The sequence below is a fragment of the Neobacillus camarae genome, from assembly GCF_054950115.1.
This window is the reverse complement of sequence record NZ_JBUCKX010000001.1, coordinates 345,287-402,957: the sequence shown is the minus strand read 5'-3', so window position 1 is coordinate 402,957 and position 57,671 is coordinate 345,287. Positions and strand designations below refer to the sequence as shown.

Genomic DNA, 57,671 nt, shown 5'->3' with positions numbered 1-57,671 from the left:
TCCACTCACTGGATTGATGCAGTTTTACCACGTCTTCATAAAACGACTTTGGCAGGTTTTCTAACACACTTCCGCCGCACTTTATGACTACATATTTCATTTGTCTTCCTCCTTACGTGCGGTAGGATGCGTTGATCTTGACATAATCATAGGTTAAATCGCATCCCCAGGCCGTGGCACTCTGGTCACCCTGATTTAACTCCACCGTAATTTTAATCGTATCCAACTCCAAATATTCTTTCACTTCATCTTCCACTATAGGGCAAGGCAGTCCGTTTTCAAATACTTTATAAGGTCCCAAACCAACTTTAATGTTGTTTGGATTAAGCTTTATTCCGCTATACCCGATGGCTGTGACAATTCTACCCCAGTTCGGGTCTGTTCCGTAAATAGCTGTTTTTACAAGATTAGAAGAAATGATTGCTTTCCCAACTGCTCTTGCCTCATCGAAGGAACCTGCCCCAGCTACTTGGACTTCAATTAGTTTGGTTGCCCCTTCACCGTCGCGGGCAATTTTTTTGGCCAACGCCTCACAAACAATTTGTAATCCGTTTTTGAATGCATCCCAATCCGGATGGCTTACCGTAAGCTCTTCATTTCCTGCCAGTCCGTTAGCCATGACCAACACCATATCGTTTGTGCTTGTATCTCCATCGACGGTAATCATGTTAAAAGTTTTATTCGTTATATCTTTTAATGCGCCCAATAGTTCACCATGGGCCACGTTAGCATCTGTTGTCACGAATCCAAGCATGGTCGCCATGTTCGGGTGGATCATTCCGGACCCTTTTGCCGCCCCGCCAATCGTTACGGTTTTCCCGTTTATTTTGACTTGGACAGCGATTTGTTTCATGCAAGTATCGGTTGTAAGGATTGCTTCCTTAAAGAAGGTTTCCTTTTCATTTTCTTGATTTAGGATTTGTTGGATCCCGTTTTTCACCTTATCCATCGGCAAAAGTTCACCAATGACTCCGGTGGAGGTAACAGCAACAAGATGTTCCTGGATTCCAAGCTGCCCGGCGAATTCTTTTTGCATCTCATAGGCATCTTTCATTCCTTGTTCCCCTGTACAGGCATTGGCATTTCCCGAGTTAACAATAACCGCTTGTATTTTATTTTCTTTAGCAATGCTTTCCTGGGTCACCAGCAATGGGGCTGCCTGAAATAAATTCGTGGTATACACCCCGGCTACTGCAGCCGGAACTTCTGATACAATATATCCCAGGTCCATTCTCTTCCGCTTTATTCCGCAATGAATACCGCCAGCTTTGAACCCTTTTGGTAATGTGACACTTTCATTTTCAAGTACAACGATTTCTTTAGATGTTGTTGCCTGCATTTTAACTACCCCCTACGGTAACCGGTTGATTTATACGAAACTAGATTACTAGTCGTTATTTTTGAAAATTGGTTAGCTCCAGCGCCCTAACGCCTATGGATACATTGGTATGTCATCAAGACCTGTCCTGACATCCCAATCATTCATTAAGTTTAAATTTTGGATGGCCTGACCGGCTGCACCTTTCATTAGATTATCTATCACTGAAACTATTGTTAGTCGATTGGTTCGTTCATCAAGATGGAGACCAACATCGCAAAAATTAGATCCTGTAACCTCTTTTGTTGCAGGAACTGTACCTTGTGGCCTGATCCTAACAAATGGATGATTTTTATAAAATTCGGAGTAGATTCTTTGAATTTCTTCAATGGATACCTTGTCAGTTAATTTCACATAAATCGTGCACATGATCCCTCTTGTCATTGGCACCAAGTGGGTTGTAAAAGTGATGTTAATCGGGTTTCCTGCCTCGTCCGACAGCACCTGTTCGATTTCCGGGATATGCTGATGGGCCCCTAGCTTATAAGCTTTCAAGTTTTCATTTATCTCCGCGTAATGGGAAGTTAACGAAAGCCCTCTTCCTGCTCCCGATACGCCGGATTTTGCATCTATAACAATAGACTGATAGTCTGCAATATTTGCTTTTAGAATGGGTATTAACCCAAGAGTCGAAGCTGTCGGGTAACAGCCTGGATTGGCGATTAACTTGGCGGTCTTTATTTTTTCACTATAAATCTCGCTTAGACCGTAAACAGCTTGTTCCAGGTAGTGCCCATTTGCCGGCGTACGCTTATACCATGTTTGGTACTCTTCCGCTGACCTGAGGCGAAAATCACCTGATAGGTCAATGCACCTCATCCCGGTCTCGAGCAGCTGCGGTGCAAGGTTACTGCTTACTCCTGAAGGGGTGGCTAGAAACACTATATCGTTTGTTTCGGATAGTGTGACCGCATTAAATTTTTCAAGTGGTTGTTCAACAATCTCTGAAAGGTGAGGATAGCTGTCGCTAAATTTATTTCCAGCCTGCGAGTTGGAAACGACTGTTCCAATCTCAAGGTTTGGATGCCTATGGATAAGCCTGATTAGCTCAATGGCTCCATACCCTGTACCCCCAATTACTGCAGCTTTCATCTTTTGTCATCTCCTGTGTTCCTCATAATGAATTATTATACATATTATCAAATAATTATTCAACCGAAAATTCCCTAATTTTCAGGTTATATTGAATAATTTCTAATCAATCATTTGTAAGCGTTTGCATTAAAATGTTAATAAAAATGCATTAAACATAATAAAAAACCTGGTTCCCATAAAGCCGTTTTTGCTTCTATGAGAACCAGGTCTCTTTTGATTTATTTTCCGGAATTACCCTTCGGTACAAACACAGTTGTCTTACCTTCAGCAGTATTTCCGGCCTTGTCTGTTGCTAAATACGTAATGGTGTATGTCCGTCCATTACCGTAGCCGTTTCTTTCGGCACGCAGGCTAAATAATGTATCCAACGTTCCATACTCTGCATTTTGGATATCATTTGAACTTGCATTTTCTTCATTAATCTCTATTGCTTTTAATACCACCGACTCTATCCCTGATGTATCATCGTTATCCTTTACCAGGGCGTTAATATCGACCATCTTATGATTTGGAACTTGCAGAACAGGTTGGTCAACAGAAACATCGATTGTCGGAGCAGTTTTATCAAGCTTGACTACAACTGACTTTGCTTGCTCAGTGTTCCCCTCTGCATCCTTACTCTGATATTCTATCTTATATTGGCCATCTTCGGTCAACTCTATAGTATCGGAATAGTCAGTCCAATCACCACTGTTGATTCGGTATTGCGTATTTTGGACGCCAGACATATCATCACTGGCAGTGAGTTTCACAGACACATCTGAAGTATACCAGCCATTTTTTCCAGTTGGCTCACCAGGATTTACAGCTGCCGTAGTAACTGGTGCTTTAACATCAAGCTTAACCAGCTCTTTTGTATTTCTAACCCGGATTCGGTCGCCTTGTCCAAAGGAGCCAGATAGACCAACTGCCTGCAGTGTATCCCCAATCTTTAAGTCAGGAACCGGTCCACTTTGGTTAACAATATAACCGTCAGTGAAGACTAGTATGTCACCAGTACCGTCATTAATGTAATAGGAGTTAGCGTCGAATTTCGAAACAACTTCTCCTTGTACCTTAACAAGCAGCCCTTTGTTTGCTTCTGATTTCGCTTCCCCAGTTTGGACTACTGCAGGCTCTACTGGATCACCACTTCCTAGTTTGATGACATCTTGGTCAAACTTACTGAATTCTAATTCTTTGTTATTTTCAAAGGTTTTTAGATGACCGTAAATCCGTACCCTGTCACCTTCTTTTAATGACCCCTCAGGAACTTCGTTGAAGGCCATAATTCCTCCTGTTTCATCCTGTACATAGAAGGCATCGAAGAAAACCCCGGCAGCCGTGGTGACTGTTCCTTCTACCACTACTTCCGTATCATCCGCCAATTTGCGGGCATTAGCAATGTTGGTAATCGTTGTTCCACGATCTGCGAGCCAATTAACAGCGTTAAGGGCTACTTCGTCATTACCTTTCGGGTTGAAGGACTCATCCAATTGCTTGTCATTCATGAAGTTCATACCGGAAACCACGATGTGTCCTTTTCCTATGGTCTCGGAAGCAATCGCTGGAATGGCTGAACCACCGTGATCATCAGAAACATCATCGTATACATAGCCTTGTTTTACACTATTTTGGTAAGTGGTTTCATTGCCGCTAGCTATGATAGTAACGGTATCACTATCAGTTAATGGCTGGTGCCCTACTTTTTCTAAGCTTGCACCGCTGTAATACTCGATGGTATCGGCACGGTCAGTAATATAATTTTCAACTGGTTTCACATGCAGTCGTACTGCAAATTTCGATTTCAACGGATCACTCCAGAAGTTTCCTTCCTTTGTGTCATCGAATATCCCATCATTGTTAATTTGAATGGTCGAACCCATTTGCTCCAGCAAGTCATTGTTGACGGTGGAAGTATTGTTATAATTACTCTTATCTGTCAGGAACAATGAACCGCCGTTTTTAACAAAATTGGCCACTGCATCATTTTCTGCTTGAGTTAAATCTACCTCTGGATGGGTCATAACCAGAACTCTTACACCTTTTAAAACCTCATCTGTCAATGGCAGTTGGTTTTCTACTACTGTATATCCTTCACGTTGTACCAGCTTGGTAAAGGCAGTGAAGTTATTTTTGTAGGTGCCAGGGTCAGTAGATGTATTCTCATTCTTATGAGCCGCATCAATCATGACCGTTTTACCAAGCGATTCTTTAATATTTACTTGCTTGGCAAACTTGTTATCTTCTGGACTGTCCCCTTGCGGTGTATTCATAACTGCAATGAGAGTGTGTTGTCCTGCAATCGGTTTATCCCAGACAACACTGGCTTTGCCAACACCTTTAGGAGCCAGCTTGTCAATCTTGCCAGTTCCGATTAAATTGCTGTCTTTTACCTCATCATAATAGAATTTGACATTTAGATTCGTAAGCTCGGTTTTTCCAAGGTTGCTAATCCCTGCTTCAAGCGTTGCAGGATTTCCGGAAACAATGGCATCTCCCGCAACTTCTAAACCGCTGACCCGTACATCAATATCCTGCTCTTTTGTCCAAATTGGCGACGAATAGATTTGCTCTCCGTCCATCTGAGTGATTTTCACAACAAACCATTGCTGGCCGCCTGTTACAGTAACGGAAGGATTCCATGTGAATCCTGTTTTCATTGGCTGAATTGAATCAACCACTTTGTTGCCATTTGTAATTAATTCTACTTTATCAATGCGGTCATCGGACTTATAGTCATCTGAAAGGAAATTGTATTCAGTAATAGCATTGGATTCAGCTACTGAATCAGATCCTTTGATGTCAAATTGCAAAGATTTGCTGTCAATAATGGAACCCATATATTGGCCATTTGCCTTAACATCCAGCTCAAAGTTAGGATCTTCTTCCATATAAACCCGCATGTTTTGCATCGAATGCAATAAGGATTCCTGTTTTAAGTCTTTAGAAACGATAACTGTTCTGTTTAAGGTTTGTCCCCATGTCCCTTCATGGTTGTCCTCGCCGTAAGTTGGGGCAACATGCCATCCTAAATCCAGCGCACTGAAGTATTTCTTTTCGGCGTTGGCATACTCATAATGACCGGAACCATTCCCTACTTCAAACATCGTAAACAGCTTGTCTACATTTTGATCGTATGGCATAAAGTTATTAAATGCGTTGGTAGACATATCTGGATGGTTGAATTGTGCCGTGATATTATCATAGGTCAATACCCATGCATAATACTGATTCAAATCCTGATACTTGCCATTGTTGATTTTGCGATCAATAAAGTTATCGGTACCAAACACGTTTGAGTGTCCCCATGTGGTTGAAGTCATCTCAAATGCTGGGAATACCACAAAGTCATCATTTGTATACTGCTTGGCCAAATTCTTTGTAGTCTGCCAGTCGGATCCGCCTGTTCTTTCCGGCATGCCGTTATGATCGACGGTATCCTTGCCAGCCAAATCAGCATCAATATCGTGTGAATGGTCCGAGAAAGCAAACCAATCATAACCATGTGCTATACCTGCTTTTAGTGCATCCTCTGGTGTACCTGCACCATCATGAGAGATGTTTGTATGGTTATGGGTTGTGCCGCGATAATGATTTCCACCCGTAAAAGGCTCTGATACTTCAAACGACCAATTGGCTGTACCGAGATTTCCTTTTGTGTCCCACGCTTCTACAACAACAGTATGCTTGCCGTAAGACAACGGACTGTCTAAGGTAAGTTGTACTTGCTGTTCCGAAACAATGGCTTTTTGGTGGACTTCCTCGTTATCCAGCTTAATAGATAGTTTTGATTCGTCTAGACCGCTTGGCTCATCTACCAAAAAGCTGATTTCCGGCAAGGTTGTTTCAACGATTGAGTTATTCGCTGGTTGGAACCCGTTCAACACCGGTGCAAATGTGTCAGCTGTAACTTGAACGCTGTATGGCTGTTCAGCCGTTCCTGCTGTTTTGGTTTCAGACTTATTAACTGCTTTAATATAATACTCAAGACCATTTTGCGGTACTGAAGCGGTTGGTAAAACAGCGGTGTACTGGTTTTGTTCCCCTTTACTCATTTCTAATGAGCTATAGAATGATGCTCCTTTTTCACGATAATAAACTGTGACGGTATCTGCACCCTCTGCAGTGACTTTAAATCTGGCGTTATTGCCCGTATAAACTGTAGTTAACGGGTCATGAGATAAAGACAAAGCAAAGTATTCAGTAATATCTTGATCATTGCGCGGGAATATCTGATAGCCCGTATCAAACGGAGACGTGGAATCATACTGACCAGCAATCCCAGTGATAACATATGAGCTGCCTACTTTTAATATGTTGGCCGTGTCAATGCCAGTAGTCGTCATGACCCTTACCGTTGTTGCTTTCCCGCTATCTTCAAGGGTGACGTTGTAGCCTCCGCCCGATGCAGTGGCCGGTACGTCAGTGACTTTACCTTGAACGGTTACCAGCATGCCTTCTTTTGGCTCTGCGGTTGCATAGTTATTTAGTTGAGCAATAGATATATCCTTCGGAGTAATGGAGTCTCCTTCGCCTTTTACTTCCACAGAAGTCGGCTTAATCTCTGTTAAGCCGCGGTAAAATTCAACGGTTCCGGTTATTCTCACCTTTTGGCCAACCGTGACTTCCTGGCTGCTGTCGAAAATATTTATGCCGCCAGTTGCGTCTTGGATATAATAAGTTTTTGAACCGATAATATTGTTAGCAACCGTAACCGTCCCCTCAACGGTTACTGTCTGACCCTTCAGTTCCGGTTCCCCGTTCTCATTATTTGCCCGAACATCCTTCAAAAGAGTGACTCCCTCTTCCGGAGGTGCAGGCGGCTCCTCGATTTTAGGCTCAATTTCAGAGGATGTATTCTGAGGATTTGGGTCTGCCACTACGAAATCAGTGGAATTGTCATCAGTATCCCAGCCATTACCTTTTCCTGCTCCTTCAGCGGATGTGGGATTTGAACTATCGTTTGCTTTTCTTTCGATACTTTTAGAACTTGAAGGCGCTGGTGCCGCTTTCGTCTCATTCTCATTTGCGGTACCAAAACCTACAAAATCTATTACTGCTGGGTCTGCTTTTGTTGCGATACGTGCTGTTCCATTAACGAGTGCAACCTTGCCAGTTGTAGCACTTAAATTCATTCCTGTTCCGGTATCATCAGCAGATATAGGAAGATCTGCTCCGGCCGAACCACCCGATGCTGCTTTAATCAGGTAATAACCATGTGCTTTTATAGTGTTTGTCAAATTAATTTGACTACTATAGGTAGATCCTGTCGCAGATCCATACTGTACTGACCAACCCGTAAGGTTAATATCCTCATCTGTCGGGTTATACAATTCTATGAAGTCATTTTTGTAAACAGCCCCCCCGTTGCCTCCACCGCCGTACACTTCGCTAATCACAACATTTCCTAACGAAGCTGCTTTCACTGGAGATGCTAAATTTGGCAGAAGTGTACCGCCAACCAATAAGGCCGTTAAAGCTAAACTGCTGTACTTTTTTACCCGTCTTTTCGTCATATTTCTCCCCCTTTTATATAACGAAGTACTAAATTGTCAAACACCTTAAATTTACCATAAAATTAGTAGATTTAGAATTTTATTTTTATTAATATAGTAAATTTTGTGTAAATTTACCTTACAAAGATAATTAAGAAAATTTATTTCCTCTTAACAGAAAACCTTTATAATAGTATTTGAATTGGACGGCTAGGGGGACACATCGAATGAAAAAATCTTATCTATGGAAAATTTATACTATATTAATTATCGCCTTACTATGTTTGCCAAAATCCAGCTCTGCTCATGCATTAAGCGCCGCTTATACGACAATAAACATCACAGATAAACAAACGGAGCTTTATTATTCCATCGACACCCTTTCTGTCATTGAGGGCGCCGGAGGGGATAAAAACGAAGATGGAACTTTAAGTAAAGAAGAACTAAAAGATCTAGAATTTAGATTACAAGAATGGGTTGAGGATAGTGTAGTTCTTGAGGTCGACGGAAAGCAGCAAGAATCGAAACTAAATAAAATAACCCTGGAACAAAAGGGTGATCAAGAAATGGTGACCCTTCAATTTATATACCCAGCTTTTCAGGTGGGTCAAACCATCAAACTTCTAGACGGCATTTTTTATGAAGGGCAAAATACCAGCAGTTATAACAACTTTCTGGCAGTTAATTATGGAGACCAAGTCAGTGAAGCAGTCTTACATGGTAAAAACCGTGAATGGGCCATGCTGTTGGCAGAAACTCAGCAACAGCAGCAACCTGGCGATGAATCAACTCAAGAGGCGCCTCCAGCCAAACAAACGAATACATCATGGCTCTCATTTTTAACATTGGGTATGGAACATATATTGACCGGCTACGACCATTTACTTTTTCTATTCGCGTTACTGATTAGAAAGCAGACCGTAAAGCAGTATATCGCTACAATCACTGCCTTTACAATCGCCCACAGCATAACGTTAACATTATCTGTTCTTGGAATTGTTGAATTACCATCAAAGTTTGTTGAGTCTATTATTGCGTTAAGTATTTGTTATGTAGCCATAGAGAATATCTTCAGGAAAGAAATAAAATTCAGGTGGTTGATTACATTTCTGTTTGGTTTAATTCACGGACTTGGATTTGCTAGTATATTAAAAGAAATGAATCTCCCTAAATCAGACTTAGCCATTGCGCTATTCAACTTTAATGTGGGCATTGAATTAATTCAATTGTTGATTGTCTTAATCTTGGTACCAATCTTATTCAAACTGCAAACAATAAAAAAATATCGGGGCTATGTCAATTACGGTTCAGCTATTATCTTTGTTTTAGGAGCCATTTGGCTTGTACAGCGATTGTTTAGCTAATATATAATGAAAAAACCTTGCTGATTCTGCAGCAAGGTTTTTTCATTATATATTTTCATGTAAGATTTCAATTATTTGTCGAACTTCCTGAACTGTCAGCTGCCCTGGGGCTGATGCCGCTTTTGCCGCAGCAAAAGTAACCGCAGATCCAAAAGTTTCACCACTTAACCGGCTAATGGTTCCCTTTCCGCCCATAGAAATGGTAATAAATGGCCGGTCGGCATGTTCTTCAGCCATTGTCTTGCTAGCGTCCAATAAGGTAAGAACATCTCCAACACTAGTAGGCATTATCGCTATTTTTGGAATATCCCCACCCAATTCCTGAGCTTTCCGCAACCGAGAGACGATTTCCTCTTTTGAAGGTGTTTTGGCAAAGTCATGGTTAGAAATGATAACAAACATTCCACGTTGATGTGCCGATTCCAGAAGTGTTTTAACATCGTGTTCATCGTTAAATAATTCCACATCGATGAAATCAGCCAGTCCTGTTTCTACTACAGATTCGTTTAAATCGAAATAAAACTCTTTACTAATTTCCCGATTTCCGCCTTCAGATGCACTTCTAAACGTAAAAATAATGGGCACATCTACAAGAATCCCGCGGATTACCTCAAGTGCCTTTCTTACGGAAGCGACATCCTCTACCTGATCAAAAAAGTCAGCCCGCCACTCTACTAGATCTAAATCCAGTGTTTTTAGCAAAACGGCTTCTTCCATTAAATCTTGCAATGTCTTGCCTACGAGTGGGACGCATATTTTGGGAATTCCCTCACCAATCGTGACACCTTTTACTGATACTGTTCTTTTCACTTTTTTTCCCCCGTCCATGTCTATTTTCTATTGTAAGGGTAGTTTATCTATGATTAAATCAGCAACCTCTTCAGGATATTTCCCATCAGTGTTAATCTTAATATGATGATGGGCATACATCCCTTGTCTACTATTATAAAGGTCTTCCATTTCCTTTAGAGACTTATTTTGCAAAATGGGGCGTGTATCCTTTAACAATGAAACTCTATCTTTCCAGAAATCAAATGAGATATCTAAATATATGACAAGGCAATTTGATAAACATACCTTTCTTATTTCTTCCTGAAGGAATGCTCCACCGCCAAGCGATAAAACACGGTTCTTTTCCCGACATAAATTCGTGATGGTCTCTTTTTCCCTTTCCCTAAATACCGCTTCTCCGTATTCTTTAAAAATCTGGGAAACCGGCAATCCAAATTCTTTTTCAATAGTAACATCCGTATCAATGAACTCACGATTCAGTTTTTCTGCTACTATCTGCCCAACTGTAGTCTTTCCTGCACCCATAAACCCGATAAATACAAGATTTTTGTCAGTTATATTTTTCAATGTTTTACCACCCACTAATTACTTCTATCAAAGTATAAAATAAGATAGATTAATATTATAATAATAGTTCCGTTAAGTAAATATTCTGCAAAATCTACCCAAAAGTTAGAGTGTTGGAACCATTACATTTATTGAAACCACAGTAGCTATTTGAGATGGCTACCCCTCTGAACTTTTCCTTGTATCCACAGTCGTTAATAGCCTCGATTGGCTCTTGACTATCGGATCTTATACTAATTTCTTCGCATGAATAAAAGCACCGCAAACTGCGATGCTAAATGTAATCTAACTATTCTTAATGCTTCATTTTGGGATCCAGCACATCCCTCAACCCGTCCCCCATCAGGTTGAAGCCCAGCACAGTCAGCATAATCGCCATCCCTGGAAAAAACAGTGTCCATGGGGCCTGCATCAGATAATTTTTTGAATCCGACAGCATTTTCCCCCATTCAGGCGTAGGTGCCTGGGCACCCATCCCGAGAAAGCCGAGGGCTGCCGCTTCAATGATCGCTGTCGCAATCGCTAATGTCGCCTGGACAATGACCGGAGAAATACTGTTTGGCAAAATATGCCGCAGTAAAATTCGAGAATCCTTCATTCCAATTGCCTGGGCGGCCATAATATATTCTTCCTGTTTTACACTTAGCACCTTTGACCGGACAAGCCGTCCAAAGTTCGGAATATTTACGACTGCGATGGCGATAAGGGCATTCTCCAAAGATGGCCCTAAGATAGCCACTACCGCAATGGCGAGCAGGATACTAGGAAAAGCCAGCATAATATCAAAAATCCGGGAGATGATGGCGTCTACCCAACGGCCATAGTATCCTGCCACAATCCCCAGCATGGTTCCAATAATCACTGAACCTAATACAGAAAAAAACCCTACCCATAAAGAGATTCTTGCCCCGTAAATCACCCTTGAAAAAATATCACGCCCGAAGTCGTCGGTCCCAAACCAATGCTTGCTTGATGGCGCCTGCATCCGCTCCGTTAATACCTGCCCTTTAAAACTATACGGGGCAATGACAGGAGCGATAATGGCAAGCAGGATAAAAAACATAACAATCACTAAACCAACTACAGCCAAGCGGTTCTTATAAAATGATTGCCATGCTTCCCTCCATGGTGATATCGCGGTTTCTTCAGGGGGAATCGCTGATAAATCGGCTGCGTTTTTTGCCAATTCCGCCATGGTAATCTCTCCTTTATTTCGTGTATTTGATGCGGGGATCGACGAACACATATAAAAGGTCCACGATTAAATTAATGAATACAAAAATGGCGGCAATCACCAAAATGCCGGATTGAATAACCGGGTAATCCCTATAGGCAATGGCATCATATAAATAACGCCCAATTCCCGGCCAGCCAAAAATCGTTTCGGTTAAAATGGCCCCGCCCAATAACAATCCTGTCTGAAGACCGATGACAGTCAGAACAGGAATAACCGCATTTTTTAAGGAATGTTTATAGACCACCCAGAACATGCCTAACCCTTTAGCCCGTGCTGTCCGGATGTAATCGGAATTCATGACCTCAAGCATTGTGGCACGCGTCATTCTTGCGATAATGGCCATTGGAATGGTTGCCAAGGCCAAACTTGGCATTATCAAATGCTGAAGAACTGTTACAAATTGATCAAATCTGCCTTGGAGTAGTGTATCGAATAAGTATAGGTTGGTTATGGCCGCGACGGGGTCTCGGACATTCTCCCGTCCTGTGGTCGGCAGCCAGCCCAATTCAATTGAGAATACCCACTGCTCCATTAAGCCAAGCCAAAAAATAGGCATGGATACCCCGATTAATGCCAGCACCATGGCCAAATAGTCAAACCAAGACTTTGAGAACCAAGCGCTGATAATTCCCGCATTGACCCCGATAAAAATCGCAATCAGCATCGCTGCTAGGGTCAGTTCCATTGTGGCGGCCAAAAATGGCCAGATTTCCTGATTAATCGGCCCTCTTGTCCGAAGGGATGTCCCTAGGTCACCATGGAGCAGCGAATTAATATAATCAAAATATTGTATGTACCATGGCTTGTCCAAACCTAATTGTCTGGTCACTTCGGCAATTGCTTCTTTCGTGGCTCTTTGCCCAAGAATCATCTGTGCAGGGTTACCGGGAATCGCATGGATAATGGCAAAAACTACAAGTGTCATACCAATCAGGACTGGAACTAACGATAAAATACGACGGGCAGTATATGCAAACAACCTTCTCACCCCTTTCTTTTGATAAAAGAAACGATCCTGTTAACAAATGGGGAGGCAAAGGCTTCCTCCCCATCAATCTTACTTATTTAAACTCCACTTTTGTCACTGCTTCCGATCCTGTTGGATGCGGCACATAATTGATAACGTCCTTGGATGCTGCCAATAATGGAATTGAGTGGACTAGCGGCACCCATGGAGCATCTTCTTTGATGATTTCTTGGGCTTTCTTGTATAACTCGATACGTTTTGCCTCTTCTGTTTCGGTTTGCGCCTGAATCAGGATATCATGCAGCTCATCACTGCTGTAATAAGAGTAGTTGTTGCTTCCAATGCTGTCTTTGTCGAGCAGGGTATACAAGAAGTTGTCAGCATCACCGTTATCTCCTGTCCAACCCATCATAAACATATCAAACTCGCCTTTACGGGCTTTATCTAAATAGGTAGCCCATTCCACGGATTTGATATTGGCTTTGACACCAATTTTGCTTAGGTTTTCCTGAATAACTTCAGCCACTTTTTGGGCCTCCGGCATGTATGGACGCGCAACAGGCATGGCCCATAAATCGATTTCAAAGCCTTTTTCGTATCCGGCTTCTTTCAACAAGGCTTTTGCTTTTTCAAGGTCAAATGGATAATCCTTAATCGAATCGTTATAACCCTTGATACTTGGCGGCATTGGGTTAACGGCAGGCTGGGCCTTTCCTCCATAGAAGGCATCAATGAGCGCCTTCTTATCAATGGCATAATTCATTGCCTGACGGACCAATTTGTTATCAAATGGTTTACGGGTCGTTGTCAAGCCGATGTACCCAACATTCATGGAAGGCCGCTCAATTACTTGAAGTTTATTATTAGCCTTGACCGTTGCTTCGTCTGAGTTGTTCAAGCCATCCATAATGTCTATTTCCCCGTTGGCCAAGGCATTAAGGCGGGCTGTGTTTTCCGGAATCACCCGGAAAATGACTTTGTTTAACTTTGGAAGTCCCTTTTGCCAATAGTCAGGGTTCTTTTCAAGCGTAATGGTATCATTTTGTTTCCATTCCACGAATTTAAATGGACCTGTTCCGACAGGATGACTCCGGAAATCATCACCATATTTTTCAACTGCGGCAGGGCTGGCCATCCCAAATGGAGACATGGCCAAGTTCTTTAAGAACGGAGCCTGCGGCCGTTTCAAAACAAATTGGACGGTATTTTGATCCACTGCTTTAACCTCTTTAATCACATGGCCCTCGTCACTCTTATAGCCGCCAAACATGGTATAATACGGGAATTTATCTTCGTCGCCATTCATCCAGCGCTCGAAGTTAAAAACAACCGCTTCGGCATTGAAATCAGTGCCGTCATGGAATTTTACGCCTTGGCGCAAATGGAAGGTGTACGTTAAACCATCATCACTGACTTCCCACTTTTCAGCTAATCCCGGCTGTATCGTTGTATCTTTTTCCCCATAAGAAACAAGTGTATCAAAAATATTTTCAGTGACCTTAAATGCTTCTCCCTCAGTTGTGGTAATCGGATCGAGAGAGGTGGAGTCACCGCCGCGCCCGTAAACAAGCGTATCCTTTTTCGAGCTGCTTCCACTCCCCGAATCTGTACCGCCGCTGGTTTCTTTCGTTTTGCCGGTGCAGCCGGCTAACAACATGCTAATAGCCAATAAAGCAATCAACGCCATTTTAAATGACTTCTTCCTCATAGCCGTTCAAATACCCCCTAATATTTTTTTATTATCATAAATGCAGCCTGTTATTGGTTATATAAGTGACAGGCTACATAATGACCATGGAGATTATGTTCCGCTGGCCTTTGTGTTTTGCAAATTTCCATGCACTCCTTGCATCTGGTATGAAAGGCACAGCCTGATGGAGGATTTGCCGGGCTCGGCAGCTCCCCTTCAATCAAACTGGTTTGTCTTTTCAAATCCGGGTCCGGCACCGGCACGGCAGAAAGCAATGCTTTAGTATAGGGATGCTTCGGATTTTCATAGAGCTCTTCACTGTCTGCCAATTCTATTAATCTACCTAAGTACATCACACCGACACGGTCACTGATATGACGGACAACCCCCAAATCGTGGGCGATGAATATGTAGGTAAGCCCGAACTCCTTTTGAATATCCTTCATTAAATTGAGAACCTGTGCCTGAATGGAAACATCCAATGCGGACACCGGCTCATCAGCAATGATTAACTTGGGCTTGGTCATTAAGGCGCGAGCGATCCCAATCCGCTGGCGCTGGCCGCCGCTGAATTGGTGCGGATACCTTTTGGCATGGTAGCTGCTTAACCCCACCACCTCAAGCATTTCCTTTACCCTTTTTTTACGCTCTTCTTTTGTTCCCATCCCGTGAACAATTAGGGGCTCTTCCAAAATTTGTTCGACAGAGTTCCTCGGGTTCAGTGAAGCGTAGGGGTCTTGGAACACCATTTGGATGTCGCGGCGGATTTTTCTTAATTCTGATTTGGTCATTTGGGTGATTTCTTTATCCTCAAACATAATCCGTCCGTCACTTGCCTCTATTAAACGCATTAATAAACGACCAGTAGTCGACTTCCCGCAGCCGCTTTCTCCGACAATCCCTAAGGTTTCCCCCTTTTTCAGGTAAAAGGATACATCATCAACCGCCTTAACATCGCCTAGTTTTCTTCCAAAAACTCCGCCAGTGATAGGAAAATATTTTTTCAACCCGTTAACTTCAAGAAGTAACTCCGACATTCCGGTCACTCCCCTCTTTCGTTGTATAGAGGAAACAACGCACTTCATGTCCGTCTTTTTCCGATTTATATAATTCCGGAGATTCCATCTGGCATTGGCCAAAGACCTCTTGGCATCTGGGTGCAAACCGGCAGCCACTCTTAACAGAGCCGGGAAGTGGAACGGTTCCCGGAATGCTATAAAGCCGATCCTTTTTTTCTCTTAAATCCGGTACTGACCTAAGCAGCCCCTTTGTATATGGATGCTGCGGGTCCTTTAGAATTTTCCTTACATCCCCTTGTTCAACAATTTGACCAGCATACATAACAACCACGCGCTGGCAAATCTCTGCCACAACGCCTAAGTCGTGAGTGATAAGAATAATAGAAGTTTTTGTTTTATGGTTTAAATCCTTCATCAACGCCAATATCTGGGCTTGAATGGTCACATCCAGTGCCGTGGTGGGCTCGTCTGCAATCAGTACCCGTGGATTGCAGGCCATGGCCATGGCGATCATCACTCTCTGCCTCATCCCTCCGGACAATTGGTGCGGATACTCTTTCAAAATACCCTCTGCCCTTGGAATGCCAACCAATTTCAATAAATCAAGGCTTCGTTTTTTCCCTTCGCTCTTCGGTAAGGCTGTATGCAACCGAATGGCTTCCATCAACTGGTTCCCAATGGTAAACAACGGGTTTAAAGAAGTCATGGGTTCCTGGAATATCATTGAAATTTGATTTCCGCGAATTTTCCTCCACTCTTTCTCTGAAAGCTTTGTTAAGTCATTTCCTTCAAATTGAATTTCACCCTTTTCGACTTTTCCTGGAGGTGAGGGAATCAATCCCATTGCCGCAAGTGATGTAACACTCTTGCCGCTTCCGGATTCACCTACAATTCCAAGAATCTCACCCTCGTTTAAGTGAAAACTTACTCCATCAACAGCGGGTAAAAATTCTTTTCCAGATAGAAACGATACTTTTAGGTCATTTATTTGTAGAATAGGTTTTTTACTCACTTTTACACCTACTTTAATGGTTGTCATGATTCCTGGCACAATTAAATCAGATAATAGAATTGAATTTTACGACTATTATGACATACAATTAAATGGTTATTCTGTCATAATTTGTAAATATTATAAAAAACTTCAAAAAAAATATGCCTGACCCCTATTACAAGGGGGCCAGGCATCAATGTTTTTTCACTATATCAATAAATTTGATAGTTGTTTCTTCCTTTATTCTTCGCCTTATAGAGGGCCGTATCTGCACGTTTTAGAATGGTCTTCTCATCTAGATCATAATCTGAATAGTATGCTATACCAATACTAGTAGTGATATACAAAGAGGAATCTCCGATTCGCCATTCAGGCTTCATTGATAGGGCAATCCTTTTCGCAATATCAATGACATCCTTTTGCGTTTGTAAATCGGGAATAAGAATGACAAATTCGTCGCCGCCTAACCTGGCAAGCGTGTCATGCTTTCTTATGGACTTTTTTACTCGGATAGCAAATTCTTTAAGCAATTCATCTCCGATATCATGGCCTTTGGTATCATTGATCATTTTAAACTTATCAATATCAAGATATAACACCGCAAAAGGTTTCAGTTTTTCCTTTGCCACCGTTATTTGTTCGGACAGCTTTTCATAGAAGTAAGCCCGATTCGGCAATCCGGTTAAATAATCACAATGGGCGATTTTCTTAAGCTCCTCTTCATACTTTTTCCTTTCTGTTATATCTTTATAGACCGCCACTCCTCCTTCCCATGCTCCTTCGGTATCATATAACGGGGCGTAGGAGGCCAAAACATGGATGGTTTTACCTTCCTTTGTGACCCGCTCGGCTTCATGGGACGGAATTTTTTCTCCTCTTTTTAATTTGTTGATGATATTCTGCAAATCTTCTTTGCTATCTTTAGGTATGATACTTATATTTTCGTCGTGTAAAATTTCTTCTTTTGTCCAGCCAAAAATTTGTTCAAACGATTGGTTGACGCCCAAAAAATTTTCTTTTGTGTCAAAAAAGTACATGGCATCCGCGACACTGTTCCACAACAAATCTATACGGTCCCGCACTCGTTTTAATTCGTTCTCTTTCTGTTTTCGTGCCGTTATATCCCTGACAATGGCCAATAGATGGGTACAGGCACCATCCTGATTGAGAACCGGCGTTATGATGGATTCCCAATATTTATATGGCAGATAGAGATTATTTCCACTTGGGTTATCCCCTCTTGTTACTTCAACTTTATCGACATAAGTAATCGGTTCTTTCTTTTTTAATGCTTCTATGTAGTTAGCTTTTATTGTTTCGTATATGTCTCTTGGCAAAATCCCTCCTAGGGGAGTCCCCATCATAGCGTCATTCAGCCCCCATAGCTCTTTCGCAGGCTTATTTGCCAAAACATAACTAAACTCGTAATCCTCTTCAACCTTTGTAAGGAATACTAAATCAGAAATCATATTGAAAAGTTTAAAAAATATATCTAATTGGTTGAGTTCTGAAGAAATGAATGTATTTGTCATATTCGATAGCCTTTCCAAGTTTGCGATTATTACCTAAATATACCTCCCCATAAATTATAAAGGTTTACGTTTTTAAGATAAATCGCTTTAAACAGAAAATAACAAAATCACAACCATAGTCTCAAGATTATAAAGCGTAAAAATCTATCCCCCATAAAGAAGGATAGATTTTTTGAATCCAGCGGATTACTGGTTTATTTACTTTTTTCCCCTGTGTAAATCAAGATAGCATCTCTTAAAAATTCCGCCGTTCCCTGCTGTTCCTTGTCATAGTATGCTTTAAATCTTTCATCATCCACATACATCTGGGCAAGGCCCGCATGCGCTTCTTTGCTGTATTGGCCCCAGTAGAATGTCAGCCACCGCTTATGAAGCTCGGCCGCTTTTTGTGCCAGTTCCCCTGCAGGGTCGCCTGTCTTAAAGGCCCCAGCCAACGTTTGGGTAATTTGCTCAGCTAATCCGGTTACCTCATCATATTGCTCCTGGGTCATATTCATCAGTTGGGCATTCGATTTCTCGACTGTCTCCGTGCCGTATTTATCACGAATCTCCTTACCATATTTTTTCTCATTGTCTTCAATCATTTTTTTCTTAAAACCCTCAAACTTTTCTCTATTTGACATGGTGATTCTCCCTTCCTCATGAGCGATTGTTTTTTCAACGTTTGCAATCAGTAAATCCAATTGCTGCCGTTTTTCGAGGAGTTTTTGACGGTGATTTCTGAGCGTTTTGGCACCGTCAAATGATGGATTGGCCACGATGCTTTTAATCTGATCCAGGCTGACCCCCAGTTCCCGGTAGAAAAGAATCTGCTGCAGGCGGTTCACTTCTTTTTGACCATAGATGCGATAACCGGATGAATTGGTTCTTGCCGGCTTAAGAATGCCAATTTCATCATAATAACGCAATGTCCTGGTGCTGACCCCTGCTAGATGCGCCAGCTTTTGAATTGTATATTCCACCAAAGTCACCTCCTCATACCACTACGATACACCTTTACGTAACGTCAAAGTCAATTACAAGAAAAGCCCATTTTTTTATTTTTTAAATCATTGAAATATCCAAATGAATTTATGTAATGGATTGTCCCACTTCTTGCATAAAGTTTTATAAAGGGGGAATGGACAACTTGCACACTTCGTTTTCTGCTTTTAAACTGATTCGTTATGCCGTTGCCTACGTCTTCATCACTTCGGGATTAATGAAGCTATTGAACTCCGAAATGGCCGGAAACTTTCTAAGTTTGGGACTGCCCTATCCTCAAATTATGCTGCATCTTGTAATTATTTTGGAAATCGGCTGCGGCATCATGATTTTGCTGAATAAGTCGGTAAAAAGTGCGGTAATCCCCTTAATGGCGATAATGACAGCGGCCCTAGTCCTAACAAAGCTCCCCGCATTGCAAACTGGCATTTTGCAGTTTTGCTTTAATGCCCGATTAGACCTTACCCTATTCGTGTTATTAATCATTTTGTATCGGGGATATCACTACCAATAACTGAAAGAAGTCTTTCAACAACTTGTTGAGGGACTTTTATTTTTATAATTTTAACAATATTTTATTATTCAGAAATAACTTTTATTATTAATTTTTTCAGAAAAAACCTCATATTTTTCCTTGATAATTGCTTTATTTCCAAAATTAGTTTTTGACAAGCAAAAGTCAGAAAAGTATTATAGTATAACAAAAGGAGGTTGTTACATTGTCTCAATTAAATAGACAGAAAATTGTAGAAAGTGTACCTCAGACGGGTTTCTTTGGTCACCCGAAGGGGTTGCTTACACTATTCTTTACTGAATTCTGGGAGCGTTTCTCCTATTATGGAATGAGAGCTATCCTTGTTTACTATATGTACTATAGTGTAACCAAGGGTGGTTTGGGAATGGACCAAACCTTGGCGCTTTCCATTATGTCAATATATGGTTCCCTTGTTTATATGTCTGGTATCATTGGCGGCTGGTTTGCTGACCGCATCTTCGGTACATCCAAAGCTGTCTTCTTCGGCGGTATTTTAATCATGCTCGGCCATATCGCTCTTGCGATTCCTGGAAGCATTGCCTTTTTCTTCGTTTCCATGGTATTGATTGTGTTAGGGACTGGGTTATTAAAGCCTAACGTATCCACTATTGTCGGTGAGATGTATGCTGAAAACGATAATCGCCGTGATGCAGGATTTAGTATTTATTACATGGGGATTAACCTTGGTGCATTCTTATCTCCACTAATTGTTGGTTCTAAAGCAATCATGAACACAAGTTTCCATTTAGGCTTCAGTATTGCTGCTGTCGGTATGTTCCTCGGACTTGTTGTTTTCCTCTTGACTAAAAAGAAAAACCTTGGTCTTGCAGGAACGACTATAGCAAATCCGCTTGCTCCTGCTGAAAAGAAAAAAATAATTACTTATTTTATTATTGCTATTCTGATAATTGCTATTATTTGTTTCTTTACGATTCCAAATGGAACCTTAACATTTGAAAGATTTATCAATCTGGTTAGTATCTTGGGAATTTTAATTCCTACCATCTATTTTATCCGCATGTATCACAGCCCAAAAACAACTTCTGATGAACGTTCACGTGTCATTGCCTATATACCGTTGTTTATTGCTGCTGTTATGTTCTGGGCCATTCAAGAGCAAGGTTCAACCATTCTTGCCAACTATGCGGACAAGAGAACGCAATTGGATTTTGCCGGCATCCATATTTCCCCGGCATGGTTCCAATCCCTTAACCCATTATTCATCATCACATTGGCTCCGATCTTTGGATTATTGTGGGTAAAATTAGGTAAGCGCGAACCATCCATTCCGCAAAAGTTCTCATTGGGATTATTATTCGCAGGTTTATCCTTTATGGTAATTTTATTGCCAGCTTATTTTGGCGGTTCTGATTCATTGGTGAACCCATTATGGCTAGTATTAAGTTATTTAATCTGTGTGCTTGGGGAGTTATGTTTATCCCCTGTTGGATTGTCGGCAACCACAAAACTGGCCCCAGCAGCCTTCTCCGCTCAAACCATGAGCCTATGGTTCTTGGCCAGCGCTGCTGCCCAAGCGTTAAATGCACAAATGGTTAAATTCTATACACCTGAAACCGAAATGAATTATTTTGGAGTCATTGGCGGGGCATCCATTGTTCTCGGAATCGTGTTAATGATTATTGCTCCAAAAATTCAGGGATTAATGAAAGGTATCCGCTAAACAAGATAACCATTCACTAATAAATATCCTCAAAAAAGTGCCTCTCCATTATGGTAGAGGCACTTTTTTTGGAGATTTCAGGTTTAGGTGATATCTCTTGACCTTCAGACAAATGTTTCCTTGAGATTATGCGCCCCTGATTTCTTGAAGTTTCGTATGGAGACTTGCCTGTAAGATTTTTATATTCGCCATTTCATTTTTTTGGACCATGGCTTGATATTCCGGCAAAAAGGCGTGTACGGGGGATAAACGGGCTTCGCCGCAAACATCGATTCCTTCCACCTGTTTTTCGCCTGCCAGCCATTCTAGGTAATGGGTTAATCCATCAAGTTTCATGGACCCTTGATCCCAATTAGTTACAGCCTCAGAGGTATTGAGGACATCTTTATCGATGCTGATATAGATATGTTTCGTTTGTATGACGGATAGGATAGAATGGATGGAATATTGGTGTCTGCCCTTAAACGGATAAAAAATGACTTGAGGATGATTGGTGTTTGCAGTAATGTTGGTTGTAGGGCCGATGATGACAACCTTTTGCAGTAAAGGTATTTCCTTAAGGGCATAAGACACCCATGACCCGCATGAAAGCAAATCTTGCTCGTGGCTCTGTTCTGTTCCCAGATCAGGATGATTATCAAACAATAGTAAGGTGAAGGGGTTGGTGATTTCTTTTAATAATAAGTAGGTTACATAATGATAGTTTCCGCTGCCGATAAACGTAATCCCTTTTTGTTTCCTCTCATGCAGCCTCTTGGTTAATGTTTGTAAGGACTCTTCCTCACAGTACAAGTTCACATGATTCAAATTCCTGAGATCTATGTTCTCATGCTGATAATTTTGGAGCCTTCTTTGTGAAAAATATGTTTCATCAAAATGCAGGATACTAATTCCATTTCTTAATAACCCCATTTCTTTCATCTCCCAATAACATAGCTTATTATAAGATTTTCATAGGTTACTAATAATTTCATTATACCACTCTGATACACAGCTTTCCTTGAATCAAATTTGCTAATAAAAAGAAGCCTCGCCAGCTATGGGCAAGACTCTTTTTTTCCTAATCATTCTTGCTATTCAATAAGTCCTTCACCCCATCAATGATATCAAGCGGGACCACACCATAATGGGAGAGGCTCTTGGCTTTCTCCTCACCAGCCCTTGCATGTAAATAACTTGCACTAATAAGCGCCTTTAACGGGTCTGTCCCTTGTGCCAAAAACGATGCGGTCATGCCTGTCAGGACATCGCCACTTCCGCCTTTCCCAAGTGCATCATGACCATGTGGGTTAATATAAACTTGCCCATCAGGACTGGCAATAATGGACCGATGTCCTTTTAATAGTAAATACACATGGTTTGTCCGGGCAAACGTCTTGGCGATCTCTATCCGGTCAGATTCCACATCTTTGACTGATTTATTCAATAACCTTGCCATTTCACCCGGGTGCGGTGTAAATATGACCTTTCCTTCAAACCTGCGGATGATATCCAGGTCGTTCCGAAGCAAATAAAGGGCATCCGCATCCACGACTAGTGACTGATGGGTAAGGGCACCAATCAATCCCAGCAGCCATTCTTCCCCGCCTGTAAACCTGCCGATGCCCGGACCAATCGCGATACTATCAAATTGTGGCAAGAGTGGAATCAGCTCTTCTAAAGCTTGAATGGCAAAGTGGCCATCTCGGTCCGCTAAAGGCACGAATAAGGACTCCGGATTCTGTGCCGCTGCCATTGGATAAATGCAGTCAGGAACAGCCAATGTCACCAATCCCGCTCCTGAATGGAGTGCCGCCTTGGCCGCAAAAACAGGAGCGCCGACAAACTGGCGGGAGCCTCCTATAACTAACACATGGCCAAAAGTGCCCTTATGCCCGTTTTGGGGCCGGGCAGGTATGGCATTCCGGACCAGGGAATCTGTGATGATTTTTGGCATGTCCAGTTGTAATTCCCTAACGGCAAAAGCAGGCACGGAGATATCAACTGCCTTCCACTCACCGACATGCATGGGGCCGTCCTGCAGGAAAAAGCCTTGTTTCGGAAAGACAAACGTAATGGTTCTGTCTGCTTTAATGGCAATACCGGCCGCCTTCCCAGTATCACTGCTGAGGCCGGAAGGAATATCAACAGAAATAATCAATTTTTTCCCTCTATACTCATTAACCATTGAAATAACTTGATTAAACGGCTTTCTAACCATTCCATTCACACCTGTCCCTAAAATCGCGTCTACAATAATATCCGCCTGCTCTAATTTTGCCTGAAGTCCGCTTATATTTTGTCCATCCAAATAATACACAGGCAGGTTTCGCTTGATATAAGCATCAAAGTGAACCTTTGCATCCCCCTTGATACGGTCAGGGGGGACTAGCAAACATAACAACGGATTCCAGCCCAAATCGGCCAGCCTTCGGGATATGACAAAACCATCGCCGCCATTATTCCCACCCCCGGCAAGGATCACGACCCTCGGAATATCACACGGTCTATGGTTAATGATTTCCTCAACAACCCTTGCACCCGCATTTTCCATTAAAACAATGCCAGGCAGCCCTAGCGCATTCATCGTATATTCATCCATTTGCCTCATGTCCCTTTGACTCGCCGCATACATCGATATCCCTCCTGTGACGCATATTTACTTTTATTATACGGGTTTCCCGGATAACTTTCAGGGAGTTAGTATCATTTCTCGCAGGGGATTCAGTACGTTATTTTGTGAATTTATTATGATATATTCAGGAATGCGACAAATATTTTGGGATGAATGTAGTAAGATAGAATATATTCTTACATTAAAAATAGGTATTTCATATGAAAGGGAGCCATAAATATGAACGAAGTTTTTAAAGCGCTAGTAGTCGATAAAAAAGATAACGATTTTTCGGTTGAAATCAGAAGTCTATCTTTTGATGATCTTCCTGCCGGTGATGTTGTAATCAAAGTCGCCTATTCAAGCATTAACTACAAAGATGGACTGGCCAGCACAGCGGAAGGAAAAGTAGTCAGATCATATCCGTTTGTTCCAGGCATTGATTTGGCAGGAACCGTAATATCTTCTCAGGACCCACGGTTTCATGAAGGTGATGAAGTGATTGCCACCTCCTATGAAATTGGGGTTTCCCATTACGGAGGTTTCAGTGAATATGCCCGAATTCCTGGTGACTGGATTGTCCCGCTGCCGGAAAATTTATCTTTAAAAGAGGCAATGGCTTATGGAACAGCAGGGTTTACTGCAGCTCTGTCAATTCAGAGACTTGAGGAAAACGGATTAACTCCTGAAAAGGGCAAAGTGTTGGTAACGGGAGCAACTGGAGGCGTGGGAAGCCTGGCTGTGGCCATGCTGGCAAAGAAAGGATTCCACGTGGCGGCCAGCACAGGCAAGGAAACAGAACATGAGTACTTACATAAACTTGGGGGGAAAAGAAACGATTTCTCGTCAAGAAGTATATACCGGAAAAATCAAGGCCTTGGATAAGCAGCAATGGGCCGGTGCCGTGGACCCTGTAGGCGGAGAGTTTCTGGCAGCAGTTCTTAGCAAGATTCAATACAACGGGGCGGTGGCCGTGAGCGGATTGACCGCGGGAGGGAATGTTCCAACGACCGTGTTCCCTTTTATTCTTCGCGGAGTCAGCCTGTTGGGAATTGATTCCGTCTATTGCCCTATGGAAGTAAGAAAAGAGCTTTGGAAACGGATGGCTGCCGATCTAAAACCCGACGGACTGCTAGACACCATCTCCCATGAAGTTGATTTGGAAGCATTGCCTGAAACACTCCCGCTTATTTTAAAAGGACAAGCAAAGGGAAGATTTATTGTCAAACTATAATGACGGTACAGAAGCCCTCATCGACAAGGATGAAGGCTTCTTAACTGTTACAGAAATGGATTATAAAACCTGTCCCCGTCATAAAATGTGACCGTTATTGATAGGACAAATAAAAATGCAATGAAAAACAGCGCCACATAATCGTTACGCTTGAAAGGCCGAGCACTGTACCATGTCCTTTGGTTGTTTTTGCCAAAGCCGCGGAGATCCATGGCATTGCTTATCGTTTCAATCCGGTCGAGACTGGATAAAATAAGTGGAAAAATAATCAATGCCGCATTTTTCATCCGCTTTGCCATTTTTTCCTTATGGGACATGTCAAGTCCCCTGGCTTGCTGTGCTAAGGCTATGTTCCGGTAATCCCGCTGGATATCAGGTATATACCTTAAAGCAATGGCCACGGAAAAGGCAATCGAATAACTTACACCAATTCTATTTAGCGACGAGGCAAATTCACTCGGATGGGTCGTGACCATGAATAACAAGGCGGCTGGTATGACTGTCAGATATTTAAGCGTGATATTCATTTGATAAAACAACTGTTCAATGGTTAGGTTATAGCGACCTGCCAGAGAAAATATTACATGCTGTGTCTTATAAATTTTCACTCCCTCTTCCGGTGAAAAAATATAAATCGCAATATTATTGATTAGCAAAAATAGCAAGATAAACGCCAGGATAAAGGCGACATCCGCGATTTTTACTTTTGAAACCATGAACACGATGACACTTACCACCAACAGCAGAAGCAGTACGCGTGTATCATAAGTTAGCATGGCGGCAAACGACCACATGATAAAACAAAGAAGCTTCGTCACACCGGTCAAATGATGGATTGGGGACTTTCTATCAAGGTAAGAAAGCATTTCTACTGCCATTTCCGTCTTACCACCTTGTCATGGGCAATAAATCTTTGCACAAATCTTTTTGCGTCTGTCACACCGGCACTAACTGCCAAATCAAATAATGAAGTCTCTTTTAAATTAGCCTTTCCAACCACGGTTGGGTCTGCCAGCACATGAACCGCTTGGTCATCCGCGATTTTTTCCCCATCGGATAGGACAATGGCCCGCGGGGTGTACTCCAGCATTAGGTGCATATCGTGTGTAATCATGATAATAGTGATACCCAGTTCGTTTAGTTCCAGTAAAAACTCCATAATTTCCGTGTAATGGCGAAAATCCTGGCCTGCTGTCGGTTCATCAAGGATAAGAATCTTTGGCTGTAAAACTAAAATTGACGCGATTGTCACCCGTTTCTTTTGCCCAAAGCTTAAAGCGGAAATGGGCCATTTTCGATATGGGAGGAGGCCGCAAACTCTTAAGGTTTCGTCCACTCTTTGTTTGATTTCTGTTTGGGGCACCCCATGAATGGCCAGCCCTAAAGCCACTTCATCATAAATCATATGCTTCGAAATCATATGGTTGGGATTTTGCATGACCAATCCCACTTTTAATGCCCGTTCTTTAATTGTATCTTCTGCCGCATCATGCCCGTCCATAATGATTCTTCCTGAGTTCGGACGCTCGAATCCGCAAATCAACTTCGTCAGCGTGGATTTTCCCGCTCCATTTTTTCCTATAATACTGACCATTTCCCCTGCGGCAATCGAAAAAGAAACATCGTTGAGGATTTTTTTCCCGCCCCGATAGGTAAAATGGATATTCTCCAGCTGTAATATTGGTTTAGTACTTTGTTTTGGCTCCAGTGGTTTCACTGCTTCCAACCAGTCTAGCAACTGGGTCTTGCAGCCATCAATATCTATTGTATCAATATGCTGCGGTTGCATTTCGGACGTTATTTTACAGCCCGCATACTTTAATGCACGGATATAAAGCGGCTCACGAACGGACACACGTTCCAACACATCTGTTGCAAGCAGTTCAGCCGGAGAAAGGTCGGAGACAATTTGTCCGTCGTGGACCACAATAATTCTGTCCACGTTGCGGAATAATACATCCTCGAGCCGGTGCTCAATAATGACCACTGTTTTATTCCGGTCCCGGTTTAATTGATCAATAAGTTCCACTGTATGTTTTCCAGTGGCCGGGTCGAGATTGGCCAATGGTTCATCAAAAAGAAGAATGTTAACATCGTTCACCATGACACCCCCAAGGGCGACTCTTTGCTTCTGGCCGCCAGAAAGCGAGTGCAAAGAAGAACTAAGGTGGTCAGACATGCCAACAATTCCGGCCGCTTCCTTTACTTTCGGAATCATTACCGCCTGCGGCAAACAATCATTTTCTAAAGAAAACGCCAAGTCCTCGGCCACCGAGAGTCCAATAAATTGCCCGTCCGGATCCTGCAAAACGGTCCCAACCATTTTGGAAATGGAGGAAATGGGTTCGCTCCTTGTGTCTATTCCCATGATTTTCAGGCTTCCTGTTATGTCCCCTTTATAGGAATGCGGCACCAACCCGTTGATACAATGCCCGATTGTACTTTTCCCGGACCCTGACGGCCCGACAATAAGAACTTTCTCTCCCTCGTAAACTGTCAAATTAACGTTCGATAATGTGGGCTTTGCCTGGCTCCGATATTTAAATCCGAAATTGGTAAACTCAATCATTGGTTTTTTCATCATGTCTCCTGACGTCCTGGGATAATAATGGTTTGGGGGACCAAATCTCCCAAGGTAAACAAGCTTTAGAAATAATTTATTTACAGAGTTTCTTCTTTTTCAAGGCTATCGCTCTTGCTTCTAGTTTTAGCATACGCAAGCAGCAATAACGTTCCAATCACACCTACCGTTACCATGTTGGATATTCCGGCAACCAGGCCTTGAACAAAAACTTTATTGGCCGGTTCGGCATAAATCAAAATATCCAATGCTGGGGCAATCAGCAACCAGCCAAACGCTTGAACAATGACTTGTGAAACATTAAAGGTGATGATCTGTTTTGCCCCAAATATCCCGTCCTCAATTTTGATATTCCTTGCAGCATATCCAATTAAAAAGCCTACAAATGCTGAGACAACCACCCAGCTCCACCAGGGGGACCCGTAAAAAATGGCATCCTTTAATGCATGGCCAATTAATCCAATCAGCCCCCCTGCCACAGGGCCAAATACAACAGCCATTAAAGCAAGAAATGCGTAAGACGTTTCCACCGTTGTATTCGGAATTCCCGTCGGAATGGAAACAAATCTGCCCAAGATGACAAATACAGCAGTCCCAATTCCAATAGCGACAATAGTTTTTGTCGATAGACGATTTTTCGCCAATTTTGCCAACTCCTTTTTAAATTTTTTAGATTATAAACATAGTTTATTAAAACCTTTTTTCCGCCTTCATCAAGGTCATGGTCCAGTTTGCCCCCGCCCCAATATGATAGGCGTTTGCAAATGACCCTTGATTAATGGCTACTCCCAAATTATCCAAGGAATTTACATACACTAGCGGCTCGCCGACCAAGCTGTCAGCAAAGGAGCGGCCGAACGTCATCATGTTTTCGTACACCTGACGGGTACCATTTCCAATGGTTACTTTTAATCGATCACCATATTGTATGCCTGCTTCTTTTAATAAATGGCGATGAATATTGGTCCACAAATTTCCAAACCTTACATCCAGTACTTCAATGATTCCAGTAATCTTCTTATCATTTAAACATGCCGTTGGCAAAGGCAGCTCCACCACGGATTCAACTTCCGCTGCCGGGCCGATTTCTTCCAATCTAATGATTCCGGCTGCGAGCCGGGCACCCGTATAGGCATAAATATCTCGGCCATGAAAGGTATAGGATTCCCCCGAGTTTGGCAATCGGTTGGCTGTTTCATCCAAAATTCTAGCTTCTGTTATGCCAATAGCCCTTTTGATGTGTGTTAAAGTTCCGTTATCCGGTGTAATAATGTATTTATGGTCTATCGTTTTTACCACGATACTTCTGCGATCTGTGCCGACACCAGGGTCCACCACAGAAACAAAAACCGTGCTTTCCGGCCAATAGGAGATGGTCTGCAAGAGCCGATAGGATGCTTCCCATATGTTGTACGGCGGTATATCATGGGTTAAATCAAAAATGCGTAAGTTCCTATTGACAGAATAGGCCACCCCATACATGGCGCTGACTGCCCCATCACTGATTCCAAAATCCGATTGCAACACTAACGCCTCACTCATTATATTCCTCCTTTTTTCAAATTATTTTCGGTTCATATATAATGAGTATAACAACAAATTCTATTAATAGAAATAAATTATAAATCTAGTAAAATATTGAAAATACAATAAAAAAAACATCTGCCAGTTCCCTGGCAAATGTTTTTTAATACGATCTTATTTATTTGTGGAATCCCACTTCATTCAAGGCAAGTTTCAATGAACCTTTAAATTCTGCCTGTGAAGTGAGGCGGATGCCACGGGAAATGAGGCTTTTTACTAATTCCGCACGCAACCCGGTTAGAATGGTTTTGCAGCCCATGATGGAAATACCATCAATAACTTTTACCAAATCATTTGCTGCATTTGTATCTATGTATGCTACACCGGAAAGATCAATAATGAGGGTATGTATATGGTTTGTTTCAATTTCAGCAAGGGCCCTATCTTGAATCGTCATGATTCGCCTGTCATCAATCGTGCCAATTAATGGCAAGATACAGATTTCCTCATTTAATGGGATGATCGGGACGGACAAATGCTCTACTAATTTATGCTGTTTCTCCAGCAATTCATCTTTGAATTTTGAATAGCTGATAAAGAAATACGTAAGGAACTGGTCCATCAAATCATTTATACTTTTCTCCAAAGGAAAAAAGCTTGTCCGATCGGCCTCCGTTACGTTAAGCAAATCATATTGGTAAAGAAAATTCCACATGGTTCTCCGGATCGCTTTTACCCATTCTAGCTTCAAGGCAAGTGTTAAGGAATGTTTAGCCCAAGCAACACCTTCCTGCTTCGCAAACATGATTAATTCGTGCTCCCGGCCTTCCACGATAAACAGAACAAGTTTATGGGCGTTATTCAATAAATTGATATTCCCGATACTTTGAATTTCATCAATTTGGTCTTTTACATTGATGGCCTCATCGAGCAACTTCTCTTCAAAGTCCTTCCGGTTACCTAAGAAAAAGTCTTTTATGGAAGATGCTTCTTCATATTCTAAAGGCAATGCTTTCACCCCATTTGGATTCAACTGTCCCTGCAAAGGGATTCTAATTGTGAATGTCGTGCCCTGATTTTCTTTGCTGTCTACCATAACTTTTCCGCCGTGCTGATAGATAACCGAAAAGACTTGCATTAACCCCATGCCGGTTCCGTTTTCCTTCGTCGTAAAGAACGGAGTCCCTAGCATCGAGAGTTTTTTAGGAGGGATGCCCACGCCAGTATCTTGGATGGTAACCACTATGTCATTTTGCTCCAATTTATGGGTGAGTATCAGCGTCCCATTGCCTTCCATTGATTCTATGGCATTCTTTATCAAATTAAAAAAAGCCTTTTTAAATTGATTCTTCTTTCCAACAATAGGAGTATCCATGTTATCAAAGTTAGTTTTGACCGTGATATCATAAAGTTTATCTTGGAATAAATTTAAGATTGATTCCAATTCTACTGACAGATTGATTTTTTGGACTTCTTCCTCTTCCAAATCGGGTTTGGAGACTTGAAGCAGATTATTTAACGTGATTAGAGCATTTTCTAATTCTGACTGGGCAATTTCCAAATATTCATTACTCTGCTCCTGCTGAAGCAACTGCAAAAATCCTTTCACGGCTGTCAATGGATTCTTTACCTCATGAGCGATCCCGGCTGCAATTTGGCCGACAGACGCCAGCTGGCTTAGGTGAGCGTCACTTCCCGTTCCTGCTAATTGGCCCTCTTCCATCTTCATTCGCTTTACTCCTCTCTGAAATAATCATAAGATGAAATTTATTATATTTCCATTATTTAGAGTTACTAAATTAAGTGTATCAGAAAAACCCTTTCTGCATAGTAAAAACTACCATATTTAATTGGGAAAGTTTTAAAAAACTCCTATTTATTCCTTTTAGTTAAAAATATGGCTCTGTTGAACGAATGATTGATTTTTTAATTCTTTTGATTGGAGCGGATAAGCTCGACTCCTGCAGGAGTACGAGGCTGGGGAGCCTCCTCGGCACCCCAGCGGGTTGGGTTTGCTGAGCTTCTTTCGCAGCAATCAACAGCCAAATTTAACAATGCCAAAATAAAAAGCCTTTCGAAGATGGAAAGGCTCATGTTTTAATCATTATTCTCTTTATCGGGATTGGAAAGTTCCTCTGAAAATTCCGTGAGTAAATTTGGCTGATAGTTTTGCGGTTGCAAATGTTTATTAGCGGTAATTTTGTTGCGGGACTTGAAGCGAACCCTCACGGCATAATAAATCAGGGCATAAAATAGGACCATGACAATTCCCGCGATAAGACCCGTTCCTTGTCCAGGAATAAACGGCATACTGATTAGGACAATAACCATGCTCACTAGAGCAATCCAAGAGGTGTACGGGAATCCCGGCATCTGGCAAATTCCATCGGGAGGACAGCCGTCCCTTTTGCGAAAACGGATATGACTGGCCATAATCACGGCATAGGTAAAAATCAGGGCAAATCCGCCCGTACTAATCAACACTAAATAAACCCTTGGAAACAATAGTCCAAACCCTAATCCCGCCAGCATGGCCAGACCAGAAAACAAAATCCCTCGGTATGGGACATCACGTCGGTCCCTCAGCCATCCCGGTGCATGCCCTTCCTCCGTAAGCGAGCGAATCATTCTCCCAAGACCGAAAATGGCCGCCAACATCGCCGAAAGAATCGCAGAAATCAGCACCAAGTTGATAACGGCTCCAGCCCAGCCAATTCCCCATCTAGTCAGGGACGCGACCATCGGGCTAACCGTTTCATTTAATGACGACGTCGGAATAAGTGGAAGAAGTACCGCCGCATAAGCAATATATAACCCTACAAGAGCGAAAACAGTATTTCGAATCGCCTTTGGAATCGTTTCTATTGGGTTCCTGGCCTCCGTTGCAGCCAAAGCGATGATTTCAAAGCCTGCATAAGCAAAAATAACGAGCAGCATACTGCCGGCGATCCCTGTAATCCCTCCCGGCATTAACGGCTCCCTTGCCAACTCGCCCATCCCTATTGGGGCAGCATTGGGAAGAACGCCAAAAATCAGCGCTATACCCGTAAGGATAAAAAATATGATTGCGAATATCTTTACACCCGAAAGGGCACTTGCAAGCCTTCCAACTTTATCGGCCCCCAAAAGGTTCAGAAGCGTTACACCAATGATAATCGAACTTCCCAAAATTCCAATAGAAACCTTAGGAAACCACTCACGAATTAGTATGGAAATTGCTGTAGCCTCACTTGACATCGATAAAACGGTTCCTGTCCAATATAACCAGCCGGTTATGAACCCCATCGCGGTACCAAGCTCTCGGGAGGCGAAAATACTGAACGACCCGGCTGTCGGATTGGCCACTGTCATCTCGGATAGTGCGTATAAAATAAAATACACTATTATTCCCGCCAAAACATAGGAAATTATTATGGATGGCCCTGCTGCATTTATGGCCACCGAGGACCCGAGGAAAAATGATCCCCCAATCACACTTCCCAATGCCATCATGGTTAAGTGTCCGGCAGACAATCCTTTTTGTTTAGTCTCCATTCTTTCTTTTCTCCCATACCAAATTATTTTGTTGCAACAAGATGAAGTTATTATTTGCCTTAAATTTGAAAAAGATTCCCTCAGAATAGGACTGCCCATTCTGCTGATAAATAAAAAAGCCCCTAAACAATCCGTTTAAGGGCGGGCATTCTTATTTATGATCTCTTACATACAAATCTCTTGTCTTATAGCCGGAGCCAAGAATTTTTTTCATTTCCTCACGCCGTTTTGTTTTGGTTGCTTCTTGTTTTGCGCTATAGACATAACGCGCCCAATCCTTTCTATACCCTTCGGTAAGGGATTGGTAGAATTCCAGCAGATGGGGAGTGTCTTGCAAATCTTTTTCTACTTCTGGAATTAAGTCAATATAATCATCCACACATTGGCTCGCTTTGGAAGATGACTGCTTTTTGGATGTGGATTTAGATTCTTCTTTTAATCCGACAACGGTAAAAATTTCATCCAGTCCGACCATCCGGGAAAACTTAATCGTGCTGTCACCAACAAAACCGTCCTCGTTTACATCCAAACCTGGAAACAATTCATCTCGGTGGACAAAAGTGGGATATACTTTATTCCCCTTTTTCGGATAGGCTAAAAACAAATATCCATTTTTATCGAGATGATGATGTTCAATGACTTTGTACACCAGTTCTTTTAGGGAGTCCAAATCAAGCACGAAGGCAAAAATCAGATCATAAGAAGAATGGGCAAGCTCTGTTTCGTAATGGTCGAGCCCTTCCAGATAATTTGCACCTTGCGGCATGTTCAGAACAGCTGCTTTTTTATATTTTTGTAAATTTAATTTTTCGACAATTGTTTTGGCCATGATACCACCCATTTCATTTAATCAGCTGCTATTTCATAGTTTATCTCAACCTCTAAAGACCAACAACTCAATTCCCTAGTGATCCCTGTTTATAATATAATTCAAAAAATGTTTTAAAAATGCCACGTTACGCGGTATACCCCGGAGGGCTTCCTCTGCGTAACAGTAATGGTCCCACATTGCTTTCCTGGCATTTTCCAACCCTAGGATCGACACAAAAGTAGAATTGTTGTTTTCCACATCCATGCCGGTTGATTTTCCTAAAATCGTTAAACTTCCCTCTACATCGAGCAAGTCATCTTTAATCTGAAAGGCAATGCCGGCGTGACGGGCAAATTTTTTCAAACTATCCATTTCCTTGTTATCAGCTTGAGCCAGTATGGCAGGCATCACCAGTGAAGCTTCAAAAGCCAGTCCCGTCTTATAAAATGATAACAAATTCAACTGCTCCAAGGTCATTGATTTACCTTTTGACTCCAAATCCATTGTTTGACCCATGCAAATTTCGCCTGTTACTTTAGCTGAATACCGGATTAATTGCAGTACCGCTTTTGCATCAAACTGCTCAAGGGAAGCCTGTTCCTCCGTTGCCTTTTGAGTGAGAAAAAGTCCTGACAATTCAGCTATTGCCATGTTATAGGCTATATGGAGCGTGGGACGCCCCCTGCGGATGGGAGCATTGTCCTGTGACGGAAGGTCGTCAAAAATTAACGATGCCGTATGCATATATTCCAACGACCGCAATAATGGCATCATGGCCGATGGGTCTAAGCCATAACCGTTAACACCCAGTAAATAGGTAATGACAGGTCTTAACCGTTTTCCATTGCCGTTCAAACTATAATTGGCCGCATCGATGAGCGGTACATTCAAGGTAGAGATAGTGTCGTTTTTGGAAAGTGATAGGTTTTGGTTAATGTGTTTGCGTACATCTTCAATGGCAGCCAAAAACTCTTCCTTTCCACTTCGTTCATTTTTCAAGCTCTGAATCACATGATCCCTTAACAGCTTATCAAAAAAATCCACATCATTCGCTTTTCGAACCATTCGCTGGATTAAAGGATAAAATTTTGGAAGACCTGTAGCCAAAAGCTCCATTACTTCCTCATATCTTCTTGATTTTTGGCGCTCTTTAAATCTTTTCAATCCATTGATTGCACGGTCCAAAATGACCTCACGTGTCAATGGATTGGTACGATATACATGATGAATCAGGTAATAGATGACTGCCCAATATAATTCAAAAGGGTTAACCAGGTCCGGACGCTCTTTATGGTATTTGATAAAATAAGTATAAGGAGTTACTCTTCCTTCCCCTAGATCGTCAAACATATCTGCAAAATCGTCCGCAAGCTGATTATAAATACCATAGTAAAAAGTCCGCTGGTCGTAGCCTTCATCTGGAGGAGCACTAATGACGGAACGGACAATTAAACGCGAAGAAGCTGATTTTAAGATAATTGGAATATATAATTCTTCATTCGAATAATTTCCGTTTGCGAGGTCCTTTTGCCTGTCCATTTCCTGGGACTGAAAAAATACAAAAGCTTGCTCGAAGAACAGTTTGGCCGTCTCTTTCTGCTGATGGACCCTAATATATTCAAAAGCCTCGCCGAGCTCTCTATGAATATATCGAATTAAGTCTAATTTTTCCCCGGACCATTCTTCCAAGTTTGGAACCCTACCCGTAAGAAGAGCAGTACGAATGAACTTTGAATATTGTTTTTTCTCCGTTTCAGTCAACACGTTTGCATCAAGCAGGTCATCAATGAACGGATATGTCAGACCATAAGAATAGCCTAAGCGAATGGCTTTATCCAGTCTGTCGGCCCGTTCTTCATTCGATATGCCTTTTTCAATTTCGTCAATCACATTCATAACCACACCGGCAATAATTTTTATAAGCTTCCGGACAGCATGTTCCGAATCCATTCCGCTGGGAATATGTAATGAAACTTTCTTTAGCTTATCTAATAACCAGATAATGGCGGATTCAATACCTTCCTTTTGCGACCATCGGTACAAACCAGCCAGGCTCATCAACTCTGCTTTTTCCTCATGATTTGCGGTCAAATGATTTTTTAGCCCATCCACTGTAGAACGGATTTTAGTCCATGTATCCGGGACATCCAACGCTTTTCCCAAGTCCCTCATATAAATGTAAGAAATGCTGCGTTCCAAATAAGCATCTAATTTATCGGTAGAGTTGAGCCATTGGATATATTTTTGATAATGTTCTGGATTGGGCTTTTGTGTTTTAGAAAAAATGTTAAAAAAAGGATAATGAATATGGTTTTTCTTCCATGCTTGCATGTCTTCTAATAGGGTGGAAACATAGTTTTTTTGCGAGACTAATAAATAAAGTGAATCAAAATAATGCCTTGCTTTCTCCTCGGAAAGGCGGAAAACTGTATCGGAATTCTTTGGCACGGCCTCTTTCATACGGACATTTCCCCTACTTATATTGGATGTTGGCTTGTTTAAGAATGATCGTCTTAATTCAGTATAGATTACGTTGTTTATAACAACAATATAACGACTTCTAAATAATTGATGGAAAGTTTCCCGACTCCCTGATTAAAAATTGACACTGGCATTACTATTGATATGGTGACGAAGAAAAAGGCATGCCTACATTGGCACGCCTATTGTCACAATTTATAGAAACATATTAATTTGGTGTCGTATTTCTTCTTTTTAAAAAATATAAAACACTACCAGCTAAAATTCCGCACTTGGAATACTCTTTATGGCTTGCGAAAGTTTTTTTAATCGGAACTAACCTTTAAAATGAGTTGCGAGACACTCTCTACATGGGCTGTGTGTGGAAACATGTCAACAGGCTGGATATATTGCACATTAAACTTTGAACTTAACGTTTGGATGTCCTTCGCCAGCGTCGACGGATTGCAAGAAACATAAATCAGTTTTTTCGGTTTTACCTGTAGAATCGTCTGGATGAGTTGACGATCAAGACCTGTTCGTGGTGGATCGACTACGATAACGTCAGGTTTCCAACCTTTTTTGACCCATTTTGGCAGAACCTCTTCGGCTTTTCCAGGGACGTACTTGGTATTGGTGTATCCATGGCGCTTGGCGTTTTTCTTCGCATCTTCAATCGATTCAGGAATGACATCCATTCCGCGCACTTCTGCCGCTTGGTCTGCCAGCCATAACCCTATGGTGCCGACACCGCAGTAAGCATCTACCACTTTTTCCGTCCCCGTCAAACCGGCTGCTTCCTTGACCTCATTATAAAGCTTTACCGTTTGTACCGGATTTAATTGAAAAAATGTCCTGGCTGAAAGTTCAAACTGCAAGTCGCCAAGCGATTCTTGAATGAATTCCTCCCCGGCCAGTTTAACCGTTTCCTTGCCAAATATGAGAGAGGTTTTTTCCCCGTTTATATTTTGGACAATCGACTTCACATGCGGAAGTTTCTCTTGAATTTGCTGGATCAGTAATTCTTTTTTGGGCAGTTCTTTCTCTGAGGTGATGATGACGACTTGAAGTTCGCCTGATTGAACACCGACCCGCGTGACAATGGTTCGGACAATCCCTTTTCTCGTTTTTTCATTATAAATTGGGATTTTAAGCTCATCGAGGACACTTTTTACTGCATTTACGGCCTCTGTTGTCTGGGAATGCTGAACGGCGCAATGGTCGATGTCAATCAACTGATGGGAGTTCATTCCATATAACCCGGCTAGGACTTTTCCTTCCCTTTGCCCGACCTGAAAGCTGCTTTTATTCCGATAACCCCATGGGTTTTCCATACCAATGGTTTCACGGATATTGAGCTTAGATAAATCAAACTTGGTGTGCCGCTCCAATGCTTGAATGATAATATCTCGTTTTTCTTTTAGTTGTTGGTCATATTTAAGATGCTGCAGCTGGCAGCCACCGCATTGCTCATAAAAAGGACAGGGCGGCTGAACACGATAGGGAGATTTTTTTCGTATCTTTTTGATCTTTGCTTCAGCAAATTTAGGATTAATCTTGGTCGTTTCAACAACCACCTCTTCACCAGGCAAGGCACCCGGCACAAACACTACCTGCCTTTTAAAATAACCGACACCTTCACCATTAATACCGAGCCGTTTAATCGTCAGCGGGAAGGTTTGCTTTGGCTGTATTTTAATGCTTTGTTCCGTCTTCATAATGGTTCACTCCAAATTTATTCTATGCTTCGCCATAAATATAACGAGGCATAACTCAAATAAGGCTCCCAGTTCTTTTTATAAAATTCCATTTGTTCAATGGTCGGCTTTGTTTCCATCTGGTATAGCCTTTTTAATCCGTTTTGTATTCCAATATCGGCCAAAGGAAATAAGTTGGGACGGCCCAATCCAAACAGCAGGAAATTCTCGACAGTCCATTTGCCAACCCCGCGGATTTGGGTAAGCCGGTTGAAGATCTGGTCATCCTGAAGTTTTTTAAGCTCATTGAGGTCCAGTCCATTTTCGGTCATTTCCCTGGCGATACTAATGATATATTCTGCTTTTCTGCCGCTGAACTGCAGCTCCCTCAGTTGCTCCACTTTTAGCCCGGCAACCATGTCCGGCTGCGGAAAAAAACAAACACCCTCTTGTTCGTAGCCAAACTTTTTTACAAAGCGGTCGGTTAGTTTGTAAGCAAACGTCATATTGATTTGCTGGTGGATGATACATTTTACCAAGCTTCCGAACAAGTCAAAATCGAGGACAAGCGGAGTGCCGACAAATCGGTTGAAAATGTCCCTTAGGTCTGTTTGTTGAAAATGTTGCTGGATTTGCTTTAACGGCACATCCCATTGGAAAATTTCCGCAACCCTCTTTATAACTGCCCCTTTGGAATCATCTATTTTTCCCGTTAAGACAAAGGCGGGCTGCTCGGTGGTTCCGGTTGCCTTTACATTCACTACAGCAGAGCTCCCGCTTGCCACTATCGGGACTTTAATGGAACGTTCGGTTAAATCCAACTGTTTCAGCGGGTCTGGGGCATGCCTCTCCAACACACTGTCAAAATTATATGGGCCAGCGATCTGTATGGTTTCTTGCCACACGGGAGGTACCTTCCTTTATTATTTTCTCCGTATTATAGCATGAAACCGGAAAAAACCGAATTTCGACTGAAATCCGGTTACTTCTTTTTCATTAGGTGGTCAAGGCTTTTAAATTTATAGCCCCGTTTTTTAAGGTCTTGGATCGCTTTTTCCAAGGCATCTGCATTGTCTTTTGATACGGAGTGGAGCAGTATAATGCTTCCTGGATGAATTTGCTTCATGATGTTATCATACGCGTATTGCCAGCCTCTTTGCTGATTGATATTCCAATCGACATAGGCCAGCGACCAGAACACTTGAGTGTAGCCCTCTTCTTTAGCAATTTGAAGTGTTCGTTCGCTAAACACACCGCGCGGCGGACGGAGGTATTTCATTTCTTTTTGCCCAGTTAATTCTTTGGTCCTGTTCTTGATTTTTTGCAGTTCTTCCCGGATCCTTTGGTCACTTACCTGGGTAAAGTCCGGATGATGCCAGGAATGGTTCCCTATGATATGGCCCTCTTTGACGATTCGTTTTGACAGTTCTTGTTGAGACTCTAAAAAGTGCCCCGTGACGAAAAAGGTGGCTGGCACTTTTTCTTTTTTCAATACATCGAGAATTTTCGGTGTCTGGCCATTTTCGTAGCCGGCATCAAAGGTAAGATATAAGGTTTTGGAGTTCGGGTCACCTTTATAAACAGCACCGTACTTTTCTAGGAGTTGGTCATACGCGGCTCCCGCTTCCGGCGGATGCTCATCTGTCGCTCTTTTGAAACCCCAATGGATTGGCTGATTGGATACGGCGTATGTAACACTTGGAATAAACAACAGCAGTATAGCCATGATACTTAAGAATCGTTTCATACTCATCCCCCTGTTTTATTTTTAGTGTTAGGATTCAAACAGGGAATCATAGCTAGCATATTAAGGAAGTATTAGCGTTGTAGGCTGATGGTAGATGCGGCCTCGGTTTACTCCAGTGTAGGGGAGATTTAATTCATGAATATACTTTGTGGTAGTTCTTGAAGAGGGGAGATGAAGAAAATCACGAAGTTCTGGATTTGAAAAAAAGGGATTAATAACAAGAAAGTAATCATTTATGGCCTTGAGGAAGGCGTCTCTTGAGATATAGTGACAAATTGGGCATATCCAAATTTTCCTATTATATATCATTGGAATTGATAAACATTTAGGACACTGTACCCCTGTGATAATTTCCGGATTTCCTATTCCAAAAGTGGTTAATACGTCAAGTCTTTTGGGATTATGATGATCAATCAGTGTTTGGGATATTCTCTCTATAACCCCTTGATTTATGATATCTTTTTTATAACTTTTCTCATTTTCCCAAATTTTTCTTAAAAGGTCAGTTGCTTTACAAACTTTCTCTTTCGCTTCGGTGTATCCCTTGTCAATCATAATTTCTGTGGAGGATTTGGTTATAACAACATAGTATTCAATTGGCACAAATGGAATAACGTATCGATCAAAGAAATATCTGAGTAATATTTTGTGTCTCATACCTTGGTCTAAAGGATTTTCGTAAATTTCTCTTTTATCATTAAAGGTTTGAATCATTTGGTTTCTTTCAATTTTCAAGGATCCGGAGTGATTTTTTCCATCAAGGATAATGATATTTCGTTTGGAAAGCAGGAGGGCATCAATTTGAAAGAAGGAGTTTCCTTGGTTAGGTAATCGAAGATCGTGGAAAATATAATATTGTTCTTCCGGCAGTAGCTTTAGGTAGTAATTTAAAACTTTTTCTCCATTATACCCTGACCTCAATACCCGAATACTGTTTTTGATTTCGGGCATTCTGGTATGACTTTCTAATATCCTTCCCTCCAGTGCCTCACATTGCAGCAAAGGTATTGGGATTTCTAAGTCGCGGACTATCAGAATAATTACCTCCTTTAAATAACAGAATATATTAATGGTTCTATTCCATTTTAAAATTCCCTATGCTTTAGAGGATCCATTCTTGAATTTTTTATGACTATTAATAGAATTATTTACTAATTCAATATGACAACTCGCAAGGATATTTTGGGTTGTTTCTTTACGACCTATTTTTCCCTACTTACAACCTATTTTCAGACCCTTACTACTCAAATTACGGTACTTACGACACTTTTTTGGTGCTTTCTGGAAGTCGCATAAAAAGCCCTTCTTTACAACCTATTTTTCCCTACTTACAACCTATTTTCAGCCACTTACTACTCAAATTCCGGTACTTACGACACTTTTTTGGTACTTTCTGGAAAACGCATAAGAAGCCCTTCTTTACGACTATTTTTGCCTACTTACAACCTATTTTCAGCCACTTACTACCCTAATTCCGGTACTTACGACACTTATTTGGTGTTTTCTGGCAGACGCATAAGAAGCCCTTCTTTACGACTGATTTTTCCCTACTTACAACCTACTTTCAGCCACTTACTACTCAAATTTCAGAACTTACGACACTTTTTTGGTACTTTCTGGAAGTCGCATAAGAAGCCCTTCTTTACGACCTATTTTTGCCTACTTACAACCTATTTTCAGCCACTTACTACCCAAATTCCGGTACTTACGACACTTTTTTGGAGTTTTTTTCCACCCCCCCTTAACTTCGAAACAAAAAAAAAGACAGGTGCATTAGTATGCACCCATCCTGTAAAACAATTATTTATTTAAACACTGGCTCCTTAAATTGCGCCAGCTTCTCAAGCGATGACTTATCCACATCCGCATGCAGGCTGTTGCCGTGCGAGTCCATGGTGACAACGGCTTTAAAGCCTTCCACACGCAAATGCCACATCGCTTCCGGAATCCCAAACTGCATTAAATCGACCCCTTCGACCGACTTGATACAATCCGCATAATACTGGGCGGCACCGCCGATTGCGTTTAAGTACACTCCGCCATGTTCCTGAAGTGCAGCCAACGTTTTCGGTCCCATTCCGCCCTTCCCAATGACAGCGCGGATGCCAAACTTTTTCATAATATCCCCTTGATAAGGCTCCTCGCGGATACTGGTCGTCGGGCCGGCCGCTTTTACTTGCCAATTGCCGTTCCTGTCCTTCAGCATAACCGGTCCGCAATGATATATCACTTGCCCATTTAAATCAACCGGGGCATCATGGTCACTTAAATATTTATGAATGGCATCGCGGCCCGTGTACATCATGCCGTTAATTTGAACCACGTCACCCACTTTTAACGAACGGATTTGCTCTTCGGTAATCGGTGCCTCCAATGCGATAACGTCCTCGCTTGCACTAGCAGCCGCCGTTTCCTTCTCCGCTTCCGTCTCCGCAAAATCAATAAATTCCCCGTCTTGGTATGCCCACTCTTTAATTTCGCCAGTTTCAGCATCTACGCTTACACCCATCCGGCGGAAGGCCCAACAGTTATAAGCAACCGAAACATAGAAGCTTGCCGGAATTCGGTGCATTACGCCGATTTTACATCCCAGCAGAGTGGCCTCGCCCCCGAAGCCCATGGTGCCGATGCCAAGTTTATTGGCATTTTCCATGACATACTCTTCCAGCTTGCGCAAATCGTCATTTGGGTTAACATCCTCAACCGTACGGAATAATTGCTCTTTTGCCAAATCATAGCCGGAAGAGCGGTCACCCCCGATGCCGACGCCAATAAAACCGGCGCTGCAGCCTTGTCCCTGTGCTTGGTATACCGAATGCATGATGCATTTACGGATTCCGTCAAGGTCACGACCGGCACGTCCAAGACCTTCCAACTCACATGGAAGGCTGTATTGAATGTTCTTATTTTCACAGCCGCCCCCCTTTAAAATCAGGCGGACATCGATATAATCCTTTTCCCATTGGTCAAATTTAAAGACCGGCAACCCTTCCCCAAGGTTGTCGCCGCTGTTTTTTCCGGTTAGCGAATCGACTGCGTTCGGACGCAGTTTCCCGTCTTTAGTAGCCTGTACAATGGCATTTTTTATCGCAGCTTTTAATTCCAGCTGGTTGACGCCAACCGGGGTTTTAATTTTAAAAGTCGGCAGACCAGTATCTTGGCAGATAGGTGATACTTGCTCATCAGCCATTTTGATGTTAGTCGTGATGGTTGCTAGGCTCATGGCTGCCCTGGTGCCCGCGTTTTCCTGTTCCTTTGCGGCCTTAACAGCTCGGCGGACATCTTTAGGAAGCTTTGTAGAGGTTTCCACAACCAACTGGTATATGCTTTCTTGAAATTTCTCGATATTCACTTTCGAGTTCCCCTTTCCCTTTGTCCCTAGTGTTCCATTTTTTTAAAATTTCAACTTTTTGACGATTCCATTATACCCCGATACCAATCGAAATTAAAGTTTAAGGTTGCAATCGATTTCAAGTGAGTGGAAAGCAAACAAAAAAGCCTGCTATTTAACAGGCTCTGTCAGGTCACGATTATTAAATTCATGGCATTTTGATTCCAGTTCATCAATGATGCTAATCAGGCGATCAATATCTTCCAAGTCCGTCGTCTCCGGATCAATCGCATCCAGAACATCCAAAAACATATTTAAACGCTGTTTTAAAAAACTAACCTGTGAGTTTTTATCCTTCGTCGGGCTTCCCAAACTAAATCTCTCCTTCCATTCCTCATTCATGTTACCCGAAAAGATAGGTGTTTAACAATGGTTATTTAAAGGGAAAACTCCCGCGACTTGTTGTGCGGGAGTCAGTTGCAAACGGTTTTCCTTTCATCCGGTCTGCTGGTTTGCTCGATTTATCGAGGGCGCTCTGATGCGACAAAGCCAAAGGATGCATAATCCTGAACCGGTATCCACGCCCCGATGCCTTGAGAAGTCACATTTTTTATCACGATGAATTTGCTGCTTCCTTTCAGCATCAAATATACTTCTCCATAGGTCACTTTTCCTTTTTCATTTACCGCAGGAGCGTAGGCATAGAGATATCCAAGTCGATTGGACGGAATGTTATAAATATGGTCATTTTTTGTGCCCGCTCCAATGATGGTTTCGAACGCAAGCGGCAAACGGGTTTTTTCCATGGCTTTTAGCAGCATCATTTTTTTGACATCTTCGGCATTCGCAATCTTGGACGTTAAACCGCCCCTTACAACTTTTTGCGATTCTTGTACATACTTTATCTGGTATGGGGCATTTCCCCCCCGGTTGTCGAAATAATTAGTATTGATTTTTTGATACTCCCAGTTGGGCGATGTTTCGGATGATTCATAGTTCAGCGGCCATTGTCCCAAGTATATGATCGCGCGATAGCCAACGGCAAATGGTGTGCTGTTAATACTGGATTCATTCAGCATCCGTACAAGGTCCGGATTTTCAATTTTGACCTTGGATGAATTAATCAGTTTTTTGGTCAAATCACTTGGTTGCAGCAATGGCAAATCTTGTGTTGAGTTTGGATACGTATTTTCTTTTGATATATTGCGAACCGACGCAGGAATAATATATTTGACCGGTTCTTTTTTCACAGGGGCCTTCTCGGCCAGCACGGTTGGGATTAAAGTAGCCATTAAGAAAATGGTCATAATGACGGTTGCTGTTTTTTTCACCGGTTGATGCTCCTTTCACTATTTACATCATGATTCTGCTGTTAGTTTTTTCGGAGTTCAGCAATATTATCCCTTGTTATCCGCCGGTCAACATTTAATTTTTCAGAGACAAGCTGGCAGGTAATCTCTCCTGCTCTCTTTTACCTGTTAAAAAAGTAACGAAATTGTAATATTTTGAACATTTACAATATTTTAACGATATCTTATAATTAACTTAACCTTTTAAATAAAGGAGGGCAGCAATCAATCAGCTAACCATACTTAGATACCTGATAAGGAGGTTGGGAAACGCTTCTTTATGCATTCAACACTCGTGTTTTTGTTATTTTACTAAGCATGAAGGTTGGTGATGGATGGTCCCAGGAAAAGCGATTGATTATTTACCCGCAAACTAACTAATGAATCAATATGACCAAAAAGACTCTAAGCCTTCAGAAGGTTTTAGAGTCTTTTTTTGAAAGTGAATAAAGCTAGAGTAGAAAGAAACCGATCCCCATGATAACATAGGCCGCCATGAGGGTTAGTCCTTCAAACCAGTTGGTTTCGCCATCATTTGAGATGATAACCATCAGCAGAACCGAAGAAACCATGGCAATCAATTCCTGCCAAGTAAACAACAATGGCATGGTCTTGTCAAAAAACAAGGAGAACAGCACCAATACTGGCGCAACGAACATGGAAATTTGCAGCGTTGATCCCACTGCGATTTCAACGGCTACGTCCATTTTGTTTTTATAGGCCATTAATACCGCCGAAGCGTGTTCCGCCGCATTTCCCACAATCGCCACGATAATAATACCGATAAATAGCTCCGTCCAGCCAAAGGATTCTGCCACATATTCAAAGGTATGTACAAGATGTTCCGATATGTAAGCAACGGCAAGGGTAGCCAGCAACAAGACCACAATGGCTTTCACTTTTCCCCACTCCGGTTCTTCTTCGTGATGGGTTCCCTCACCGGCTTCACTTTGATAAACGCCGCGGTGAGTGACTAATTTGAACAGGAGTGCCGCCAGATATAGCAGAATCAATGTAATCGATATTCCGACACTAAGTGTGAGTGTTTTGGTTTCAGTCATGTTCAGAGAAAATACTGCAGGTATGACAAACGCCACAATGATGGCGAACATGAGCAGACCGGAATTATGCCGGGCATCAAAAACATTGAATTTCTGGCGTTTATATTTTAACCCGCCGACAAAAAAGGAAAGTCCGGCAACGAGAAGCAAGTTGCCCAGCACCGAACCTGTCAAGGAGGCGAGCACCACCCCTGTCAAGCCTGCCTGTAATGAAAATATCGAAATTATCAGCTCCACGGCATTTCCAAACGTGGCGTTCAACAGGCCCCCAATCCGCGGTCCCGCCACAATGGCAAGGCTTTCCGTCGCTCTTCCCATAAAACTAGATAATGCAACGATAGTCAAACAGTAAATAATAAACATCATCATGCTGGGCCAATGCATGAGCGAGCCGATAACAGATACCGGCACCCCGATAATCGTTAAAATCATAAAAACTTTGTTTGCCAATTTTTTCCCTCCTATTATCCTCAAGCCATGCGGGTGAATCAAAAACACCCTGGTACATTTGCTTTTTTACTCACTATTCTATGAAAGTTTATATCCTCCTATAAGCAAAAAAAGAGTATCACTTTCTATCCTACCAATGCAAGATTTTTCTTGCAAATCCAACATATTCTATATACTATTCATCTTGGGCATAAAGACTTTACATAGAGGGAAATTGATATGAAAAATAGTACATTTCGTTTTTGGATTCTTGTCAGCATCGTGGCATTGTCAGGTTTTTCACAAGGAATGCTGCTGCCGCTTCTAGCCGTCATATTTGAGCAGGATGGAGTATCCTCCTCTTTAAATGGATTAAACGCAACAGCCCTTTATATCGGAACCATCTTTATATCGCCATTTTTGGAAAGACCGCTCCGGAAGTACGGCTACAAGCCGATTATCATTTTGGGCGGGGGGCTGGTCATCGCCTCAATTGGCCTGTTCCCTGTTTGGAAATCATTCTGGTTTTGGTTTATTTTACGGCTTTTAATCGGGATAGGCGACAATGGCCTTCATTTTGCAACCCAAACATGGATTACTGACACCTCTCCCGTGGAAAAACGGGGACGGAATATCTCCCTATACGGCCTGTTCTTTGGCATCGGGTTTGCAACCGGTCCTTTGATGACACCTCTTGTTAATATAAGTGAAGCATTGCCATTTATATTGTCATCCATTCTATGTCTGGTCGGATGGCTGTTTGTATTCTTCTTAAAAAACGAGCTCCCCGAACAGGCAGGCAATGATCATTCTTTTTTATCCACCATAAGCCATTTTGGAAAAGCTTTAAAATATGCGTGGATTGCCTTTTTGCCACCCTTTGTATACGGGTTTTTGGAATCTTCATTAAACAGCAGCTATCCTGTTTATGCATTAAGGATGGATCTCAATGTAACCAGTGTCTCCTACGTGTTGTCTGCTTTCGCCATAGGGGGAATTATTACCCAATTGCCCATTGGAATGTTAGGGGATTTGTTTGGACGGAGAAGATTGTTGCTTGTCCTGCTTTCCATCGGTTTTTGCAGTTTTTCTGCAGCTGGTTTGATGGAAGAAAATTTTTTCGTTCTTTTCCTGGCCTTCCTTGCTGCCGGTATGGCCGTAGGCTCCACGTTCTCATTAGGAATCAGTTTTATGGCCGATCTGGTCACCAAGGAGTTGCTTCCTGCAGGCAATTTATTGTGCGGAATCTTTTATAGCATCGGCAGCCTGGCTGGGCCAATTATCGGGGGTTTGTTCATAAAGAATTTCCAAAATGCAAGCTTCTTTTCGATCATCAGCACGCTTCTTTTGACCGCAGCCCTGATAATCTTTTTCTTCGGAAAAAAAACATACCTCATGATAGAACACGAAAAATGATAATTATAAACTTAGGAATATCTTTTAAAAAATAAATATGGTAAAATGATTATCAAATAGTAATCATTTTAAATAAAAGCATCGCTGTCATTATTATGACAGCTTTCGTGTTTTATAGGGGTATTGATTTTGATTATTTTTCTCAATTAGAAGCAAAGGAGAGAGAATTCAATGAGTTCCGAAGCAAAGACACTGTCAAAGGACATTCAAAGAGCTGGCTGGATTGAAAAACTAAAACCATATGGTGAATTGATTGCGGCTGGAATAAGCGGGGTACTGATTTTGGCCGGATGGCTGTTCGAACAAAATGGGCTGGGAGTGAATTCCGTTATAGCCTATTTGCTGGCTTTTGCCATTGGAGGATTTGCCAAAGCGAAAGAAGGCATTGAGGCCACTTACGAAAACAAGGAATTAAATGTGGAAATGCTGATGATCTTTGCGGCAATCGGGTCGGCCATCATTGGCTACTGGACGGAGGGGGCGATCCTGATTTTCATCTTTGCCGTCAGTGGAGCGCTGGAAACGTACACCATGAATAAAAGCCATAAAGAGATTTCTTCCTTAATGGACCTTCAGCCTGAAGAGGCCCTGCTCCTTGTTGGCCAAACAGAAAAGCGGGTTCCGGTTTCACAGCTTCGAGTTGGAGACCATATTTTAATTAAGCCCGGAGAACGTGTTCCGGCCGATGGTACCATTGTTAATGGCCAAACCAATATTGACCAAGCGGCGATTACCGGGGAATCGATTCCTGTAACAAAGGGAATTCAAGAGGAAGTGTTTGCAGGTACAGTCAATATGACCGGGGCCATAACGGTTCTGGTAACGAAAGAAACGAGTGACACCTTATTCCAAAAAATCATTCAGCTCGTTCAATCGGCTCAAAGCGAGAAATCGCCATCACAATTGTTTATTGAACGGTTTGAGGGAACTTATGTCAAAGTGGTCTTGCTCGTTGTCCTCGCGATGTTCTTCCTGCCGCATTTTGTGTTCGGCTGGAACTGGCATGAATCCTTTTACCGCGCAATGATTTTATTGGTGGTTGCCTCGCCTTGCGCCTTGGTGGCATCCATCATGCCGGCAACCCTTTCGGCCATCTCAAATGGTGCCAAGCACGGGATATTAGTTAAAGGCGGGGTCCATTTGGAGAACTTGAGCCATATCGGGGCGATTGCTTTTGACAAAACCGGAACGCTGACAAAAGGCAAACCGGAAGTAACCCAAGTGATTGTAAAACAAGGTCTTAACCAAGATGAAATCGTCTGGAAATCAGCATCTATCGAAAGCAGGTCCAATCACCCGCTGGCACAGGCAATCGTTCAATATGCCAAAAAAATCTCGGACAAAGACCTGGTCCATCCCGATACTCTGGAAGACTTGCCAGGATGGGGGATCAAAGCCAAAATGAACGACGACCAATGGAAAATCGGTAAAGCAGCTTTTGTTGGGACTGAAGAGGCAGTACATTTTGCCGATGGCAAGGCCAAAGAACTCGCCAGCCAAGGTAACACATTGGTGTTCGTGGAGCGAAATTCTGAGATTATTGCCATCATTGCCTTAAAAGATGTGGTCAGAAAGGAAACGAAGGATGCTATTGGCACTTTGAAAAAACAAGGCATCCAAACCATCATGCTGACAGGGGATAGTGAAAATACAGCACAAGCAATCGCCGCCGAGAGCCACGTGGACCATTACTTTGCTGAATGCCTTCCGGAAACCAAAGTTGAGCACCTTAAGGGGCTCAAAATGAAGTACAAAACAGTGGCCATGGTTGGGGATGGAATTAATGATGCTCCCGCGCTGGCAATTGCCAACGTAGGAATCGCCATGGGTGAAGGAACGGATGTAGCACTGGAAACAGCCGACATTGTGTTAATGAAAAATGACCTTCCTAGAATTTCCGAAGCAATCCAGCTGTCTAAGCGGATGAATAAAATTATTAGGCAAAATATTGTTTTTTCGATTTCCGTCATTACGCTGCTGATCTGTTCGAACTTCTTTCAATCGATTGACCTGCCATTCGGGGTTATTGGTCATGAGGGCAGCACGATTTTAGTCATTTTAAACAGCCTTAGACTTTTAAAATAACGACCGGAATAAAACGCAACAAGGCCCAGGGAAAACAAAGTACCCTGGGCTTTATATTTAGTGGTAGCTATTGGAACCGTTTTGTGACCCGGAGGTTTTATTTCCCTTCGCACCTTTACCTTTTTGTTTCGTTCCGCCGCCTTTTTTATAAAGTGATAGCAATTTGCTTACCCCCTTTTCCTATTGATTGCTCCCCTTTCTAGTTTGAGCACAGGAGCCCCTTTGGACTAAAGGTAAGTATTAACAGTTGGAGCGGTTCCTTTCGCTGTAAAAGGCATTAATTTCCCCGCCCAAAATAATAATAAATGCGGAAATATAGAACCAGATCATTAACACGATAATGGTACCGATACTTCCATATGTAATGGAATAATTGCTGAAATGATCAATATAATAGGATAACCCATATGAAGACACAATCCAGCCAATGACGGCAACAGCTGCACCAGGTAGCGCACTCCGGCATCTGAGCCTGACATTGGGGGCAATCCAGTACAGGCCTGTAAATATGAGAAAAATAATTAACGAGCTAACTGCCACACTTAAAGTTTTCCATACCCGTAAAAATTCAGATTTATATCCCAATTGTGCCGATAAAATCAATCCGATTTCCCTTCCGAACACGGGAATGATAATGGCTAGAACCAATACGAAGATCATTCCGAAGGTCAGCAGGATGGACATACCTCTAGCAACCACAAATGAGCGGCTTTCTTTTACATTGTAAGCCCGATTAAATGCCTTTACTATGGCATTGATCCCATTGGATGCTGACCATATCGTTCCAATGATACCAAACGATAGCAGGCCGCCGCTTTGGTGGTCCATCGCTTCCTTAATGGTTTTCTCGATTAAATCCATCGCATCAGCAGGCGCAAATTCACGTACAATCCCGAGCAGGTCTTCATGGGGAATCGGTATATAAGGGATGATTGTAAAAACCACAATCATTAACGGGAACAGTGAAAGGAGAAAATAATAGGCTAACTGCGCGCTCAATCCTGGCAAATCATCCTCAGCAATCCTGTGCCAAAGAAGCCGTGGCAAACTCGATCGGACATCACCTTTATTTTTCATGCATCACCTCTCCTTTAATGATAATCTCTTTCCTCAAAGAGTTCCGGGTCCTCATCACCCAATTTTGTGAAGGTATCCTTCACTTCTTTCACACTTTCGGTTACTTTGGGTGTTAATTCGCGCAATTCATCTACTTTTCCCATGATATAGGTAATATCCCCGCTAACCTGTTCTACCGTGTTTTTCACCTTAAGGGCTGTTCCCTTGATGGAATCAGTGACTTCACCAGGATTGAGGACGACATAAGAAATTTTCCCGGATACTTTTTTCACATTCCCAGCCATGACTGTACGGGTGTGCCGGTCGAAAAGGCTAACCGCCCCTCCTGCTATCGCCCCGATTAGCATTCCCTTCCAAAATTGATTTTTCCCTGTCATATTAACCTCTCCTCGCTTTTGAAGAAATATAATAAAAAATATTAATAAAACCCATGGTTGCTTTAATCATGTATAATGAAAATTATATCAATGCTTCCTCTCATTTATTTTGCTTGATAAATAGTCATGACGCAAGTTTCATTGTTATATTTATCCATGTCCGCATATTGGCTATTTTTTCAAGAAGTGGTGGGAATATAAATATATAAAAAGGGTGATGAATTTGGATTTAACACAAAAATCAGTAGAAAACGTGGAATTTATGATAGAAAAAATCAAGGAAAAGTTAAAAGTGTTAAACCTGGGAGCGATTAAGCCTTCCCATTTCGATGAAGAGATGTATGAAGAATTAAAGGAAATTTACGACATGGTTCAAAGGAAAAGTTCGTTTAGTCCCAGTGAAATGCAAGCTTTGGCGGAGGAATTAGGAACTTTAAGAAAAAAATAAAACAGATCACTTCGATCTGTTTTATTTTTTTCTTATTATTCTCCTTGATCAGTCAAGATGATATTACCGTCTTTTGTAATCGCAATGGTATGTTCATATTGGGCCGAATAGGTACCGTCCACTGTCCTTGCTGTCCAGCCATTCGTATCCATTTTCGTGTAGAACCGTCCGATATTGACCATTGGTTCGATGGTAAAAACCATTCCTTCCTTAATCCGTGCTCCTTTTCCAGGCAGTCCATAATGCGGAACATCCGGCTTTTCGTGGATCACTGCACCAATCCCGTGCCCGATAAAATCGCGGACAACGGAAAGTCCTTCAGATTCCACATACGTTTGAATTGCGTGGCCGATATCCCCAATCCGGTTCCCTGGTATAGCCTGTTCAATCCCTTTATACAATGCTTCCTTTGTTACGTTTAATAAATGTTCCGTTTCCTTCGATACGTTACCAACAGGGTAGGACCATGCGGAATCGGCAAGTGCTCCATTGTAGTTGACAACCATGTCAATGGTCACGATATCCCCCTCTTTTAAAGGTTCTTTTCTCGGGAAACCATGGCATATTTCGTCATTAATGCTTGCGCATGTTGCATATTCATACCCTTTATATCCCTTTTGCTCAGGAGTTGCTCCATGATCACTTAAAAACTTCTCTACGAATTGATCAATTTCCCAAGTCGTGATTCCTGGCTTAATCAGCTTAGCTATCTCTTTATGGCAAGCAGCAAGTATTTCTCCTGCTTTTTTCATGGCATCAATTTCTCGTTGCGATTTCAGAACAATCATTCTTTTCCCGCCTTTATGGATAATGTTATGTGAATGGAGTTTATTAGTGCTTATAGATTAACAATACAGTTAGATTTGGCACACTTTTAATATTAACTCTATATCAGCTTTTTTTCAAAAATAGTTTTGTCTTCATTTCTCAGCTAATATTTTCGTTATTTTGTCATATTCATTTGTTCTTAATATGGTACTTTTCTATTCTTTTTGGTATTATTAATTTATAAATATTTGATATGGGTGTGTGAAAATCATGATTGGTGACCGCGTAAAAAAATTCCGGCAAGAGAAACGAATGTCACTATCTGAGCTTGCTGAACAAGCAGGAGTCGCTAAATCCTATTTAAGTTCTCTTGAAAGAAACCTTCAAAAGAATCCTTCCATACAGTTTCTCGAAAAGATTGCTGCTGTATTAAATATTCCTGTCGAACATTTAATACATGAACAAATAGACAAAGCCGAGTTAGATAGTGATTGGATGAATTTGGTACGCGAGGCAATGAATTCTGGTGTATCCAAAGATCAATTCCGGGAATTCCTCGAATTTAATAAATGGAGGAATAATAACCAAGACAACTAAAGGTTAACTAATTTCAAAAAAAAGCATCCTACAAATTTTATCATTATTTGTAGGATGTTTTTTTGGGTTGGTATTCAGCTAGTTTCTCCGGGAGTGTATTCTTATCGAGGAAACTCCGTACATCTTCCACCGTTAGGCCAATCTCTCTCGCTTCCATAATTAAGGCGAGCCATTCAATATCGATTACTTCCGCTTCACGAATTCCCCTGTCCATTCCAATCCTCCTAAAATACTTTCGTATTCCAGGCAGCCCGGCCATCATAGTAAGGAGAGTTTGTCTTACCGTAGATCCTCGGCTTTGCGTCCCTGATTTTCAGCAGGTTTGCCTTTTTCTGTTGCGATGAAGCAAGTAGTAGTGCATATGATATAGAGACTTAACAAATTCATGGGTCTTTCCGCTTAAGTTTAATACAATCTCCATTATATGGTGTTGCTGTAGAACAAAGTGTTATATTTTGTCATTAATTTTTAATTTTTAACTTACAATTTATGACACTTTTTTCATCAGGGCAAAGGAAAAGGGACTTCCAAGTGAAATCCCCAGCTTGTGCATATAGTTTTTTGTCAGTGAGAGACACACTTAGAGAAATACTTTTGAAATACCTCTATCAGTGCGCACTGGTTTAATTTAGGATTTACTGTTTCATTCGACTGAATCGTTATTAACGAACAAGAAAGACCCACTTTACATGCATCCTCCGGAATGAGTCCCTTTAGATGGCCGTACAATATTCCCGCAATAAGGGAATCTCCGGCACCCGTAACGTCCATCACCATGACATCAGGTGCCACCAATGCGCCTGCTTGTCCCGATTGCGTGAAATAGATTAATCCTTGTTCTCCTCTAGTTATCACCACTCGCTCGGCACCTTTTTTTAAAATTATTTCCGCCGCCCGAAAAAAATCGCCTTCTCTGTTAATCGTTAGTCCTGATAGAGCCTCGGCCTCCCTGTGATTGGCAATAAGCCAGCTGACTCCTTCAAGGGATTCCGGCAGTTTTTTAGTCTTAGGCGTCGAAACAGTGGCGATGCAAAGGGGAACATGATAGTCATGACAGATTTTTATTACTTGGCGCACAACATGTTCAGGGTAATTGGTATCGAGTAGAATCATCGCGGCATCTTGCATATGATACCAGTTCCTTTCAATAAAGTCATCGGCCGCTTCATCATAAATGGCCATATCAGCTAAAGCAACCGTCATTTGACCTTCGTTGTCTAGGATGGCCGTATAGGTACCTGTTGTTTTGCCTTGAATGACAGAGGAGGGAGTGACGTTGACATAGTCCCTTGTTTCCTGTAGCAGCCATTCGCCTTGTGAATCTGCTCCGAACTGGGCTAAAAGGGAAGCGTTCATTCCTAATCTGCCAAGGTTCTCGGCAACATTCCTGGCCACTCCGCCTTTTGATCTTGTGCTCACTGCCGGATTAGAAGTTCCAAATGTCAAAGGATTTAACACCTGTATTTTTTGATCGACATTAGCACCGCCGATGCAGAGGATTTTCTTTTCCTCTGGCAGTACGTAAGGGCGGCCAACGATTTTTCCATATTTTATAAGCGATGCCATTATAGTTTCTATCTCAGTTACAGTCATACCGGTCATTTTTGCCAGTTCACGCTCAGATATAAATAGGTTTGACTTCATAAATTCAAATACAATTTCTTCCTGTCTATTCATAGTCAGCCCATCTTTCCCTAACACCAATTTTTAAAATGCCTACCTATTATCCTAGCATGAAAAAGATAGGATTTGTTCAAAAAAGTCACAATAATGTAAAAATATTCATAACGATTATCACATAAATATTTGTCTAAATTGTGAAAATGAAATATGATATAATCAACATATGAATATACTTAATATTATTAATATTCTAACAACTGGAGGTGATTATGGTTGACTATTGTCCACGTATTAAATTTTTCCATCCCAATTGCCTTTATTGTTTTTGCAGGATTCATTCTTGACCGGATGTGTAAACCGGATAAAACCAGAAAAAAGGCTGGGGACGAGTAATGAAACGGAATTCAATAGTCCTTATTTGTTAATTTCTCTTGAATCTTTAACTCATAATTTTTAAAAACAGCTGAGTTTGTCTTAACACGGCGCTTTGACATCAGTTGGTTATATTTAAGCAGTGTTTGATTTAATCTTCTTTGCAAGTTTGCTCGGTCAGTTTCATCCTCACAATGTTTCAATAAGTCTTCCACCGTCATGAATTCTCGGCGTAAATCAGTTTCTTCTTGGGTGTATCCCCCGTTTTTTAACAATTTATAGGCCATGCGCAGCTCTTCCGGTATCCCTGATAAATCTTCCAGCTTAAGCGGTCTCCCATATCCCAGCAGGTTATCAAATTCACCTTCTGCATATGCCTTTTTGATGCGGTCTTCCGCGAGCGTGTGAAATAAATCCATACTCATGGCCTCCTTTATACCCTATTTTTCATCAATTATATCAAAGTTCTTGTGCTTTACTGACAAGTTTTTGACAGCGGGAAACGCGTAATTATTTTTCATCGCTTTGGAAAACCTACATACAGACAAACGAAAGGAGTGTTGATATTGGCACGCGGAGAACATTTTAACCATAAAAATAAAAACCACCCCGGAAAATTTCCTAAAGACAACATGACGGAAAAGCACGCAAAAGAAGCCATTGGCGATGAAGAATTCATCGTTGTGCAAGAGGCGTTTAAAAATAGGCTGGAAGAAGAATAGCAAGGCGTGATTGGTTTCACGCCTTTTTTTATATTTCCGTCACTTCAAATGTTACAAGCCATTCTGCCATCTTTTCGATATCCTTTGAAAATGCACGATCCTGATGAATGGAGGGTACGACTTTTCTTCCCAAATCATAAAACTTCCTCGTTTGGGAGGCCATCTTTTCAATCCCACGGTATTCTACCGCCTGCATCGAGCAAATCAATTCTATGGCAGAAACTCTTCTCGCATTTTGTATGATTTGATAGGCATGGCGTGCCGCTATTGTCCCCATGCTGACATGATCCTCCTGATTCGCTGAGGATGGAATGGAGTCCACGCTTGCCGGATGAGCCAACGTTTTATTTTCCGAGACAAGCGAGGCAGCAGTATATTGCATAATCATCGCTCCAGATTGCAGTCCCGGCTGGGGACTTAAGAAGGGCGGCAAATCATTTAATTGCGGATTTACTAGCCGTTCAATTCGCCTCTCTGAGATATTGGCTAGCTCCGCCACGGCGATTTTCATAAAATCCATGGCCAATGCAATCGGTTGGCCATGGAAATTTCCGCCGGAAATTACCTTTTGGCCGTTATCAAAGATTAACGGATTATCCGTTGCAGCGTTGATTTCAATTTCTAATTTTTCTTTCACATAATCAAGCGCTTGGCGGGTCGCACCGTGAACTTGGGGGATACAGCGGAGTGAATAGGCATCCTGAACCCTTAATTCTCCTTGTCTGGAAGTGAGACGGCTGTCAGTAAGATAACCCCGTATCCGTGCGGCTGTTTCAATCTGTTGCTTATAACCTCTCGCGCTATGGATTTCCCCGGCAAAAGCATCAATGATTCCCTGCAAACCTTCCAAAGTCATGGATGCGATAAGGTCACATTGATTAGTAAGCTGGTCCGCCTCAATATAGCCTACCACTCCCATGGCCGTCATGGCTTGAGTCCCATTAATTAGGGCAAGCCCTTCTTTTGCTTCCAACCGAATCGGTTGTATTCCTTCTTGGCGAAAAGCGGTTATCGATTCCATCCGGGCCCCTTTGTAAAAAACCTCTCCCTCACCGATCAAAACGAGGGCAAGGTGGGATAATGGAGCCAAATCGCCGCTCGCACCAAGAGACCCTTGTTGGGGAATTACAGGTATCACATTCTTATTAACCAACTCTAACAGCTTGTCAATCACGACTGGTCTTACTCCCGAGTATCCTTTTAAGAGAGCGTTGGCCCGAAGCAGCAACATGGCCTTTGCGGCGAGTTCCGGGAAGGGTTCTCCCACCCCGCAAGCATGGGAACGGATTAAATTCAACTGCAGGTCTTGCACATGGCCTTGATTGACCAGAACGTCGCTAAACTTTCCAAAGCCAGTATTGATTCCATAAACGACTCTGTTTTCTTTAACGATTCTTTCTACAGCCTCCCGACTTTTTTTGACTGATTCCATACTTGCTTCAGACGCGGATGCCCATTTCTTTTGGTATAAGATTTCTTTCATCAGTTCGATGGTTAAATCATTTCCGGTCAGAGTAATCATCTTTTCTCACTCCTCTACCACTGTATCAAAATAAAGAAAGAGGCTGGAATTCCAAATCGTTTCAGATTGGGAGTCCAGCCTCTTCTGTATTGTTATGATGGAAATATTGCTTGATTGAATTATCATTATTTTATGTGTAGCCCTCTTTTTCTGTCAATCATACTTGTATAAAAAACAAGTGCCGCAAGAAAAAAAGGCTATACATACACTATTTTTAAAACTTGTATATATAGCCTAATACGACTTATTTTAAATTCAATTTTTTTAAAGCATCAGCTAATGCTGTATTAATCGGTTCTTCTTCTTTGCTTTGATTTTTCAGATACTTTTGCACCGTACGTTTATCTACTTTACCGGAAGATTCTTTTTTACGCCGCGCTTCGAAAGCTGATAATTTCTCACGATATCCACATTTACAAGCAAAAATTTGTCCTTCACCTTCACCACGAAGCTCTAGTTTTTTATGGCACTGAGGGCAACGCGCATTTGTGACTCGCGAAACGTTTTTTCGATGCCCACATTCTCTATCTTGGCAGACAAGCATTTTACCTTTTTTGCCATTTACCTCAAGCATTGGTTTTCCACAGTCTGGACAATGTTTCGTTGAGATATTGTCGTGCTTATACTTTTTGTTGCTCGCTTTAATTTCAGCGACAATTTCTTTTGTGTATTTTTTCATTTCGCTGATAAAGACTTCTTTTTTCAACTTGCCATGAGCAATTTGATCGAGCTTTTGTTCCCACTCAGCTGTTAAGGCAGGGGATTTTAGCTCCTCTGGCACTAAATCTAACAATTGACGCCCTTTGGATGTAAGGTGAATGTCTTTGCCGCGCTTTTCAATGAGGAATGAATTGAAAAGTTTATCAATAATATCTGCACGGGTCGCCACAGTCCCTAAACCACCCGTTGATTTTAAGGTATCGGCTAACCTTTTATCCTGGGTTTCCATATACTTCGCAGGATTTTCCATTGCCGTTAATAGGGTTGCTTCTGTAAAACGA

General features: G+C 42.0%; 47 protein-coding genes, 2 pseudogenes and 1 riboswitch (2 of these 50 running past the window's edge). Of the genes and pseudogenes, 9 read left to right on the top strand and 40 right to left on the bottom strand.

What is annotated here, in order from left to right; all coding sequences use genetic code 11:
* The 5 genes and pseudogenes from argB to ACY8D0_RS01820 all read right to left on the bottom strand — a co-directional run.
* A protein-coding gene (gene argB / locus ACY8D0_RS01840) for an acetylglutamate kinase (protein ID WP_462408808.1) crosses the window boundary here: on the bottom strand, positions 1 to 100 show its start. It extends 701 nt beyond the left edge of the window; 100 of the gene's 801 nt are visible here — the first part of the coding sequence; it begins with the start codon at positions 98 to 100; its stop codon lies off the left edge, out of view.
* Positions 101 to 112: 12 nt separating this feature from the next.
* Positions 113 to 1,339, bottom strand: a complete 1,227-nt coding sequence (argJ, locus tag ACY8D0_RS01835; protein ID WP_462408807.1) for a bifunctional ornithine acetyltransferase/N-acetylglutamate synthase — start codon at positions 1,337 to 1,339, stop codon at positions 113 to 115.
* 93 nt (positions 1,340 to 1,432) lie between these two features.
* On the bottom strand, positions 1,433 to 2,470 hold the full coding sequence (gene argC, locus ACY8D0_RS01830; RefSeq protein ID WP_462408806.1) for an N-acetyl-gamma-glutamyl-phosphate reductase: 1,038 nt from the start codon (positions 2,468 to 2,470) through the stop codon (positions 1,433 to 1,435).
* 221 nt (positions 2,471 to 2,691) lie between these two features.
* A complete protein-coding gene (locus ACY8D0_RS01825) occupies positions 2,692 to 6,801 on the bottom strand; it encodes a DUF4350 domain-containing protein (protein WP_462409922.1) in 4,110 nt (1,369 codons plus the stop codon).
* Between the two features lie 774 nt (positions 6,802 to 7,575).
* A pseudogene (locus ACY8D0_RS01820) lies at positions 7,576 to 7,971 on the bottom strand (lamin tail domain-containing protein); the annotation flags it as partial.
* Positions 7,972 to 8,177: 206 nt separating this feature from the next.
* Here ACY8D0_RS01820 and ACY8D0_RS01815 point away from each other — a divergent pair.
* Complete coding sequence (locus tag ACY8D0_RS01815; RefSeq protein ID WP_462408805.1) at positions 8,178 to 9,314, top strand: HupE/UreJ family protein; 1,137 nt, start codon at positions 8,178 to 8,180, stop codon at positions 9,312 to 9,314.
* Between the two features lie 45 nt (positions 9,315 to 9,359).
* Here the strand turns inward: ACY8D0_RS01815 and aroD are convergent, their stop codons facing one another.
* From aroD to ACY8D0_RS01770, 9 genes are all read right to left on the bottom strand, one after another.
* Positions 9,360 to 10,124, bottom strand: a complete 765-nt coding sequence (gene aroD, locus ACY8D0_RS01810) for a type I 3-dehydroquinate dehydratase (RefSeq protein ID WP_462408804.1) — start codon at positions 10,122 to 10,124, stop codon at positions 9,360 to 9,362.
* Positions 10,125 to 10,151: 27 nt separating this feature from the next.
* Entirely contained in the window at positions 10,152 to 10,631 is a 480-nt protein-coding gene (locus ACY8D0_RS01805; RefSeq protein ID WP_462409921.1) for a shikimate kinase, read from the bottom strand.
* A 337-nt stretch (positions 10,632 to 10,968) separates the two neighbouring features.
* Complete coding sequence (locus ACY8D0_RS01800; protein ID WP_462408803.1) at positions 10,969 to 11,868, bottom strand: ABC transporter permease; 900 nt, start codon at positions 11,866 to 11,868, stop codon at positions 10,969 to 10,971.
* 13 nt (positions 11,869 to 11,881) lie between these two features.
* The gene (locus ACY8D0_RS01795) at positions 11,882 to 12,889 is read right to left on the bottom strand and encodes an ABC transporter permease (protein ID WP_462408802.1); all 1,008 of its coding nucleotides are present in this window, start codon (positions 12,887 to 12,889) and stop codon (positions 11,882 to 11,884) included.
* Between the two features lie 82 nt (positions 12,890 to 12,971).
* Positions 12,972 to 14,585 carry an ABC transporter substrate-binding protein gene (locus ACY8D0_RS01790; RefSeq protein WP_462408801.1) on the bottom strand — a complete coding sequence of 538 codons (1,614 nt, stop codon included), beginning with the start codon at positions 14,583 to 14,585 and terminating at the stop codon, positions 12,972 to 12,974.
* 50 nt (positions 14,586 to 14,635) lie between these two features.
* The gene (locus tag ACY8D0_RS01785) at positions 14,636 to 15,604 is read right to left on the bottom strand and encodes an ABC transporter ATP-binding protein (protein ID WP_462408800.1); all 969 of its coding nucleotides are present in this window, start codon (positions 15,602 to 15,604) and stop codon (positions 14,636 to 14,638) included.
* On the bottom strand, positions 15,585 to 16,598 hold the full coding sequence (locus ACY8D0_RS01780) for an ABC transporter ATP-binding protein (RefSeq protein WP_462408799.1): 1,014 nt from the start codon (positions 16,596 to 16,598) through the stop codon (positions 15,585 to 15,587). Before ACY8D0_RS01780 ends, ACY8D0_RS01785 begins: the two co-directional genes overlap by 20 nt.
* A 194-nt stretch (positions 16,599 to 16,792) precedes the next feature.
* Positions 16,793 to 18,112 carry a PAS domain-containing protein gene (locus tag ACY8D0_RS01775; protein ID WP_462408798.1) on the bottom strand — a complete coding sequence of 440 codons (1,320 nt, stop codon included), beginning with the start codon at positions 18,110 to 18,112 and terminating at the stop codon, positions 16,793 to 16,795.
* 194 nt (positions 18,113 to 18,306) lie between these two features.
* The gene (locus ACY8D0_RS01770) at positions 18,307 to 19,074 is read right to left on the bottom strand and encodes a MerR family transcriptional regulator (RefSeq protein ID WP_462408797.1); all 768 of its coding nucleotides are present in this window, start codon (positions 19,072 to 19,074) and stop codon (positions 18,307 to 18,309) included.
* Positions 19,075 to 19,232: 158 nt separating this feature from the next.
* Between ACY8D0_RS01770 and ACY8D0_RS01765 the strand changes: the two genes are divergently transcribed.
* Entirely contained in the window at positions 19,233 to 19,610 is a 378-nt protein-coding gene (locus ACY8D0_RS01765; protein WP_462408796.1) for a DoxX family protein, read from the top strand.
* Between the two features lie 205 nt (positions 19,611 to 19,815).
* Positions 19,816 to 21,312 (top strand): peptide MFS transporter, encoded by a 1,497-nt coding sequence (locus ACY8D0_RS01760; protein WP_462408795.1) that lies wholly within the window; start codon positions 19,816 to 19,818, stop codon positions 21,310 to 21,312.
* A gap of 126 nt (positions 21,313 to 21,438) precedes the next feature.
* Here ACY8D0_RS01760 and ACY8D0_RS01755 read toward each other — a convergent pair whose 3' ends face one another.
* Positions 21,439 to 22,224: an arginase family protein gene (locus ACY8D0_RS01755; RefSeq protein WP_462408794.1), complete on the bottom strand. Its 786-nt coding sequence runs from the start codon at positions 22,222 to 22,224 to the stop codon at positions 21,439 to 21,441.
* A gap of 148 nt (positions 22,225 to 22,372) precedes the next feature.
* Complete coding sequence (locus tag ACY8D0_RS01750) at positions 22,373 to 23,926, bottom strand: NAD(P)H-hydrate dehydratase (RefSeq protein ID WP_462408793.1); 1,554 nt, start codon at positions 23,924 to 23,926, stop codon at positions 22,373 to 22,375.
* 219 nt (positions 23,927 to 24,145) lie between these two features.
* On the opposite strand from ACY8D0_RS01750, the pseudogene ACY8D0_RS01745 reads away from it, so the two are divergent.
* Positions 24,146 to 25,139 (top strand): annotated as a pseudogene (locus tag ACY8D0_RS01745) (NADPH:quinone oxidoreductase family protein).
* A gap of 47 nt (positions 25,140 to 25,186) precedes the next feature.
* On the opposite strand, the gene ACY8D0_RS01740 reads toward ACY8D0_RS01745, so the two are convergent.
* The 16 genes from ACY8D0_RS01740 to cax form a co-directional block, all read right to left on the bottom strand.
* Positions 25,187 to 26,017, bottom strand: a complete 831-nt coding sequence (locus ACY8D0_RS01740) for an energy-coupling factor transporter transmembrane component T family protein (protein WP_462408792.1) — start codon at positions 26,015 to 26,017, stop codon at positions 25,187 to 25,189.
* Positions 26,008 to 27,720 carry an ABC transporter ATP-binding protein gene (locus ACY8D0_RS01735; RefSeq protein WP_462409920.1) on the bottom strand — a complete coding sequence of 571 codons (1,713 nt, stop codon included), beginning with the start codon at positions 27,718 to 27,720 and terminating at the stop codon, positions 26,008 to 26,010. Before ACY8D0_RS01735 ends, ACY8D0_RS01740 begins: the two co-directional genes overlap by 10 nt.
* Before the next feature lie 80 nt (positions 27,721 to 27,800).
* Positions 27,801 to 28,364, bottom strand: coding sequence for an ECF-type riboflavin transporter substrate-binding protein (locus tag ACY8D0_RS01730; protein ID WP_462408791.1), 564 nt, complete (start codon positions 28,362 to 28,364; stop codon positions 27,801 to 27,803).
* Positions 28,365 to 28,410: 46 nt separating this feature from the next.
* A complete protein-coding gene (locus ACY8D0_RS01725) occupies positions 28,411 to 29,262 on the bottom strand; it encodes an SAM hydrolase/SAM-dependent halogenase family protein (RefSeq protein WP_462408790.1) in 852 nt (283 codons plus the stop codon).
* A gap of 160 nt (positions 29,263 to 29,422) precedes the next feature.
* On the bottom strand, positions 29,423 to 30,973 hold the full coding sequence (locus ACY8D0_RS01720; protein WP_462408789.1) for an ATP-binding protein: 1,551 nt from the start codon (positions 30,971 to 30,973) through the stop codon (positions 29,423 to 29,425).
* A 368-nt stretch (positions 30,974 to 31,341) separates the two neighbouring features.
* Entirely contained in the window at positions 31,342 to 32,778 is a 1,437-nt protein-coding gene (locus ACY8D0_RS01715; RefSeq protein ID WP_462408788.1) for an amino acid permease, read from the bottom strand.
* Between the two features lie 151 nt (positions 32,779 to 32,929).
* Positions 32,930 to 33,610: a YdeI/OmpD-associated family protein gene (locus ACY8D0_RS01710; RefSeq protein ID WP_462409919.1), complete on the bottom strand. Its 681-nt coding sequence runs from the start codon at positions 33,608 to 33,610 to the stop codon at positions 32,930 to 32,932.
* A 72-nt stretch (positions 33,611 to 33,682) separates the two neighbouring features.
* Positions 33,683 to 36,049: a polyprenyl synthetase family protein gene (locus tag ACY8D0_RS01705; RefSeq protein ID WP_462408787.1), complete on the bottom strand. Its 2,367-nt coding sequence runs from the start codon at positions 36,047 to 36,049 to the stop codon at positions 33,683 to 33,685.
* A 326-nt stretch (positions 36,050 to 36,375) separates the two neighbouring features.
* Positions 36,376 to 37,767, bottom strand: coding sequence for a 23S rRNA (uracil(1939)-C(5))-methyltransferase RlmD (gene rlmD / locus ACY8D0_RS01700; protein WP_462408786.1), 1,392 nt, complete (start codon positions 37,765 to 37,767; stop codon positions 36,376 to 36,378).
* Positions 37,768 to 37,784: 17 nt separating this feature from the next.
* On the bottom strand, positions 37,785 to 38,651 hold the full coding sequence (locus ACY8D0_RS01695) for a DNA-3-methyladenine glycosylase family protein (protein ID WP_462408785.1): 867 nt from the start codon (positions 38,649 to 38,651) through the stop codon (positions 37,785 to 37,787).
* A gap of 77 nt (positions 38,652 to 38,728) precedes the next feature.
* Positions 38,729 to 39,493 carry a delta-lactam-biosynthetic de-N-acetylase gene (pdaA, locus tag ACY8D0_RS01690; RefSeq protein ID WP_462408784.1) on the bottom strand — a complete coding sequence of 255 codons (765 nt, stop codon included), beginning with the start codon at positions 39,491 to 39,493 and terminating at the stop codon, positions 38,729 to 38,731.
* 60 nt (positions 39,494 to 39,553) lie between these two features.
* Complete coding sequence (locus tag ACY8D0_RS01685; protein ID WP_462408783.1) at positions 39,554 to 40,444, bottom strand: nuclease-related domain-containing protein; 891 nt, start codon at positions 40,442 to 40,444, stop codon at positions 39,554 to 39,556.
* Positions 40,445 to 41,297: 853 nt separating this feature from the next.
* Complete coding sequence (locus ACY8D0_RS01680) at positions 41,298 to 42,845, bottom strand: fumarate hydratase (RefSeq protein ID WP_462408782.1); 1,548 nt, start codon at positions 42,843 to 42,845, stop codon at positions 41,298 to 41,300.
* 150 nt (positions 42,846 to 42,995) lie between these two features.
* Positions 42,996 to 43,196: an SE1561 family protein gene (locus ACY8D0_RS01675; RefSeq protein WP_462408781.1), complete on the bottom strand. Its 201-nt coding sequence runs from the start codon at positions 43,194 to 43,196 to the stop codon at positions 42,996 to 42,998.
* A 149-nt stretch (positions 43,197 to 43,345) separates the two neighbouring features.
* Complete coding sequence (locus ACY8D0_RS01670; RefSeq protein ID WP_462409918.1) at positions 43,346 to 44,116, bottom strand: YfkD famly protein; 771 nt, start codon at positions 44,114 to 44,116, stop codon at positions 43,346 to 43,348.
* Between the two features lie 509 nt (positions 44,117 to 44,625).
* Positions 44,626 to 45,684, bottom strand: coding sequence for a calcium/proton exchanger (gene cax / locus ACY8D0_RS01665; protein WP_462408780.1), 1,059 nt, complete (start codon positions 45,682 to 45,684; stop codon positions 44,626 to 44,628).
* 219 nt (positions 45,685 to 45,903) lie between these two features.
* On the opposite strand from cax, the gene ACY8D0_RS01660 reads away from it, so the two are divergent.
* Positions 45,904 to 47,079, top strand: a complete 1,176-nt coding sequence (locus ACY8D0_RS01660) for an MFS transporter (protein WP_462408779.1) — start codon at positions 45,904 to 45,906, stop codon at positions 47,077 to 47,079.
* Between the two features lie 171 nt (positions 47,080 to 47,250).
* Entirely contained in the window at positions 47,251 to 49,164 is a 1,914-nt protein-coding gene (locus tag ACY8D0_RS01655) for a heavy metal translocating P-type ATPase (RefSeq protein ID WP_462408778.1), read from the top strand.
* A gap of 240 nt (positions 49,165 to 49,404) precedes the next feature.
* Here ACY8D0_RS01655 and ACY8D0_RS01650 read toward each other — a convergent pair whose 3' ends face one another.
* Positions 49,405 to 50,241: a YihY/virulence factor BrkB family protein gene (locus ACY8D0_RS01650; protein ID WP_462408777.1), complete on the bottom strand. Its 837-nt coding sequence runs from the start codon at positions 50,239 to 50,241 to the stop codon at positions 49,405 to 49,407.
* Positions 50,242 to 50,255: 14 nt separating this feature from the next.
* The gene (locus ACY8D0_RS01645; RefSeq protein ID WP_462408776.1) at positions 50,256 to 50,618 is read right to left on the bottom strand and encodes a YtxH domain-containing protein; all 363 of its coding nucleotides are present in this window, start codon (positions 50,616 to 50,618) and stop codon (positions 50,256 to 50,258) included.
* A gap of 223 nt (positions 50,619 to 50,841) precedes the next feature.
* Between ACY8D0_RS01645 and ACY8D0_RS01640 the strand changes: the two genes are divergently transcribed.
* Positions 50,842 to 51,066 (top strand): DUF1128 domain-containing protein, encoded by a 225-nt coding sequence (locus tag ACY8D0_RS01640; protein ID WP_462408775.1) that lies wholly within the window; start codon positions 50,842 to 50,844, stop codon positions 51,064 to 51,066.
* Between the two features lie 35 nt (positions 51,067 to 51,101).
* Here the strand turns inward: ACY8D0_RS01640 and map are convergent, their stop codons facing one another.
* Complete coding sequence (gene map, locus ACY8D0_RS01635) at positions 51,102 to 51,854, bottom strand: type I methionyl aminopeptidase (protein WP_462408774.1); 753 nt, start codon at positions 51,852 to 51,854, stop codon at positions 51,102 to 51,104.
* A gap of 250 nt (positions 51,855 to 52,104) precedes the next feature.
* On the opposite strand from map, the gene ACY8D0_RS01630 reads away from it, so the two are divergent.
* Positions 52,105 to 52,431, top strand: coding sequence for a helix-turn-helix domain-containing protein (locus ACY8D0_RS01630; RefSeq protein WP_462408773.1), 327 nt, complete (start codon positions 52,105 to 52,107; stop codon positions 52,429 to 52,431).
* 43 nt (positions 52,432 to 52,474) lie between these two features.
* Here ACY8D0_RS01630 and ACY8D0_RS01625 read toward each other — a convergent pair whose 3' ends face one another.
* The 3 genes from ACY8D0_RS01625 to ACY8D0_RS01615 all read right to left on the bottom strand — a co-directional run bounded on the left by ACY8D0_RS01625 (position 52,475) and on the right by ACY8D0_RS01615 (position 54,845).
* A complete protein-coding gene (locus ACY8D0_RS01625) occupies positions 52,475 to 52,645 on the bottom strand; it encodes an anti-repressor SinI family protein (protein ID WP_462408772.1) in 171 nt (56 codons plus the stop codon).
* 28 nt (positions 52,646 to 52,673) lie between these two features.
* Positions 52,674 to 52,768: riboswitch (cyclic di-GMP riboswitch) on the bottom strand.
* Between the two features lie 227 nt (positions 52,769 to 52,995).
* Positions 52,996 to 54,108, bottom strand: coding sequence for a carbohydrate kinase family protein (locus tag ACY8D0_RS01620; RefSeq protein ID WP_462408771.1), 1,113 nt, complete (start codon positions 54,106 to 54,108; stop codon positions 52,996 to 52,998).
* A gap of 350 nt (positions 54,109 to 54,458) precedes the next feature.
* Positions 54,459 to 54,845, bottom strand: a complete 387-nt coding sequence (locus ACY8D0_RS01615) for a DnaJ family domain-containing protein (protein ID WP_462408770.1) — start codon at positions 54,843 to 54,845, stop codon at positions 54,459 to 54,461.
* A 147-nt stretch (positions 54,846 to 54,992) separates the two neighbouring features.
* Here ACY8D0_RS01615 and ACY8D0_RS01610 point away from each other — a divergent pair, with 147 nt between their 5' ends.
* Entirely contained in the window at positions 54,993 to 55,148 is a 156-nt protein-coding gene (locus ACY8D0_RS01610) for a hypothetical protein (RefSeq protein WP_462409972.1), read from the top strand.
* 28 nt (positions 55,149 to 55,176) lie between these two features.
* On the opposite strand, the gene hutH is transcribed toward ACY8D0_RS01610, so the two are convergent.
* Positions 55,177 to 56,670 carry a histidine ammonia-lyase gene (hutH, locus tag ACY8D0_RS01605; protein WP_462408769.1) on the bottom strand — a complete coding sequence of 498 codons (1,494 nt, stop codon included), beginning with the start codon at positions 56,668 to 56,670 and terminating at the stop codon, positions 55,177 to 55,179.
* A gap of 244 nt (positions 56,671 to 56,914) precedes the next feature.
* Positions 56,915 to 57,671, bottom strand: the final stretch of a protein-coding gene (locus tag ACY8D0_RS01600; RefSeq protein ID WP_462408768.1) for a DNA topoisomerase III. The gene runs 1,433 nt beyond the window's last position; the window shows 757 of its 2,190 coding nt (coding positions 1,434–2,190); the start codon falls outside the window, past its right edge; its stop codon occupies positions 56,915 to 56,917.

Excerpts from the sequence above, each read along its gene's own strand:
- ACY8D0_RS01765 (WP_462408796.1), top strand. The coding sequence starts at position 19,233 with ATGGACAACTTGCACACTTCGTTTTCTGCTTTTAAACTGATTCGTTAT.
- rlmD (WP_462408786.1), bottom strand. The coding sequence starts at position 37,767 with ATGAAGACGGAACAAAGCATTAAAATACAGCCAAAGCAAACCTTCCCG.
- ACY8D0_RS01655 (WP_462408778.1), top strand. The coding sequence starts at position 47,251 with ATGAGTTCCGAAGCAAAGACACTGTCAAAGGACATTCAAAGAGCTGGC.
- ACY8D0_RS01625 (WP_462408772.1), bottom strand. The coding sequence starts at position 52,645 with ATGGACAGGGGAATTCGTGAAGCGGAAGTAATCGATATTGAATGGCTC.
- ACY8D0_RS01660 (WP_462408779.1), top strand. The coding sequence starts at position 45,904 with ATGAAAAATAGTACATTTCGTTTTTGGATTCTTGTCAGCATCGTGGCA.
- ACY8D0_RS01615 (WP_462408770.1), bottom strand. The coding sequence starts at position 54,845 with ATGGATTTATTTCACACGCTCGCGGAAGACCGCATCAAAAAGGCATAT.
- argC (WP_462408806.1), bottom strand. The coding sequence starts at position 2,470 with ATGAAAGCTGCAGTAATTGGGGGTACAGGGTATGGAGCCATTGAGCTA.
- ACY8D0_RS01775 (WP_462408798.1), bottom strand. The coding sequence starts at position 18,112 with ATGACAAATACATTCATTTCTTCAGAACTCAACCAATTAGATATATTT.
- ACY8D0_RS01705 (WP_462408787.1), bottom strand. The coding sequence starts at position 36,049 with ATGAAAGAGGCCGTGCCAAAGAATTCCGATACAGTTTTCCGCCTTTCC.
- ACY8D0_RS01670 (WP_462409918.1), bottom strand. The coding sequence starts at position 44,116 with ATGGCTACTTTAATCCCAACCGTGCTGGCCGAGAAGGCCCCTGTGAAA.
- ACY8D0_RS01790 (WP_462408801.1), bottom strand. The coding sequence starts at position 14,585 with ATGAGGAAGAAGTCATTTAAAATGGCGTTGATTGCTTTATTGGCTATT.
- ACY8D0_RS01755 (WP_462408794.1), bottom strand. The coding sequence starts at position 22,224 with ATGGGGTTATTAAGAAATGGAATTAGTATCCTGCATTTTGATGAAACA.
- ACY8D0_RS01715 (WP_462408788.1), bottom strand. The coding sequence starts at position 32,778 with ATGGAGACTAAACAAAAAGGATTGTCTGCCGGACACTTAACCATGATG.
- ACY8D0_RS01720 (WP_462408789.1), bottom strand. The coding sequence starts at position 30,973 with ATGAAGATGGAAGAGGGCCAATTAGCAGGAACGGGAAGTGACGCTCAC.
- ACY8D0_RS01785 (WP_462408800.1), bottom strand. The coding sequence starts at position 15,604 with ATGTCGGAGTTACTTCTTGAAGTTAACGGGTTGAAAAAATATTTTCCT.
- ACY8D0_RS01735 (WP_462409920.1), bottom strand. The coding sequence starts at position 27,720 with ATGAAAAAACCAATGATTGAGTTTACCAATTTCGGATTTAAATATCGG.
- ACY8D0_RS01750 (WP_462408793.1), bottom strand. The coding sequence starts at position 23,926 with ATGTATGCGGCGAGTCAAAGGGACATGAGGCAAATGGATGAATATACG.
- ACY8D0_RS01725 (WP_462408790.1), bottom strand. The coding sequence starts at position 29,262 with ATGAGTGAGGCGTTAGTGTTGCAATCGGATTTTGGAATCAGTGATGGG.
- ACY8D0_RS01825 (WP_462409922.1), bottom strand. The coding sequence starts at position 6,801 with ATGACGACTACTGGCATTGACACGGCCAACATATTAAAAGTAGGCAGC.
- ACY8D0_RS01740 (WP_462408792.1), bottom strand. The coding sequence starts at position 26,017 with ATGGCAGTAGAAATGCTTTCTTACCTTGATAGAAAGTCCCCAATCCAT.
- ACY8D0_RS01815 (WP_462408805.1), top strand. The coding sequence starts at position 8,178 with ATGAAAAAATCTTATCTATGGAAAATTTATACTATATTAATTATCGCC.
- pdaA (WP_462408784.1), bottom strand. The coding sequence starts at position 39,493 with ATGAAACGATTCTTAAGTATCATGGCTATACTGCTGTTGTTTATTCCA.
- ACY8D0_RS01685 (WP_462408783.1), bottom strand. The coding sequence starts at position 40,444 with ATGCCCGAAATCAAAAACAGTATTCGGGTATTGAGGTCAGGGTATAAT.
- ACY8D0_RS01650 (WP_462408777.1), bottom strand. The coding sequence starts at position 50,241 with ATGAAAAATAAAGGTGATGTCCGATCGAGTTTGCCACGGCTTCTTTGG.
- ACY8D0_RS01805 (WP_462409921.1), bottom strand. The coding sequence starts at position 10,631 with ATGGGTGCAGGAAAGACTACAGTTGGGCAGATAGTAGCAGAAAAACTG.
- ACY8D0_RS01630 (WP_462408773.1), top strand. The coding sequence starts at position 52,105 with ATGATTGGTGACCGCGTAAAAAAATTCCGGCAAGAGAAACGAATGTCA.
- ACY8D0_RS01645 (WP_462408776.1), bottom strand. The coding sequence starts at position 50,618 with ATGACAGGGAAAAATCAATTTTGGAAGGGAATGCTAATCGGGGCGATA.
- ACY8D0_RS01800 (WP_462408803.1), bottom strand. The coding sequence starts at position 11,868 with ATGGCGGAATTGGCAAAAAACGCAGCCGATTTATCAGCGATTCCCCCT.
- argJ (WP_462408807.1), bottom strand. The coding sequence starts at position 1,339 with ATGCAGGCAACAACATCTAAAGAAATCGTTGTACTTGAAAATGAAAGT.
- ACY8D0_RS01620 (WP_462408771.1), bottom strand. The coding sequence starts at position 54,108 with ATGAATAGACAGGAAGAAATTGTATTTGAATTTATGAAGTCAAACCTA.
- map (WP_462408774.1), bottom strand. The coding sequence starts at position 51,854 with ATGATTGTTCTGAAATCGCAACGAGAAATTGATGCCATGAAAAAAGCA.
- hutH (WP_462408769.1), bottom strand. The coding sequence starts at position 56,670 with ATGATTACTCTGACCGGAAATGATTTAACCATCGAACTGATGAAAGAA.